The organism is Thermoanaerobacter brockii subsp. finnii Ako-1 (assembly GCF_000175295.2).
GTDB classification, from domain to species: domain Bacteria; phylum Bacillota; class Thermoanaerobacteria; order Thermoanaerobacterales; family Thermoanaerobacteraceae; genus Thermoanaerobacter; species Thermoanaerobacter pseudethanolicus.
Map to the genome: position 1 here is coordinate 1,944,215 of NC_014964.1, position 57,671 is coordinate 2,001,885.

At 34.4% G+C, this 57,671-nt stretch carries 53 protein-coding genes, 1 pseudogene and 1 riboswitch (2 of these 55 running past the window's edge); of the genes and pseudogenes, 7 read left to right on the top strand and 47 right to left on the bottom strand.

What is annotated here, in order from left to right; genetic code table 11:
• From THEBR_RS09675 to THEBR_RS09700, 6 genes are all read right to left on the bottom strand, one after another.
• Nucleotides 1–365: the start of an ABC transporter ATP-binding protein gene (locus THEBR_RS09675; protein WP_012269651.1), read on the bottom strand. It extends 436 nt beyond the left edge of the window; the window shows 365 of its 801 coding nt (coding positions 1–365); its start codon is at nucleotides 363–365; its stop codon lies beyond the left edge, outside the window.
• 4 nt (nucleotides 366–369) lie between these two features.
• Nucleotides 370–1,362: a FecCD family ABC transporter permease gene (locus THEBR_RS09680; protein WP_012269652.1), complete on the bottom strand. Its 993-nt coding sequence runs from the start codon at nucleotides 1,360–1,362 to the stop codon at nucleotides 370–372.
• 1 nt (nucleotide 1,363) lies between these two features.
• Nucleotides 1,364–2,311 carry an ABC transporter substrate-binding protein gene (locus THEBR_RS09685; protein WP_004399795.1) on the bottom strand — a complete coding sequence of 316 codons (948 nt, stop codon included), beginning with the start codon at nucleotides 2,309–2,311 and terminating at the stop codon, nucleotides 1,364–1,366.
• Nucleotides 2,312–2,427: 116 nt separating this feature from the next.
• A riboswitch (cobalamin riboswitch) is annotated at nucleotides 2,428–2,619 on the bottom strand.
• 62 nt (nucleotides 2,620–2,681) lie between these two features.
• Nucleotides 2,682–3,050 (bottom strand): type II toxin-antitoxin system PemK/MazF family toxin, encoded by a 369-nt coding sequence (locus THEBR_RS09690; RefSeq protein ID WP_004399794.1) that lies wholly within the window; start codon nucleotides 3,048–3,050, stop codon nucleotides 2,682–2,684.
• Nucleotides 3,037–3,306 (bottom strand): DUF2281 domain-containing protein, encoded by a 270-nt coding sequence (locus THEBR_RS09695; protein ID WP_003871621.1) that lies wholly within the window; start codon nucleotides 3,304–3,306, stop codon nucleotides 3,037–3,039. Before THEBR_RS09695 ends, THEBR_RS09690 begins: the two co-directional genes overlap by 14 nt.
• A gap of 73 nt (nucleotides 3,307–3,379) precedes the next feature.
• Nucleotides 3,380–4,513 carry a THUMP domain-containing class I SAM-dependent RNA methyltransferase gene (locus THEBR_RS09700; RefSeq protein ID WP_004399793.1) on the bottom strand — a complete coding sequence of 378 codons (1,134 nt, stop codon included), beginning with the start codon at nucleotides 4,511–4,513 and terminating at the stop codon, nucleotides 3,380–3,382.
• Nucleotides 4,514–4,668: 155 nt separating this feature from the next.
• Here THEBR_RS09700 and THEBR_RS09705 point away from each other — a divergent pair, with 155 nt between their 5' ends.
• Nucleotides 4,669–5,241 carry a Uma2 family endonuclease gene (locus THEBR_RS09705; RefSeq protein WP_004399792.1) on the top strand — a complete coding sequence of 191 codons (573 nt, stop codon included), beginning with the start codon at nucleotides 4,669–4,671 and terminating at the stop codon, nucleotides 5,239–5,241.
• 60 nt (nucleotides 5,242–5,301) lie between these two features.
• Here THEBR_RS09705 and THEBR_RS09710 read toward each other — a convergent pair whose 3' ends face one another.
• The 8 genes and pseudogenes from THEBR_RS09710 to asrA form a co-directional block, all read right to left on the bottom strand.
• Nucleotides 5,302–6,099 carry a TPM domain-containing protein gene (locus tag THEBR_RS09710; RefSeq protein WP_004399791.1) on the bottom strand — a complete coding sequence of 266 codons (798 nt, stop codon included), beginning with the start codon at nucleotides 6,097–6,099 and terminating at the stop codon, nucleotides 5,302–5,304.
• Between the two features lie 276 nt (nucleotides 6,100–6,375).
• The gene (sufU, locus tag THEBR_RS09715; RefSeq protein WP_003869854.1) at nucleotides 6,376–6,789 is read right to left on the bottom strand and encodes a Fe-S cluster assembly sulfur transfer protein SufU; all 414 of its coding nucleotides are present in this window, start codon (nucleotides 6,787–6,789) and stop codon (nucleotides 6,376–6,378) included.
• Nucleotides 6,786–8,015: a cysteine desulfurase gene (locus THEBR_RS09720; RefSeq protein WP_013570843.1), complete on the bottom strand. Its 1,230-nt coding sequence runs from the start codon at nucleotides 8,013–8,015 to the stop codon at nucleotides 6,786–6,788. The genes sufU and THEBR_RS09720 overlap by 4 nt, the downstream gene beginning before the upstream one ends.
• A gap of 170 nt (nucleotides 8,016–8,185) precedes the next feature.
• Nucleotides 8,186–8,512: a DUF2250 domain-containing protein gene (locus THEBR_RS09725; RefSeq protein WP_003867166.1), complete on the bottom strand. Its 327-nt coding sequence runs from the start codon at nucleotides 8,510–8,512 to the stop codon at nucleotides 8,186–8,188.
• An 87-nt stretch (nucleotides 8,513–8,599) separates the two neighbouring features.
• Nucleotides 8,600–9,074, bottom strand: a pseudogene (locus THEBR_RS12810) (hypothetical protein).
• Nucleotides 9,075–9,153: 79 nt separating this feature from the next.
• The gene (asrC, locus tag THEBR_RS09735) at nucleotides 9,154–10,167 is read right to left on the bottom strand and encodes a sulfite reductase subunit C (protein WP_004399788.1); all 1,014 of its coding nucleotides are present in this window, start codon (nucleotides 10,165–10,167) and stop codon (nucleotides 9,154–9,156) included.
• Nucleotides 10,168–10,183: 16 nt separating this feature from the next.
• Entirely contained in the window at nucleotides 10,184–10,975 is a 792-nt protein-coding gene (gene asrB, locus THEBR_RS09740) for an anaerobic sulfite reductase subunit AsrB (RefSeq protein ID WP_003869858.1), read from the bottom strand.
• Nucleotides 10,976–11,002: 27 nt separating this feature from the next.
• On the bottom strand, nucleotides 11,003–12,055 hold the full coding sequence (asrA, locus tag THEBR_RS09745; RefSeq protein ID WP_012269655.1) for an anaerobic sulfite reductase subunit AsrA: 1,053 nt from the start codon (nucleotides 12,053–12,055) through the stop codon (nucleotides 11,003–11,005).
• Between the two features lie 396 nt (nucleotides 12,056–12,451).
• On the opposite strand from asrA, the gene THEBR_RS09750 reads away from it, so the two are divergent.
• Entirely contained in the window at nucleotides 12,452–13,336 is an 885-nt protein-coding gene (locus tag THEBR_RS09750; protein WP_012269656.1) for a selenium metabolism-associated LysR family transcriptional regulator, read from the top strand.
• Nucleotides 13,337–13,482: 146 nt separating this feature from the next.
• On the opposite strand, the gene THEBR_RS09755 is transcribed toward THEBR_RS09750, so the two are convergent.
• The 4 genes from THEBR_RS09755 to THEBR_RS09770 form a co-directional block, all read right to left on the bottom strand.
• The gene (locus THEBR_RS09755) at nucleotides 13,483–14,055 is read right to left on the bottom strand and encodes a LemA family protein (protein WP_003867171.1); all 573 of its coding nucleotides are present in this window, start codon (nucleotides 14,053–14,055) and stop codon (nucleotides 13,483–13,485) included.
• A gap of 75 nt (nucleotides 14,056–14,130) precedes the next feature.
• A complete protein-coding gene (locus THEBR_RS09760) occupies nucleotides 14,131–15,456 on the bottom strand; it encodes a hypothetical protein (protein ID WP_012269658.1) in 1,326 nt (441 codons plus the stop codon).
• Nucleotides 15,440–16,582: a DUF58 domain-containing protein gene (locus THEBR_RS09765; protein ID WP_004399784.1), complete on the bottom strand. Its 1,143-nt coding sequence runs from the start codon at nucleotides 16,580–16,582 to the stop codon at nucleotides 15,440–15,442. The genes THEBR_RS09760 and THEBR_RS09765 overlap by 17 nt, the downstream gene beginning before the upstream one ends.
• A gap of 19 nt (nucleotides 16,583–16,601) precedes the next feature.
• The gene (locus THEBR_RS09770; protein ID WP_012269659.1) at nucleotides 16,602–17,540 is read right to left on the bottom strand and encodes an AAA family ATPase; all 939 of its coding nucleotides are present in this window, start codon (nucleotides 17,538–17,540) and stop codon (nucleotides 16,602–16,604) included.
• Nucleotides 17,541–17,732: 192 nt separating this feature from the next.
• Between THEBR_RS09770 and THEBR_RS09775 the strand changes: the two genes are divergently transcribed.
• From THEBR_RS09775 to THEBR_RS09790, 4 genes are read left to right on the top strand one after another with little or no spacing between them, the layout of a single operon-like run.
• The gene (locus tag THEBR_RS09775) at nucleotides 17,733–18,149 is read left to right on the top strand and encodes a Fur family transcriptional regulator (RefSeq protein ID WP_003869866.1); all 417 of its coding nucleotides are present in this window, start codon (nucleotides 17,733–17,735) and stop codon (nucleotides 18,147–18,149) included.
• Between the two features lie 18 nt (nucleotides 18,150–18,167).
• Nucleotides 18,168–19,049 (top strand): metal ABC transporter substrate-binding protein, encoded by an 882-nt coding sequence (locus THEBR_RS09780; RefSeq protein WP_012269660.1) that lies wholly within the window; start codon nucleotides 18,168–18,170, stop codon nucleotides 19,047–19,049.
• Between the two features lie 6 nt (nucleotides 19,050–19,055).
• Nucleotides 19,056–19,820 carry a metal ABC transporter ATP-binding protein gene (locus THEBR_RS09785; protein ID WP_004399781.1) on the top strand — a complete coding sequence of 255 codons (765 nt, stop codon included), beginning with the start codon at nucleotides 19,056–19,058 and terminating at the stop codon, nucleotides 19,818–19,820.
• Nucleotides 19,813–20,607 carry a metal ABC transporter permease gene (locus tag THEBR_RS09790; protein WP_004399780.1) on the top strand — a complete coding sequence of 265 codons (795 nt, stop codon included), beginning with the start codon at nucleotides 19,813–19,815 and terminating at the stop codon, nucleotides 20,605–20,607. Before THEBR_RS09785 ends, THEBR_RS09790 begins: the two co-directional genes overlap by 8 nt.
• A 66-nt stretch (nucleotides 20,608–20,673) precedes the next feature.
• Here the strand turns inward: THEBR_RS09790 and THEBR_RS09795 are convergent, their stop codons facing one another.
• From THEBR_RS09795 to THEBR_RS09910, 24 genes are all read right to left on the bottom strand, one after another.
• Entirely contained in the window at nucleotides 20,674–22,014 is a 1,341-nt protein-coding gene (locus THEBR_RS09795; RefSeq protein ID WP_012269661.1) for a GH1 family beta-glucosidase, read from the bottom strand.
• Between the two features lie 46 nt (nucleotides 22,015–22,060).
• Entirely contained in the window at nucleotides 22,061–24,532 is a 2,472-nt protein-coding gene (locus tag THEBR_RS09800) for a beta-mannosidase (protein WP_012269662.1), read from the bottom strand.
• Between the two features lie 67 nt (nucleotides 24,533–24,599).
• Nucleotides 24,600–25,538 (bottom strand): ABC transporter ATP-binding protein, encoded by a 939-nt coding sequence (locus THEBR_RS09805; RefSeq protein ID WP_012269663.1) that lies wholly within the window; start codon nucleotides 25,536–25,538, stop codon nucleotides 24,600–24,602.
• The gene (locus tag THEBR_RS09810) at nucleotides 25,535–26,488 is read right to left on the bottom strand and encodes an ABC transporter ATP-binding protein (RefSeq protein ID WP_003869873.1); all 954 of its coding nucleotides are present in this window, start codon (nucleotides 26,486–26,488) and stop codon (nucleotides 25,535–25,537) included. Before THEBR_RS09810 ends, THEBR_RS09805 begins: the two co-directional genes overlap by 4 nt.
• Nucleotides 26,489–26,493: 5 nt before the next feature.
• On the bottom strand, nucleotides 26,494–27,336 hold the full coding sequence (locus tag THEBR_RS09815) for an ABC transporter permease (protein WP_012269665.1): 843 nt from the start codon (nucleotides 27,334–27,336) through the stop codon (nucleotides 26,494–26,496).
• Nucleotides 27,333–28,325, bottom strand: a complete 993-nt coding sequence (locus tag THEBR_RS09820; RefSeq protein WP_006569235.1) for an ABC transporter permease — start codon at nucleotides 28,323–28,325, stop codon at nucleotides 27,333–27,335. Before THEBR_RS09820 ends, THEBR_RS09815 begins: the two co-directional genes overlap by 4 nt.
• A gap of 17 nt (nucleotides 28,326–28,342) precedes the next feature.
• The gene (locus THEBR_RS09825; protein ID WP_012269666.1) at nucleotides 28,343–30,100 is read right to left on the bottom strand and encodes an ABC transporter substrate-binding protein; all 1,758 of its coding nucleotides are present in this window, start codon (nucleotides 30,098–30,100) and stop codon (nucleotides 28,343–28,345) included.
• A 460-nt stretch (nucleotides 30,101–30,560) separates the two neighbouring features.
• A complete protein-coding gene (locus THEBR_RS09830) occupies nucleotides 30,561–31,646 on the bottom strand; it encodes a LacI family DNA-binding transcriptional regulator (protein ID WP_012269667.1) in 1,086 nt (361 codons plus the stop codon).
• Nucleotides 31,647–32,123: 477 nt separating this feature from the next.
• Nucleotides 32,124–32,894 carry a hypothetical protein gene (locus tag THEBR_RS09835; RefSeq protein ID WP_012269668.1) on the bottom strand — a complete coding sequence of 257 codons (771 nt, stop codon included), beginning with the start codon at nucleotides 32,892–32,894 and terminating at the stop codon, nucleotides 32,124–32,126.
• A gap of 38 nt (nucleotides 32,895–32,932) precedes the next feature.
• The gene (locus THEBR_RS09840) at nucleotides 32,933–33,694 is read right to left on the bottom strand and encodes a TSUP family transporter (protein WP_003869880.1); all 762 of its coding nucleotides are present in this window, start codon (nucleotides 33,692–33,694) and stop codon (nucleotides 32,933–32,935) included.
• Nucleotides 33,695–33,968: 274 nt separating this feature from the next.
• Complete coding sequence (gene dusB, locus THEBR_RS09845) at nucleotides 33,969–34,934, bottom strand: tRNA dihydrouridine synthase DusB (RefSeq protein WP_041589987.1); 966 nt, start codon at nucleotides 34,932–34,934, stop codon at nucleotides 33,969–33,971.
• A gap of 140 nt (nucleotides 34,935–35,074) precedes the next feature.
• The gene (locus tag THEBR_RS09850) at nucleotides 35,075–38,755 is read right to left on the bottom strand and encodes a 5'-nucleotidase C-terminal domain-containing protein (RefSeq protein ID WP_013570844.1); all 3,681 of its coding nucleotides are present in this window, start codon (nucleotides 38,753–38,755) and stop codon (nucleotides 35,075–35,077) included.
• A 379-nt stretch (nucleotides 38,756–39,134) separates the two neighbouring features.
• The gene (locus THEBR_RS09855; protein ID WP_012269671.1) at nucleotides 39,135–40,301 is read right to left on the bottom strand and encodes a mannitol-1-phosphate 5-dehydrogenase; all 1,167 of its coding nucleotides are present in this window, start codon (nucleotides 40,299–40,301) and stop codon (nucleotides 39,135–39,137) included.
• Nucleotide 40,302: 1 nt separating this feature from the next.
• Nucleotides 40,303–40,743 carry a PTS mannitol transporter subunit IIA gene (locus THEBR_RS09860; protein WP_004399758.1) on the bottom strand — a complete coding sequence of 147 codons (441 nt, stop codon included), beginning with the start codon at nucleotides 40,741–40,743 and terminating at the stop codon, nucleotides 40,303–40,305.
• Nucleotides 40,736–42,790 (bottom strand): BglG family transcription antiterminator, encoded by a 2,055-nt coding sequence (locus tag THEBR_RS09865; RefSeq protein ID WP_013570845.1) that lies wholly within the window; start codon nucleotides 42,788–42,790, stop codon nucleotides 40,736–40,738. Before THEBR_RS09865 ends, THEBR_RS09860 begins: the two co-directional genes overlap by 8 nt.
• Before the next feature lie 11 nt (nucleotides 42,791–42,801).
• The gene (locus tag THEBR_RS09870) at nucleotides 42,802–44,238 is read right to left on the bottom strand and encodes a PTS mannitol transporter subunit IIBC (RefSeq protein ID WP_004399755.1); all 1,437 of its coding nucleotides are present in this window, start codon (nucleotides 44,236–44,238) and stop codon (nucleotides 42,802–42,804) included.
• Between the two features lie 149 nt (nucleotides 44,239–44,387).
• On the bottom strand, nucleotides 44,388–45,782 hold the full coding sequence (locus THEBR_RS09875) for a glycoside hydrolase family 1 protein (protein ID WP_009051876.1): 1,395 nt from the start codon (nucleotides 45,780–45,782) through the stop codon (nucleotides 44,388–44,390).
• A 97-nt stretch (nucleotides 45,783–45,879) separates the two neighbouring features.
• Entirely contained in the window at nucleotides 45,880–47,190 is a 1,311-nt protein-coding gene (locus THEBR_RS09880; RefSeq protein WP_012269673.1) for a 6-phospho-beta-glucosidase, read from the bottom strand.
• A complete protein-coding gene (locus tag THEBR_RS09885; protein WP_012269674.1) occupies nucleotides 47,183–47,515 on the bottom strand; it encodes a PTS sugar transporter subunit IIA in 333 nt (110 codons plus the stop codon). The genes THEBR_RS09880 and THEBR_RS09885 overlap by 8 nt, the downstream gene beginning before the upstream one ends.
• A 19-nt stretch (nucleotides 47,516–47,534) precedes the next feature.
• On the bottom strand, nucleotides 47,535–47,846 hold the full coding sequence (locus tag THEBR_RS09890) for a PTS sugar transporter subunit IIB (protein ID WP_012269675.1): 312 nt from the start codon (nucleotides 47,844–47,846) through the stop codon (nucleotides 47,535–47,537).
• Nucleotides 47,847–47,876: 30 nt separating this feature from the next.
• On the bottom strand, nucleotides 47,877–48,626 hold the full coding sequence (locus THEBR_RS09895) for a carbohydrate deacetylase (RefSeq protein ID WP_012269676.1): 750 nt from the start codon (nucleotides 48,624–48,626) through the stop codon (nucleotides 47,877–47,879).
• A gap of 87 nt (nucleotides 48,627–48,713) precedes the next feature.
• The gene (locus THEBR_RS09900; RefSeq protein WP_012269677.1) at nucleotides 48,714–49,976 is read right to left on the bottom strand and encodes a PTS sugar transporter subunit IIC; all 1,263 of its coding nucleotides are present in this window, start codon (nucleotides 49,974–49,976) and stop codon (nucleotides 48,714–48,716) included.
• Nucleotides 49,977–50,143: 167 nt separating this feature from the next.
• A complete protein-coding gene (locus THEBR_RS09905; protein ID WP_012269678.1) occupies nucleotides 50,144–52,849 on the bottom strand; it encodes a sigma-54-dependent transcriptional regulator in 2,706 nt (901 codons plus the stop codon).
• Between the two features lie 157 nt (nucleotides 52,850–53,006).
• Complete coding sequence (locus THEBR_RS09910; RefSeq protein WP_003867028.1) at nucleotides 53,007–53,810, bottom strand: Rpn family recombination-promoting nuclease/putative transposase; 804 nt, start codon at nucleotides 53,808–53,810, stop codon at nucleotides 53,007–53,009.
• Nucleotides 53,811–53,992: 182 nt separating this feature from the next.
• On the opposite strand from THEBR_RS09910, the gene tlp reads away from it, so the two are divergent.
• Nucleotides 53,993–54,250: a small acid-soluble spore protein Tlp gene (gene tlp / locus THEBR_RS09915; protein WP_009051883.1), complete on the top strand. Its 258-nt coding sequence runs from the start codon at nucleotides 53,993–53,995 to the stop codon at nucleotides 54,248–54,250.
• Nucleotides 54,251–54,264: 14 nt separating this feature from the next.
• Here the strand turns inward: tlp and THEBR_RS09920 are convergent, their stop codons facing one another.
• From THEBR_RS09920 to leuS, 5 genes are all read right to left on the bottom strand, one after another.
• A complete protein-coding gene (locus THEBR_RS09920; protein ID WP_012269679.1) occupies nucleotides 54,265–55,188 on the bottom strand; it encodes a pseudouridine-5'-phosphate glycosidase in 924 nt (307 codons plus the stop codon).
• Entirely contained in the window at nucleotides 55,185–56,288 is a 1,104-nt protein-coding gene (locus tag THEBR_RS09925) for a PfkB family carbohydrate kinase (protein ID WP_013570846.1), read from the bottom strand. Before THEBR_RS09925 ends, THEBR_RS09920 begins: the two co-directional genes overlap by 4 nt.
• 130 nt (nucleotides 56,289–56,418) lie before the next feature.
• On the bottom strand, nucleotides 56,419–56,742 hold the full coding sequence (locus THEBR_RS09930) for an AzlD domain-containing protein (protein WP_003869898.1): 324 nt from the start codon (nucleotides 56,740–56,742) through the stop codon (nucleotides 56,419–56,421).
• Nucleotides 56,724–57,425, bottom strand: coding sequence for an AzlC family ABC transporter permease (locus THEBR_RS09935; RefSeq protein WP_012269681.1), 702 nt, complete (start codon nucleotides 57,423–57,425; stop codon nucleotides 56,724–56,726). Before THEBR_RS09935 ends, THEBR_RS09930 begins: the two co-directional genes overlap by 19 nt.
• A gap of 64 nt (nucleotides 57,426–57,489) precedes the next feature.
• Nucleotides 57,490–57,671: the 3' end of a leucine--tRNA ligase gene (gene leuS / locus THEBR_RS09940; protein ID WP_012269682.1), read on the bottom strand. It continues 2,269 nt past the right edge of the window; only the last 182 of its 2,451 coding nucleotides appear in the window; the start codon falls outside the window, past its right edge; it ends in the stop codon at nucleotides 57,490–57,492.

The following is a 57,671-nucleotide window of genomic DNA, read 5'->3' on the forward strand; positions in this document are numbered from 1 at the left end:
TCTCTTACAATATCTCTGTCTTCTTTTCTCTCCGACTGAAACCTTTTAAGATAAGGAATTCTTCCCATCATTACTACGTCATAACAGTTAAATTCAAAGTCGTAAACTATATCTTGAGGCACATAACCTATATATTTTGCCTTTTCTTTTATAGTAAAGTCTTTGATATTTTTCCCTAACACAAAGACATTACCATAAGTTGACGTCAAATACCCTGATATATTCTTTAAAAGTGTAGTCTTGCCACTTCCATTTGCACCAATTATCCCTATCACTATGCTTTTATTTATGGTGAAATCTATCCCTCTTAAAACTTCCCTTTCCCCATAAGAAAAATGTAATTTATCTACCTGTAAAATAGCCATATCATCACATTCCTTCACTTTTTTGTTTGCTCTTTATTAACAGATACAAAAAGAATGGTCCTCCAAATGCCGCAGTAATTATCCCAATTGGAATTTCCATTGGTTTTAAAATAACTCGTGCTAATAGGTCTGCAAAAGTCAAAAATATTGCTCCTGATATTGCACTAAAAGGTACCAAAACTCTATTGTCAGGTCCTACAATAAGCCTTGATATATGAGGCACAATAAGTCCAACAAAACCTATAATTCCACCGACTGATACAGCTGTTGCAGTAACTAATGACCCTGTCACAAGAATTATTTTTTTGACCAGTTCTGTGTTGACACCTAAATGTTCGGCAACTTCTTCTCCTGTCAATATTGCATTTACATCCCTTGAAAATACATACATCATAAAAGAGCCAATTATTATTATAGGAGTAGTAAAGACCACACTATTCCAATTTATGAGGCTAAATCCTCCCATAGTCCAAAAAACAATTCGAGAAAACTCATCATGGTTTAAAAGCATCATGAGAGAGATAATTGCAGACATAAAAGCACTTATAGCTATACCTGCCAATAACATTGTGGTCATGGATACTCTTGTGCCAGTTTTAGAAATAGTGTATACGAAAAATACAGTCATTAAAGAAGTAATAAATGCCATAAAACTAAGTCCAAATATTCCAAGTCCTAATATTATCGCAATAGTAGCTCCAAAAGCCGCTCCTGATGATACACCCAATACATAAGGGTCTGCCATTGGATTTCTCAAAAGCCCTTGAAAAAATGTCCCAACAACAGAAAGTCCCATACCTACAATCGCAGATTCAATAGCTCTTGGAAGTCTTAAATTAAGGATTATTGTCCTAGAGGTTTCACTGCCACCGCCCAAAAAAACATTTAAAATCTCCTGCAGGGGTATTTTTACCGCCCCTGCAGAAATTGATAAAATCATGGTAAAGACAAGCAGTGAAAAGGCTGTACCAAAATACATCCCTTTTTTTACTCCCACTTTACTTAAATGCCTCCGGATGTAAGAATTTTGCGATTTCTTCAAGTCCTAAAACAATTCTATTAGAAGCTCTTGATATTATGTCGTCATTGCTTATCACAAATACTTTGTCATTTTTAACAGCATTAGTATCTTTATATCCTGCCATGTTTTTAATGTCTTTCACATCCCCTGCATGAGGAGAAGTTATTATCACATCAGGATTTTTCTTGACTAATTCTTCTACGCTGTACTGCGCCCAACCATTTACATCCTCTGCAACGTTTTTGCCACCTGCAAGGTTTATAAGCTCATCAATAAATGTGCCTTTACCTGCTGTCCAGTTTCCGTCAAGAGATACCAGATAAAATACGCTGACTTTTGGAAGCTCTTTGACTTTGTCATTTATTTCTTTTATTTTATCTTGCATTTGTTTAATTAACTCTTCGCCTTTTTTCTCAGTTCCTGTTATTTGGCCTATTATTCTTATAGACTGGTATATCTGGTCAATGTTTTTTGCCTCCAACATTACAACAGGTATACCCATTTTTTCTAAAGATTCCATTTGCTCTTTACCGGAAAGAGTGGAAGCAAATATTATATCAGGCTTTTGAGCAGTAATCGCTTCTACATTTGGCCCTTTAAACCCCCCCACTTTGGGTACATCCTTGACCTCAGGTGGATAATTGTCAAAGTCTGTAACACCCACTACTTTATTTCCTGCTCCTAAAGCATATATAAGCTCTGTTGTAGAAGGTGCAAGAGAAACTATCCTTTGGGGTTCTTTCTCTATAGTTACTTCTCTTCCTAAAAAGTCTGTAACTTTTAAAGGAAACTGTGTTTTTACAGTTTCAGTTGCTGTTTGAGATGTATCTTGTGGCTTTGTAGCATTGTTTGTTGAACAAGCCGCCAGTGAAAACATTAAAGCAAAGACTACCAATAAAGCAAGTAAACCTTTAAATTTTCTCATAAGTACCCTCCTAATTTAAATTTTTCAAGTATCAAAAAAAGGTCTACCCCACGGAGGTAGACCTTTTTTGCCAAAATTAAGCATAAAAATTCCATTCCACCTTCCCTCCGAAGGCGAACTTCCGAAATCTTATGGCAGGTCTCCTGGCTCGCGATTCATCTTCCACCCTGCCTTCCCACCCGGCACATCTCTTGAGTGCCAAGCAGTGGCTTATTAGGGCTTCATCCTCGCTCACAGTAGCGGGGGCTGCAGCGGATTTTCACCGCTTTCCCTTTTAACTTCTCAAGACCATAAGATTTTTTGTATTCACTTGTACACCTATATTTTACATCTACTTATCATTTAAGTCAATTCCCTTATTCATGGCTATCTATTTGCCTTGAAAAATATGTATCAAGTTTCTTATAATAGAGTCAAGGATATCTCCTCTAAGAGAACCAATGAACGATTCAATGCGTTCAACATCTACAGCACGTATTTGGTCTAATAATGCAATTGAATCTTTTGGCAATCCACCATTTCCTGCCGGTATCCTATAGTACAAATTAAGATTTTGATTTGCCCATTCTCCATCTCGTGTCGTTAATGGAACTACTATTATAAGCGGATACCTCATAGGTCCTTTTGGTACTGCTACTACAACAACCGGCCTTTTGCCTTCCTGTTCATGCCCTTTTGGAATATGAGTAGGAAAAGAAAGAAGGAGGACGTCTCCCGGTTTTATATCATTTTTCATCATCAGGTCTTCCTCCTTCAATAATTAGCCCTACTCCTTCTATATATTTGACGGGACGACCCTGTGGTGGACCTTCAGTTCCCCAGTCATACTCCGGAAGTTCTGTTAATTCCGCATTTAACCATTCTTTGTCTTCTTTTTCCATTTCTTTTTTGTTTTTTTCATTTAAATATTCTATAAAATCAATAATTTCCTTTACTTTGTCTTCTGGTAATCTATCTATATATTCTTTTGCTTTCTTCCTCACTGCATTATCCATAACTCCACCACCAATTTTTATCGATAATCTTATATTTTATTATAACCCTCACATAGAAAAAACTCAATAAAAATTAGTTTTCTGGTTTTGGTCCATAATACTGATAATAGTAAGCTTTTAACATGCCATTGTAAAGCTTTCTTTTTTTAGAAGCCTCTCTTCCAAAGAGTTTCTCAAATTTTTCATGGGAAGTAAGTATATAAAAAGACCATGTGTCAAGCTTTTTAAAAACTTTTCCCATCTCTTTATAAAGTTTTTCTACTTCCTTTAATTTCCCCATCCTTTCACCATAAGGAGGATTGCATATTATAACACCATATTTATCATCTGTTTTTAAATCTTTTAATGAGATATTTTCAAAAGTTATGTATTTCTCTACACCAGCTTTACGCGCATTGTCTTTTGACAATTTGATGGCGTTTTCGTCAATGTCATATCCTTTTATGTTTAAAGTTATATCTTTTTTAATAGCACCAACTGCTTCTTCTCTTGCTTCTTTCCATAATTTATTTGATATTCTCCACCATTTTTCGGAAACAAATTGTCGTTTTAAACCTGGTGCGAGATTTATTCCAATCATAGCTGCTTCAATTGGAATCGTTCCAGAGCCACAAAAAGGATCTATCAAAGGTCTATCTGGTTTCCAAAAGCTCAGCATTATCATAGCGGCAGCCAAAGTTTCTCTCAAAGGTGCTTCATTGGATATGACTCTATAGCCTCTTTTGTGTAAACCGTCACCACTCGTGTCAATCATAAGTGTTACCTTGTCTTTCATTAATGAAAATTTTATTTTATAAGTTGCGCCGTTTTCTTCAAACCATTCTTTTTTGTATTTCTTCTTAAGCCTTTCCACAACAGCTTTTTTAACTATTGCCTGACAGTCAGACACGCTGAAAAGCTTGGATTTTATTGAATAACCCTCCACAGGAAACCTGCCATCTTCAGGTATCCAATCTTCCCAGTGAAGAGCCTTTGTACCTTCAAAAAGTTCTTCAAAAGTTGTGGCAGTAAATTCCCCTATTTTTACGTATATTCTCTCTGCCGTTCTAATCCAAAGATTAGAACGGCATAAAGCCATCTCATCGCCTACAAAAGTGACTTTTCCATTCTCTACAGTGACATCTTTATACCCTAACTCTTTTACCTCTCTTGCAGTTATTGCTTCAACACCAAAAAGAGTAGATGCTATAAATTCTATTTTTGACATATTTTATCTCCTTTTGCCTCTAAGTTTAACTAATTCAACCTTATTATATCACTTACATCTATAAATATATATCATTTTTTCCCTTTTATCTTGTTTTTATTGTGATATAATTAAAATAATAATATAAGTTAATGATAGATGATGGAGGGTATTTTATGCCATTGCCCGAAAAAAATAAAAAATATACTTATGCCGACTATTTAACCTGGTCTGAAGAAGAAAGATGGGAAATTATTAATGGTGTTCCCTATCTACAAGCAGCTCCAACATGGCAACATCAAGCAGTATTGTTAGATCTAGCAAGGCAATTTGCAAACTATCTGCAGGATAAATCTTGCAGAGTATTTACTGCTCCTTTCGATTTGCGAATACCAGAAGCAAATGAAAAAGATGAAGAAACTATCAATGTAGTACAGCCTGATATAATCATTATATGTGATAATTCAAGACTTAAAAAGACAGGTTATTATGGAGTTCCAGAATTGATTATAGAAGTAGTTTCTCCTTCAACTGGTCAAAAAGATAAAATAGAAAAGTTTAATTTATACGAAAAAGCAGGGGTAAAAGAATATTGGATTGTAGAACCTGATGAAAAGGTGGTTATGGTATTCACACTTGAAGAAGGACGTTATGGAAGACCCCAAATGTATTCTGAAGAGGATAAAGTAAAAGTTAGTATATTTGATGACCTTGTAATTGATTTAAAGCCTGTATTTGAGAGAATTTAAAAAACAAACTGAGGGTGTTTCTAAAGTTCCCTCAGTTTGATAAAAACTAAGATATCTAGTTCAGCGGCTGGCTCCTCCGCCTCCGGCAGAACCTCCGCCGAAGCCTCCCCCGCCGCCAAAACCTCCGCCGCCAAAGCCACCACCTCTAAAGCCTCCAAATCCTCCTGAGCCAAAGCTTCCTGGACCCCACCAGTCCCTTCTTATATTTCTTCCTCCTCTTCCAAAGATAATAAATATTAAAATAAGTATAATCACTACAGCAATATCTTCCCATGATATACCACTATCATTGCTACTTGTATTGACACTGTATTTGGAAGCATCCAATCCCTGAAGGTCTATATTGTACTCTTTTGCAACCCTTGAGGCTATAGCCATATAACCGGCGTATATGCCTTTAGAGTACTCGCCTTTTGCCCAAGAAGTTAAAACAAAATCGTCTAAAATCCTTCCTGCAACAGAATCCGGTATTGCCCCTTCCAAGCCATAACCTACATCAATTCTCACTTTTCCAGCCTGACCTTTTAAAAGTCTGTCTTTTACCACTAAAAGGAGAACACCGTTGTTTTTCTCCTTGTCTCCTATTCCCCATTTTCTAAAAAGGCTAAGAGAATATTCCTCAATTGGGTAATCTCCAATGCTGTCAACTGTAACAACTATTATTTGTGCCTTTGTGGCATCATCTAAAGCTTTCCCTACTTTTTCGATCTCTTCTATATCATTTTGAGACATAAGCCCCGCATAATCATATACATATTTAAACTGAATAGGTTTAGATGGAACATCAGGTGCAGAAAAAGCTATGGAATTAAATAATAATAAAAAGGCAATTGCAATTAAAAAAATTCCCTTTTTCATTTTGCCTCTCCCTATCTTAATATTTTGTAATTAACTTAATGCTTTAAAAATATCATTCTTTCGCTAAATTTAAACTATTTTAATGTATTACTGTTCATGTCTAGTATATTAGCATAGATAATAATAAGTATCAACACAAATTTTTAAAATATGCTGGCTTTTTAAAAAAAGTTATACTATTATCCTGAGAATCGTTAGACTTCAAATAGGAAGAGGCATATTTTAAAAATATTCGCATTCATGTCAAAAGAACATTATCAAACTTTTATCTCTTTTTTACAAAATTTCCTGAAGCGTTTTCCACGCAAGTAAAGCACATTTTACGCGGGCAGGAAAGTCAGATACTCCCTGCAGTACTTGAGCATCACCTAATTCATCAAGATTTACATCTTTTTTGTGCATCATGTCTATAAATTGTTGCACAAGCCTTAAAGCTTCTTTTTTGTCTTTCCCTTTTATAAGGTCTATCATCATAGAGGTTGAGGCTTGGCTTATGGCACACCCATGGCCCGTGAAAGAAGCATCTTCTATAATGTCACCATTCATTTTTAAATAAAGAGTAATATTGTCGCCGCAAAGAGGATTGTAACCTCTTTCTTTGTGGGTAGCATCTTTAAGTTCTTTTTCATGGGGAGAGTTTTCGTAATGTTCCATTATAACCTCAGAATAAAGCTGATTCAAATCGCTCATTTGAACCACTTCCTGACTTTTTTTAGTCCTTCCACAAGGGCATCAATATCCTCAAAATCGTTATAGAGATAAAAGCTTGCTCTTACAGTTGCAGGAACGCCTAAGTATCTCATTAAAGGCAGACAACAGTGGTGCCCACTTCTTACAGCAATTCCTTCTTCGTCTAGTATTGTAGCAACGTCGTGAGGATGGACACCTTCTACATTGAAGGAAATTAAGCCTCCCCTTTCCTTCGCATCGTTGGGGCCATACAATTTTACAAAGTCTAATTCTTTCATTTTCTGAAGGCCATACTCCAAAAGCTCGCCTTCGTGATTATGAATATTGGAAAGCCCAATTTTTTCTATATAATCTATTGCAGAAACAAGCACACAAGCCCCTTTTACGTTGGGAGTACCTGCTTCAAATTTAAGAGGTGGGGGAGCAAAAGTTGCACGGTCTTCAAAGACTTCGTCTATCATCTCTCCACCTCTTAAAAAAGGAGGCACATCAGAAAGCAAGTCCTCTTTTATATAAAGTACACCGATTCCCATAGGTCCGAGCATCTTGTGACCAGAAAAAGCAAAAAAGTCACAGCCTATTCTTTGTACATCAATCGGCATATGAGGTACACTTTGTGCTCCATCTATTAACACTTTTGCGCCGTATTTGTGGGCAATATGTGTAATCTCCTCCACAGGATTTATTATGCCCAAAACATTTGACATATGCTGCACAGCAACTAATTTTACTTTGTCAGACATTTTTTCTTTAAAGTCTTTCATAGAAAGCCTAAAATTCTCATCAAGGTGGACATATTTGAGTCCCGCCTTTTTAGCTTCCGCTACCATTTGCCATGGAAGTATATTACTGTGGTGTTCAGCTATGGTAAGTAGTATTTCGTCTCCTTCGTTTATATGCTTCATCCCCCAACTGTAGGCTATAAAGTTTATAGACTCTGTTGTATTTCTTGTGAAAACTATAGACTCTTCTCTTTTTGCGTTAATAAATTTTTTTACTCTTTCTCTTGCCTCTTCATAAGCCTGTGTGGAAAGAGCGCTTAAATAGTGTGGGCTTCTGTATACATTGGCGTTTAATTCTTCATAATATTTATCCATAGCTTTTATGACTTCAATTGGCTTTTGAGTTGTGGCAGCATTGTCAAGGTAAATAAGCTTTTTACCATGAGGTTTAACATTCAATATAGGAAAGTCTTTTTTAATCTTTTCTACATCAACATATTTCACTTTAAAATCCTCCTCCATATATGACCCTTTTAGGTTAATTTATTGTGAAACCAATTATTTTTAGAGCCTTTTGAGGTTTCACAATAACCTAGAGAAATTTTATCATATTGTGCATTTTAGTCCACTTCGCTTGAGGGCCAACAAGCTTGAACAAACACAAATAAGTCATTTTATCTGTTAGGGTATTCGATGTCAAAATTAATATCAATTTCCTTCCTCGCCTGTCTTAGAAAAAGTTCCCCTTCCCTAGTGAGCTCATAATATGTGTGATTGCGATGCTTAACACTTTTTCGTCGTCGATGGTAATATTTAACTATTCTTCTTTCCACTCGCTTGATTAGTCCTCTCTCCTCCAAACTTTGAAGTCGCTTTCTGCTTTCTTCTAATGATAAACCTAGGCGCCTCGCCAAAAGTTTCGCATATTCCGGCCCAAGCTTTTTGAGGTAGGTGAGGATTGTTAAATCAAGAAATTCATCTTGGTCATTGTTGAGTGGCATACTCTTCTCTCCTTTATTATGGATTTACCACTAAGTAGGTTGGTTTTTAAATACTATGACTTAGTAATAAATTATATTGCTGAGCGTTTAAATACCAAAAACTTCTTCAGCATTGTATCTCGCAATTCGAGCAATGACTTCAGGAGAAGCTCCGTTCAATTCTAAGTACCAAACGGTCTTGGGTACGCTCAGCAGATCATTGGGTTTTAGATTGCTGTAATCGCTATTTAGTACACCTCGTTGGAAGCGTTCCAGATGATTAAGCAATGACACCACTCATTTTAAGGTAGGATGGAAGAGCGTCGATCACCCTGGGCCAGTCGTCCGGTATTCCCATGGGGTGAATGCCAATGGCCACGTAAAGCTTAATATCATTTTTAGCGGCATTACTTATAGAAAGAGTTAACATCTGATGGAAATGATCAAAGAGTGTTTCTGCATGTTTTGCCCCAAAAAATAGGGAACAGCCAATAATTTTCCTTACTCCGGCCAGCGCCATACTCTTCCATCCTTCGAATGGAAGTAATGAAACATGTACATGAGAATCTACAATTTCTTTCATCAATCCTATTCGCCTGCCTTATTCTAGATCTTTTCGTGCACCTGTGTACGTCTTGATTCCTTCACTATTCCATGCCAACTTAACGTTGGGTTACGGGTTTTACATTAAAATTAGACCTGTATTCGGTTTCTGTCCATAATACCCTTTCAGCCACCATAGCTTCTGGGTTTAGTTTAACATCTTTTAATATCATTTCTTTAAATTTGTTATATCCCACTCTGTCAATAAGGTGTCCACCATGGATGTATTCAGGTTTGTTGTTCATAACATAAGCAGAAAATGTCTCCCAGTTTTTAAGTACACCTAAAACCACATCTTCTGTAACCCAATTTAAAAAGATTTTTCCCATACGAGGTGTTTGCTTTCCTGTTCTGCCGCCGATCAATACTCTGTAGAATTTTTTAGGGTTCCTGGTCCAAGCACCAGTTGGACACACTAGGACGCATTCGCCACAGCCGACGCAGCAGCAGGTATCTTTCACGATTTTTCCTTTTTCTACAGATAAAACACGCGTTGCATGATGAGCACACGCTTCTACACACTTTTTACACCCTATACAGCGCTCATAATCGTATTCCGGCTTTGTAATACCAATTATACCGATATCACTAACGTGAGCTTTAGCACAGTCGTTAGGACATCCTGATATATTTAATTTTATATGATAATCGCTGGGGAATATAATCTTTTCTATTTTTCTGGCCAGGTCGGTTGTATCAATGTTAGCATATATGCAATGACGATTACCTATGCAAGCCATTATATTACGAGCTCCTATGGTCGGATACCCGTTGTCATCAACTGCCATATCAACGCCGCATAAATTTACTTCAATTTCTTCGATATATGGTCTTATATATTTGTTAACCTCATCTATATATTCATATTTGATCCCTGGTATTGAAATTGTCTGTCTGACTCCCAGGTGAAATTCTCCGTTTCCCCAAGTTTCCGCAATATGCTGAAAAAATGACAGATATTTAGCATCTATAACACCGCCGGGAACGCGTATCTGGAGCATGAACTCCCCCCGCACTTTTGACTGACGATAACAATTTCTTCGAACCTTTTTTACATCTATATCGTAACTCATATAATTATCCCTCCGATTAATCCAACAGATTTTTTGCTTTAGTATAATTAAAGACAGGCCCTTCCAGACAAACATATGTCTCATTTATCTTGCAATGGCCACACTTGCCGACGCCACAAGACATTTTCCTTTCAAAAGATAACCAGATTTTATCTTCTGCTACACCGTTCTTTAAACATTCTAAAGCGGCAAAGTGCATCATAACAGGAGGACCTACAATTACTACATTGTAATTTTCAAAGCTGTCAAATGGTATTTTCTTAATGTGTTCTGTAACAAGGCCAACCTCAAAGCCTTCTATCTTATCTTTATCAAGAGTATAAATTGTGTTAAACCTGCTTCTAAAATTATTTAAATCCTCTTTGAACAGTATACTCTTTTCGTCCTTAAATCCCGCAATGAAATACAGAGAGTGTATTTCATCTGGATGTTCATAAAAATACTTTAAAAGGCTTCTAACAGGAGAAACCCCAGTTCCACCGGCAATGACAACTAGATCCTTACCCTTAAAATCATCTACAGGGAATGAATTACCATAAGGGCCTCGCATAAATATCTTATCACCGGGTTTTAAATTAAATATTTCATTGGTAAGTTTTCCTACCTTCCGTATGGTGAGTTCTACCCAATTATCTCCCATCGAACTTACCGATATAGGGCCTTCTCCGATTTTAGGTAAAGACACCTGAAAGAATTGTCCATGTTTTACCTTTGCATTGGTTTCTATTCTGAAAGTATATTCATTTTCTGTTTCGTGTATAATATCGATTATTTTATGGGGAACTGGAAGCATTATATTTTCACTCATTTACTTTACCTCCTCAATTGATGCTGTTTACCTTATATCTTTATTTGTTGTCTCCGCTTTTTTGAGTTTTTCCACTTCATCATACAGGCGATTAATGGTAGCCGGAAAAGATATTAGTTCAGGACATCTTTCATCACATCGCCCGCATCCTACACACATGTACTCGTCTTTGAAACGAAGTTTATAGTCATAAATTTTATGCAGAGTTCTGAACCTCATCCGCTCTCCCGCGGTTTTCCTGAAACTCAGTCCACCTGCCATTGTCGTGAAATCTTCGTGCATACAGCTAGCCTGAACCCTTCTCCTCTCACCAACTTTTCCGTTTTCTGTGTATATTACGTCTAATGTGTTAAAACAGCTGCAGGTTATGCACACAGCGGTACAGGCTCCACAGCTTATACATCTTGAATTATAACTTTTCCACATATCGAGATCATAAATTTTTTCTAATAATTCATGGCTATCAATTTCAGGGATGTTAACTTTTGTCGGGTTAGAGGTAACGAATTCAGGGGTAAATTCTACTTCTCTTTCATCGGCAAATAAATTGGTAAATTCATCGTCTTTTATTTCTACCAATATCTTATCATCGCCAAATCTAACTGCTAAACTGTAGTCGTCGGTTTTATTGGAACCCATTGAGACGCAGAAACAACTATCCCAACCTCCTTCTTTGCATTCCATTAAAATAAACTTTACTTTTTCCCGTAAACGCTTGTAGTAAATATCTTCTGTTCCTCCGTTTTTGAGAAAGATAGTATCAAGTCGTCTAAAGCCATTTATATCACAGGGGCGTGCAAATATCAGAATCTTTTTGTCATCTACCTTGCTTTCCATATATTCATATTCGGTAAAGTAGAATAGCGCCTGGGTAATCGGATAAATCACTTCTTTTGGTGAAAAATCTGATTTCTCATCGTAGACTACATCCTCAATTGAGTTAATTTCTGCATATCGAATCAAATCAGTGTCTGAATAACGACCACGCTTTTCAAAGCGGACAGGAGCATATACCTTATACTCTTTTTGCAATTCTTTTAAGATTTCATTCATCCTTTTAATGTTTACACAATAACTCATCTTCTTCCTCCTCAATATACATCATTTGATATTCTTTATAATCCAGATACAAAAAGATTGACAAAAACCATCAATCTTAGAACTCGACAAATATAAAAGGCAGATTGAATAACTGGAACAGTACCTCAAGTCCAAACAGAATGTTCAGAATTTTCTTTTTTAAATTTTTATGTTAAATAATTAACGTTAAATAATTAACTTTGATATAAGTATAACACCCATAAAAATTTTAGTCTAATAATAAATAGTTATATCAATGATAATAATAATTTATACAAGGCCAACAACACACAAGACTTGAGAAAGTTTAAGAATGCCGAGTTTTTTATCTTTTCATTAGTAAAGTATTATGATATTATGAAAATGATAATTTTATGGTTATATGAGGTGATCGTTGTGACCCTCAGGGATATAGAGATTTTCGTAACCGTTTGCGAGTTAAAGAGCATGTCTGCTGCCGCAAAAAAACTTTATATGTCCCAACCTGCTATCAGCCAGGCCATATCGCAGATGGAGGGAGAACTCCAAGTTAGACTCTTTGACAGGATAGGTAGGAATCTCAGTCTCACGTATGCTGGGGAAATCCTGTATAGTTACGGAAAGCGGATACTCAATCTTGTCAAGGAAGCAGAGAGTACTCTTGATGATGTGAAGAACATGAGGATGGGAAGGCTGAGAGTGGGAACCAGTACAACGGTGGGAATTTACCTGCTACCGGAGATAATCGGCGAGTTCAGGAAAAAGTTCAGTATCGACGTCTACTTTACGATTGGCAACACGGCAGAGATAGAAAAGCTGATATTTAACAATTCTATAGACCTTGGCATTGTCGAAGGTCCGGTCCATTCAAGGGACATTGTTGTAACACCCTATATAGATGATGAGCTATATCTTGTATGCTCAAAAAGCCACAGGTGGGCAGAGAAAAAAAGCATCAGCCCCGCAGAGATTGAAAATGAGGATATAATCATGCGAGAAAAGGGAAGTGGGACGAGGGAGATCTTTGAGGAGACCATGGCGAGAAATAACGTGAGGTACAGAATAAAATACGTTCTTAACAATACGGAGGCCATAAAAAAGGCCGTCGAAGCTAATATAGGCGTTTCGGTCATATCCAGGCTGGCCGTGAAAAAGGAGATAAGAGGCGGTAGGCTCGTAAAAGTTGACATTGAAAATATAAGGTTTGAAAGGAAGTTTAGCATCATTTATCATAAAGATAAGTTCAAGTCGAATCTGTTCGAAGAGTTTATAAAACACCTTTATAATTACAGCATAAGGTAGTACCGCAAAGCACAGCCTGCAGCCACACCAGTTAAAATGCACCCATCAGCTTCAACATTTTGACAAGAGGACCTCCGCAAAAAACAGAGATAAAGTAAAATATTAACCATTTTTGCAAAGGCTATTTTAATTTATTGCAGGAATGCTTATTTGGAAAAATCTACTTTAGGCACAGTCTTTGCTGCTTCATCTGCTTTAAAATATTCTCTTTCCTTAAACCCAAACATATTGGCGATGATAGAGGTTGGAAAAGACCTTATCTTGGTGTTATAAGCTTGAACAGCATTGTTATAATCCATTCTCGCTACAGCTATTCTGTTTTCAGTTCCTGCTAGTTCATCGCTTAACTGCCTGAAATTTGCATCAGCTTTTAAATTAGGATAATTTTCTGCAATAGCAAGAAGCCTTCCCAATGCTGTATTTAATTCATCATTTGAAGCTGCTTTTTCAGCAACAGTGTTGGCACTTAAAAGTTTTTCTCTCGCTTTATTTACACTATCAAAAATCTCTTTTTCATGTGCTGCATATCCTTTAACAGTCTCTACTAAATTAGGAATTAAATCAGCCCTTCTTTGAAGCTGATTATCAATCTGACTCCATTTACTATTTACATTTTCATCTAACGCCACTAATTGGTTATAAGTTCCATAAATTGTCCCAAATACTAATACAGCTATTACAGCCAAAACAATCAATGTAATAATTAGCGGATTTTTCACTGCCATTCCCCTCTCACTATTTTCTAAATACTTTCTATAGTACTATTATATACGATTTATTCCAACAAAGTAAATCTAAATTTGTTTCAAATTTTTTATAATTTCTCTTAACTTTATTTCAAATTCCTTTACTTCCTCATATTGAGGATAATAATTTCCATATCTTACTTTTTCGTAAAGAGCTGTAATTTCCTTCATTGCAGAATGCACAAAAGGAAAAACTTCCACCACTTTTTTATAAACATCTTCACTAGAATGGTTGCCTTTTACAAGAATTTTGTTTTCGTATAAGTGTTTTAAAAATCTTTTATAATAATACCTTACCCTTTCCCTCGAATCCCTATAAATTTTTACTCGCTCTCGAACATTTTCAGCTATTTTCTGGCTTATGCCTTTTAATTTTTTATATGTTTGCAAATCCCCAATTTTTATATCAATCTCTTTTTCTTCTGTAAAATCCCTTTCATGCTTTTCTTTTTGTAGCTTTGTTATTGCTTTTACAATATATACTATCAAAGCAATTATTATGACAACAGCTAATAAAGTAGCTATTCCATTTATCATGTGGACAAGCCAAGCATAATCCTGAGGAATCTGCTCCTCAAACATATTTTCCTTACTATTATCTTGTTTTAAGGCTTCCTCCATCGCCTTTTTAAAATACTCTTCGTCTATATGCAGCAGGCTAAAAAGCCTTGACAACATTAAAAACAAACCATAAGCTAAATAAGAAGCGCCATAAACAAAAATTTTTACAATGCCTTCATACAAATAATGATAGACAAATCCTCTCACAGCAGGAGAAGAAAGTAAAATCATAGTTAAAATTATAAGGCTTACTGCTGCCCACTCAAAAGTTGAAACTCTTTTATTTGACCTATTATCGGAGAATCTGAGATTTTTAACTTCTAAAAGCACAAAAATGCTGAGCAGAATATAAATAATGCTATATTTAGGGATTATCAATATATCTTCAGGAGGCATAAAATAGTTCGCAATATTTATGACAAATAGACCTATTAACTGCTTATAAAATTGTTCCACATTTAACATATCATTAACGAAGATTCCTCTGTTTTTTACTCCTCTTGACCAAATATACAAAAACACAATGAATATGGCCACCAGTTGATAATAATTTTCACTAATTATTGCGCTCAACAAAATGCTAATTACAACACCTATAGTTAAATTCAATTGTTTATAAGTTTTCTCTTTCATCTCAATTTCTGCATTGTTAAAAACCCCGCTTATTAAAGAAACTAGAAGGATTATTCCAAAGGAAATACCTTTTTCTCTAATAAAAAGCCCATTTAATAGGGTGTAAATTAAAAATACCATCATGCCGTCTAAAACTGTCAAAAACGTCCTCACAAACTTTTCTCTATCCCACAGTTTCAAGTTGCTTCCCCTCTTCATTATAAAAGAATAACTTAATATTTGTTGGCAAATGACCAATTTCATTAGGCTTTATTGAAACAATTGAAATTTTTGTATTTCCTATGTCAGAAAGAGCATTTACAACTTTATCATCTACAAAAGGCGTTACAACCACTAAATCTGTGCCCCATGACAAATGATTTGTCATAACCCTTAAAATTTCTTCAAGGTCATATCTCTTAAAAAAAGACAAACCTGCAAAAACCTCAAGAAGCTTTGAAATCTGAGATTCTCCTGCAGAAGGCTCTATAATACTGTAATCCCCCTCAAAAAGGCAGATAGCATTTGTAGAAAATCCAACAGGAATGCCTTTTTTTAATAAATCCACTGATAAAGAAGCTGCTACTTCCACTGCCTTTTCAAACTCTTGTAGGTCAATAGTCTTAAACAGATACCTGTGAAAATCAATGTTAAACAATATCATTATTTTTTTATCTGCTGTATAATCATATTTATTCACTTTTAATGTCTGATTTTTGGCAGTGGCTTTCCAATTTATGTCTTTATAATTGTCAGAAGGAGTATAATCTCTGATTCCACTTATCATAATAGGGTCTTCTATTATCCATCTTCTTACAAACACGTCTCCTTGAAGAGAATCAGCCACAACAAAAGAACTATTCAAATCTATTAGATTAGGATAAACCACCAGTCTCGCATGAGCCAATATTTCACTTTCATATTCCTCACTGCCAAATAAATCGGTAGAAAAAACTTTAACGGGGTCAAAAAGATTGTATACTCCCCTTTTTATACCTACAATTTCAAATTTCCTTGTAATCCTCTGAAAAGGCATCATAGAAAGCACTGTAGTGTGAAAATACTTAACTTTATCATTATTTTCCACCATAGATGATTTTACCATTTGAAGTTCCACAGGAATCTTTTGCTGTAACTTCAAATAAGTAATAGGGAAAATTTTTTTATTTACAAGTGTAACCTTAAGCGTTGTCTTTTCTCCAGGAAAAATAGCTGGATTTTCAAATTTCCGTTCTATTTTCAAATCCTTAAAAATGTATTTTTTATAAAGATTAGCTTGCATGGCTAATACAAAAGCCACAACAAGAATAAACCACAAAGCATTCATTTTCAAAACCACCTAATTTCTATTTTTCAAGAGGGATTGGAACTTCTTCTAAGATTCTTTTCACTACATCTTCCGCCTTTAAATTTTTAAGTTTACCTACCCCTTTTAAAATAATTCTGTGAGAAAGCACAAATGGTGCAATATACCTTACATCGTCTGGTGTCACAAAATCTCTTCCTTTTATATAAGCATAAGCTTGAGAAGATTTATAAAAAGCCAATGTAGCCCTTGGGCTTGCTCCCAATTCTATCTCCCTATCTTCTCTTGTCCTTTCAATTATATCTAAAATATAATTGGCAACATCTTTTTCCACATACACATTGGTATACTCTTTTTGCATTTTTATTATATCCTCTTTGCTGCAAACTGGCTGAATATTCTCTAAGGGACTACCTTTATCAAAAAGGTCTATTATTCTCTGCTCTTCCTCTCTTTTGGGATATCCCATTTTTATTTTCATCAAAAACCTATCTATTTGAGCCTCGGGAAGAGGAAAAATGCCGTAACTTTCTATAGGATTTTGCGTAGCAATAACAAAAAAGGGTTTGTCTAAAGGATAAGTGACACCGTCTACAGTTACCTGCCTTTCTTCCATACATTCAAGAAGGCTGGATTGAGTCCTGGGTGTCGCTCTATTTATCTCATCAGCTAACAATATATTGGTAAACAAAGGGCCTTTTTTAAACTCAAATTCATTGAGTTTTTGATTGTAAACATTTATCCCTGTCAAATCGCTAGGAAGTAAATCGGGAGTAAATTGCACCCTCTTAAACTCACAACTAATAGATTTAGCTAATGCTTTGGCAATAGTAGTTTTACCAACTCCTGGCACATCCTCTAAAAGAATATGTCCTGAAGATATTAAAGCTGTAAGCATTAAATCAATTACTTCTCTTTTCCCTACTATCACTTTTTCAATGTTATTCCTTACGTCTTCTAATATTTTTGCATATTCCATCCTATCACCTTTTTCCAAATAAATTTTACCTTATTTTTTTATTATAGAAAACATTTTCTGAAATTTCAATAGTATATGTAAAAGTTAACATTTAATTTAAATTTATGCAAATTTCCTATTGACTTTTTTGCTAAATTGTAATATCATCTTAATTAAGAAATATTTCTTATTTAATAAAGGGTTGTGATTAAAATGCATAAGCAAGAGGCAATAAAAAAATTAAAAGAGCACAATTACAAATTAACTCCTCAAAGGGAATTAATACTGGATATCATGTTAAATCAGCAGGGGTATCTTTCTGTGAGACAAATCTATGAAAAAGTAAAAGAAGTCTTTCCTCAAGTAAGTATTGACACAGTTTATCGCAATTTAAGCCTTTTGAAAGATATAAATATTTTAAATGAAACGACAATTGGCAATAATATTATGTATGTAATGCGAAAAGAAATACACAGTCATACCATGAGATGTTTAAAATGCGGCAAAATCTTTGAACTAGACATATGCCCTCTCGAACTTTGGATAAACCAGATAAAAGACTTTGAAATTGTAGACCACAAAATAGAAATCGTTGGTTATTGCAAAGATTGCAGGAGCAATAAAAACTAACTATAGGAGGTAATATTTATGAAAAAAACTTTAATCGCTATACTGCTTATCATGACTTTAATTTTAGGTATAACCTCTTGTGGCACAAAAACAGTAGAATCTTCAAAACCTGTAGTATATGCATCTTTTTACCCAATTTATGACCTTGCATCAAAAATTGGTGGTGACAAAATAACAGTAAGAACTATAATACCGCCAGGAATCGAACCCCACGATTGGGAACCTGCCACAAAAGACGTGGCAGAAATGACAAAGGCAAAAACTATCCTTTACTTAGGTTTGGGAATGGACTCTTGGATTGACAAAATAAAAACCAATGCTCCAAATGTAACATTTTATGAAGTATCAAAAGGCATAACTCCAATTGTCGAAGGCAACGAGACAAATCCCCACATATGGCTTTCTCCTAAAGAGACCTTGATAATGGCTAAAAACATAAATGAAGCCTTGCAAAAGACCTTTCCGAATGATAAAGATTATTTTGAAAAAAACTATCAAAATTTAAAAACTACATTAGAAACTCTTGATAAAGAGTACACTGAGACTCTTTCACAGACAAAGCACAAAACCTTTATTGTATACCACCGCGCTTTTGATTATTTAGCAAGAGACTATGGCTTAAAGCAAGAAGCATTAGTAGGTTCAGATGAAGAAGCAGAGGTAAGCCCTGCTAGAATGACAGAAATTATAAATCTTATAAAAAGTAAAAATATAAAATACATTTTCACAGAACCCTTGACTTCTCCAAAGCCTATACAGACTATAGCAAAAGAGACAGGAGTACAAGTTTTGCCTCTTAGCACAATCGAAGGGCTTACTAAAGAAGATATAAAGAAAAAAGGAGATTACATCTCTTTAATGAAACAAAACCTTGAAAACTTAAAAAAAGGATTGGAGTAGGTGAAAATGAACTTGGTTGAACTTAAGAATGTCAGCTTTGCTTATGATACTAAAAAAATATTAAATAATATCTCTTTAAAAATAAATAAAGGAGAATTTGTTGCAATCATCGGACCTAATGGGTCCGGAAAAAGCACTTTAGTCAACATTATGGTAGGAAATCTCATTCCCACTTCTGGTGAAGTTTTGTACGATGGAGTAAAGCTGCAAAATATAAAAAATAGGTCTTTTATAAGTTATGTACCCCAAAAGTCTTATTCCTTTAATGCCTCTTTTCCTGCCAGTGTAGAAGAAGTAGTATCAATGGGATTATACGCAAAGAAAGGAATATTTAAAAGACTTTCTAAAAAAGATTGGGAAGAAGTATATGAAGCTTTAAGAATTGTAAACATGTTCGATTATAAGCATAGTTTAATAGGAAGGCTATCAGGGGGACAACTACAAAGGGTCTTCATAGCTCGCTCTTTAGTTGTAAAACCAGAAATACTTTTTTTGGATGAGCCTACAACGGGAATTGATGCGAAGTCTGAAAAGGCTTTATACGCTATCCTTGAAAAATTAAATAAAGAAAAAGGTATAACTATAGTAATGGTAACCCATGACGTTTGGGCAATTACTGATAAAGTATCAAGGATAATATGCATGAGTGAAGGTAAAATAAATGAAAAATGTGAAGCCGTCGACCTTACAGCAGGAGAATTAGCTGAAGTATATGGATATCCAGTAAAAATAACAAAACATCATCACAATGGGAGTGTTAAAAATGATTGATATTTTTTCCTATGAATTTATGAGAAGAGCATTTATAGCCGGAAGCATTATTTCAATAATTGCACCTTTAACAGGTAGTTTTCTTGTCCTAAGACGGCTTTCACAAATAGGAGACACCCTTTCTCACGTTGCTTTAGCAGGAGTGGCAGCAGGTATTTTACTTGGAATAAATCCTACATTAGGTTCCATAATTGTAGTACTTTTAGCTTCTTTTGGAATAGAAAGACTGAGGAAGGCATATTTCAGGTATTCAGAAATATCAATAGCCATAGTAATGTCTGCAGGAATGGCAATTGCCATAATTCTTTTGAGCTTATCTCGTGGCGGCGCAGCCAACATAATGAATTATCTGTTTGGAAGTATTGTGTCTGTAACAAACACTGACGTCCTTTTGATTTCAACTCTCGGTATCGTTGTAGTGGCGTCAATTATGTTGCTGTACAAAGAGTTATTGTACATCACCTTCGATGAAGAAGCCGCAAAAATTTCAGGGATACCCGTAAGCTATATCAATTTCTTCTTTACAATACTAGTAGCTTTAACTGTTGCCCTCGCCATGAGAATTGTAGGTGCGCTTTTAGTCTCAGCACTAATGGTAATACCGGCTGCTGCAAGTTTAAGAATCGCCAAAAGCTTTAAACAGACAATATTTTATGCAATACTCTTTTCCTTTATATCAGTTTTTTCAGGAATATTTCTATCCTTTTACTTAAACTTATCCCCCGGTGGAAGTATAGTTCTCGTCTCGCTTTTAATAATGGGACTCGTTTCATTAAAGAAGAGGTAAATAAAAGAAGAAGAGGCTGTTTGACAATCAAATTTTTAACAGCCTCTTCTTGCTTTTTATCATTTACTACTCAATAGAATTTTTCTGTATTACCTCTTTATACCACAATGCACTGTCTTTTAATATTCTCTTTTGCGTCTCATAATCCACATAAACTATCCCAAATCTTTTTGAATATCCATGGGCCCATTCAAAATTGTCCATCAGCGACCATACGAAATATCCTTTTAAGTTACCTCCTTCTCCTATAAATTTTGCTGCTGCTTTTAAGTGCTCTTTAATGTATTCTATTCTTTCATCGTCGTGTACTCTTCCATCCTCTGTCACTTCATCTTTAAATGCTGCTCCATTCTCTGTGATATACATAGGCAGTTTTGTATATTCTCTATCTAGCCTTTTTAAAAGGTCATACAAAGACTCTGGGCTTATCTCCCATCCCATCTCCGTCCTCTTACCTGGACCCGGTACATTCTCTGCCTTTAGCATGGAATCTTCGTTGTATTTTACAATACTTCTTGTATAATAATTGACTCCAAGAAAATCTATCGGAACACTTATAGTCTCTAAATCTCCTTCTTTTATAAAGTCAAATTCTCCAATTATTTTACTATATAATTCCATCATATCCTCTGGATAATTGCCTTTGAATATTGGATCTAAAAACCATCTGTTAGCAAATCCGTCAGCATATTGGGCTGCTAATTTGTCTTCTTCTTTTTCGCTGGCTGGATATGCAGGGGTTAAGTTTAGTGTTATACCAATCTTACTCCCTTTTATATTCATTTCTCTAAAGGCTTTTACTGCTTCTCCATGGGAAAGTAGTATATGATGAGCTGCTATTAGTGCCTCTCTGTAGTTTTTGTGCCCTGGCGCATGTTCTCCTATTCCATAGCTTAATATTGAGGAACACCATGGCTCATTATGAGTTATCCATAAAGGTATTACATCCCCTAATTCTTCAAATAGTTTCGTGGCATATTCTACATACCATTTTACACTGTCCCTATTTAGCCACCCCCCTCCTTTGTCATACGCCCATTGTGGTAAATCCCAATGATAAATTGTTGCGGTTGGCATTATATCTTTTTTTAATAATTCATCTATTAGCCTCTTGTAAAAGTCCATTCCTTTAGGGTTATATTTGCCTTCTTCAGGAAAAATTCTTGGCCATGCAATTGAAAATCTGTAAGCTTTTACTCCTATTTCTTTTAATATCTCTACATCTTCCTTATAGCGGTGGTAATGGTCACAGGCTACATCTCCTGTGTGGCCATTATAGGTTTTCCCTTCTGTCTTTGAAAATGTATCCCATATGGAAGGAGTCCTCCCATCTTCATTTACAGCTCCTTCAATTTGGTATGATGATGTAGCAGTTCCCCAAAGAAAATCTTTTGGAAATTTTATCAATATTATCACTCCTATCTTTAATGGTAATTGTTGAAACTTTTTTACTTTATATATTTGCTACTAATTGAGTAATGTCAAAAACTTCAACACTCTCGGGTTTTTGTGAAAATTTTACTTCATATTGTTTACCTGGCATCATATTTAAACAATTGTCAGATAAATCTATATCATTTTCGGGCTCTATAAACACTCCAAATGCTGGAACATCTGTTGTTAAGACTATTAAATCATTTTTTATTTGATAATTAATTTTGGGTTCTATTAAACTTAAATTTCTAAATTTATCAAACACTTTATAATTCTCATAAGTCTTGCCATCAGCAATTATTTCTACATATATAACACTATCTAGTAGTTCTCCATTTTTCTCTACTGGCAATGTACACCCCGGTATTGCTATAGGCATTTCCTTTACACTGTACCCAATATTTAATTCCTCAATTTTATAGTGAGCTATTTTTGTAACGTCATTTGCTATTAATCTCGTTTTTAACTGTTTCTCTGCAATTTTTTCACCATTTAGTTTGAAAACTTTTATAGTTACCTCTACTTCTTTATCATGCACCAAATCACTTATGCCATAGACTGTGATACCCCCATCTTCCTCTTTTATGTATGGTAAAATTTCTGCATAAAATTTCTTTGAATAGTGATACAATGCTTTTTTCCTCTTGTAATAATCAATACAAGACCAGCTAGCTACAGGCCAGCAGTCATTAAACTGCCAGTATAGTGTCCCTGCTGTCTTAAATTTTCTTGACCTCCAATGTTCTACACCTGTTTTTATAGCCTCTGCTTGGTTAAATTGACTTAAGTAAACAAAGCTTTTAAGGTCTTTAGGAAATCCTAAGTGTCCTACCATAAACCTTACTAATCTTTCCATTCCTTCAACCATTTTGTTGTGAGAAATCATAACTGGACTCAGTATTGTCCTATCTTCAGGAGATGTGTAAGAAAGTACTGTTTTCCAATCTGGCATTGATTGGAATCCAAATTCACTAAGAAATCTGCCCTTATCTTTTGTGTACTCTTCATAGTCTACCCATCCACTCCACACATTCCACTGATGCCTATCGCCTTCAGTTTCACTATTTGGATCTTCTCCTCCATAAGGACTTGATACCCAATAAGGCCTTGACGGATCTAATTTTGCACACACTTTAGGTAATATTTCTTTATAAATGTAATTGCCCAAATATTTTGGATCTCCATTATCCCACCATGAATGAAATCCCCAATTGTTTTCATTATTCCCACACCACAATACAATGGAAGGATGATTTCTAAGACTTAATATGACTTTCTCTGCTTCTTCTTTTGCTAATTTTTGAAACCATTCAAATTGGTCAGGGTACTCCGCACAGGCGTACATAAAATCCTGCCATACCATTATACCCATTTCATCACAGGCATCATAAAATGCTGGATCTTCATATATCCCTCCTCCCCATATTCGTAACATGTTCATATTTGCATCTTTTGCAAGTCTTATATATTCATAATAATCTTCTTTGGTTAATCTAGGTAATAGGTTGTCAGCTGGTATCCAATTGACTCCCTTTGCAAAGACTTTTATTCCATTAATTTCAAAGATAAAAGTTTCTCCTTCCTCATCCTTTTCTCTTACCAACTTCACAGTTCTTATTCCGCTTCTAAAGCTTTTTTCATCTATTATTTCTTCACCCGTTAAAAGTCTTATTCTTATATCGTAAAGCGGCTGTTCTCCAATTCCATTTGGATACCACAATTTAGGATTTTCTATAAGCATTGTGGTTTTTATTCTGTTCTTTTGAACTTTTACTCGCTTTTTCCCATATGAAATGTCGTTATGTATTATCTCTATTTCAGCTTCAAAATCTTGCACTATATACCCTTCTATCTCTGCACTTATTACTACATAAGCTTTGTTTTGCTCAATTTTTTCTGTATAGAAATATGGATTTTTAATCTCTGCATATTTTACTAAAGACAAGTATGCACCTCTCCATAAACCAACTTGAACTATCCTTGGTCCCCAATCCCAACCATAAGAATATTGAGCTTTCCTTACATAAGGCCTACCACTTTCTCCTGACCATTCAAGTTTCACAGGACTTGTTTGTTCCATAGCTTTTATAGTTTTTGTTATGGAATCAAAGTGCACTTCCAATACATTATTTCCATCTTTTACTATGTCTTTAATATCAAATTCATAAGGTATAAACATATTTTGTACTTTTCCTAAATGTATCCCATTTAAGTATATATCAGCAAAAGTATCTATTCCTTCAAAAACTAATTTTATTGCGTCATATTCATTTTTGTCTTTTGCATTAAAATCAAATTCTTTTTTGTATACCCATTCTTTTTCTTCTAATTTGTGAAATTTTATCTCATTCATTCGATAATAAGGATCTTCTATTTTCCCTAGTCTTATTAAATCTAGCTGAACACATCCTGGAACTTCTCCTTCATACCACTCGCTAGCATTTGACTCTCTAAAATGCCATACTCCATTTAAAGAAATACGTTTTTCCATAATTAAATCACCTTTTTTAAATTTTCTTGCCTTACCATTTTTACTGTAATTTAATTTCTATTTTTAATCAAAGTTTTACACAAGCAACATAATGGTCTTCCTCTACTAATTTAAGTGTAGGTTTAAAGCAACTTGTATCTGCTATAGGGCATCTATCTATATACTTACATAGTCCCTCTTTCCATATAGCCTGCTTTTTGTCCGAATCTTCAATATCAATTCTGTCAGTTTCCCATTTTCTATCTAATTGTGGTATTGAGTCTAATAGCATCTGTGTATAAGGATGTCTGGGATTAGAAAAAACTTTTTCTATTGAGCCCATCTCTACAATTGACCCTCTATATAAAACCACTATCTTATCGCTTATATAATACGCCTGCGAAAGGTCATGGGTAATAAACATTATAGCAGCTCCTATTTCTTTTAAGCTAAGCAATGCTTCTAAAACATCTACACGAGTTGAAGCATCTAACATACTAGTAATTTCATCTGCTACTAATACCTCTACATCCATCAGTAGCGCCCTTGCTATTAATAATCTTTGAAGCTGTCCTCCACTCAATTGGTGTATATACTTGTTTAACACATCTCCAGCATTCAGTCCCACTTTCTTTAATACATTTTCTACTCTATCATTCCATTCTGATGCAGGCACTTCTTTTTTAAAGGATTGTCTTACTAATTTAAATATTCTATTTACTTTAAATATAGGATTAAAAGAGGAATATGGGTCTTGAAAAATTCCTTGAACTTTTGAGTAAAACTCTTTGTTATTTGATATGCTAAAGATATCCTTGTCCTCAAGTAAAATTTGGCCACCACTTGGTTTTAGCAATTTTAACATCATTTTACCTATTGTAGACTTTCCACTGCCACTTTCACCTACTAAAGCTAAAATCTCTCCTTTGCCTATTTCAAAATTTACTTCATCTACTGCTGTTATTGTGTTTTTACTAAACAAAAACCCTGAATTAAAAACCTTTGTAAGATTCTTTGCTTTGATCATAAATCCTTCACCTTCCAACAAGCCACAAGGCGGCCTTTATTGATTTCTTTAAGTGGTGGCTCTTCTAAACAGTTTTCATCTGCAAATGGACATCTATCTCTAAATCTACATCCTGCTGGAGGATTTATGAGATTGGGAGGATGACCAGGGATACCCTCTAATTTTTCTTTTGTATGACGTATTCCTGCATTAGGCAATGATTTAATCAGAGCTTTTGTATAGGGATGCAAAGGATTCGCTATTATTTCTTCTGTCGGACCAATTTCCGCTACTTTCCCTGCATACATTATAACTATCCTATCCGCTATTTGGTATAAAACTGCTATATCATGGGTAATAAATATTATTGAGTTTACTATCTCCCTATCTCTAAACTCCTTAAACATCAGCGAAACTGCTTTCTGAGAAGATACATCAAGGGCTGATGTGACTTCGTCTGCTATTAAGAGGTCGGGATTTAATAAAGTCGATATTACCAATACTAGCCTCTGCTTCATCCCACCTGAGAGTTCAAAAGGATACATATTAAGAACATCTTTTGAAAGTTTTACCATATTTAAACGTTCATGTAGCCTTTTTTCTATTCCCTCATATTTTATTTTGTGTTGCCCTACTAAGTCCCTTATTATCCTCCCTATTTTGCGGGTGGGATTTAAAGCATCCATAGCATATTGGGGAATAAGAGAAATTTTTTTATAGCGATACCTCCTCATTTCAGTATTATTGTCTATTGGCAATTTTTCTCCGTTAATCTTTACCTCTCCTGATACATATTTCATTGGCGGCTTTAAAAGTATCAATGAATTACCCAGGGTTGACTTACCACAGCCTGATTCTCCAGCTATACCTAATATTTCTTTGTCATTTATTGTAAAAGTTACATCATCTAATGCTTTGGCGTCACCATGCAATGTTTTGTAATAAATTCGTAATCCTTCTATTTGTATCAATTCGGTCACTCCTCCCTCAGCCTTGGGTTAAATATCTCATCAAGACCTATATTGAGAAAATACAAGGAACTTACTATCATTGTGATTGCCAACCCTGGAGGAACAAACCACCACCACATTCCCAATTGAATTGCGTTCCATAATACTGAGTACTGCATCATTAAGCCTAATGAAATTCCCCTTGTTGGTCCCAATCCTATAAAATCCAATCCTACTGCTGCTAATATTGCTCCTGCAAACTGCAATATGAATACCATTACTACGTAGGACATCATGTTTGGCGCTATTTCTTCTAAAACTATTTTTAATGGTCTCAATGCTGTTATTTTGGCTAAATTTACAAATTCTCTTGATTTTAACGAAAGAGTTTGGGCACGTATAGCTCTTGCTGTCCATGGCCATGCCGTCAAACCTATTATCACGCTTTGTATCCCTATTCCTCTATAGGGTAAATAGGCTGCTATGATTATGAGTAAAGCTAATGTAGGTATTACTATTAATATGTTCGTCAACATCATTAAAAGGTCGTCTAATAATCCGCCTTTGTATCCTGCTATAAAACCAATTAAAAGCCCTATTATTGTGGCAAGTCCTCCTCCAAATAATCCAATAAAAAATGTCGACCTTAGTCCGTACACAAACTGGGTAAAGACATCTTGCCCAAAGGTTGTTGTCCCTAACCAGTTTTCTCTGCTTGGAGGAAGATTGCTCATACTGACATACTCCAATGGGTCTTTATAGTAAGAAATATAAGGTCCAATTATAGCCAATATCAGAAAAAATAGTAATATTGTCAAGCCTATCTTAAATTTCGTGTTTTTAAACGCAAAATATATAAACTCTTTCATACATTTTCTCCTCCAAGTCCTAGTCTAATTCTTGGATCAACAATCATGTAGAGTATATCAACTAAGAAATTCGCAAGTAATACCCCTATGATTATAAACAAGAAGACTCCTTGTACCAAAAAATAATCCTGATTTAATATACCTTGCAATAACATATATCCCATTCCTGGATAAGAAAATACTACTTCTGTTGCTATGGACCCTGCTACGATTGTACCTAATTGCAACGCTAAACCTGTAATCTGTGGAAGTATAGCATTTTTAAAGGCATATCTTCTAATAAGCCCTTCTGATGCTCCTAAAGCTTCTAAATATCTTGAATAATTGGCTTCAAGTTCATATATTATCAAATTTCTCATACCTATCGCCCAACCACCAATTTGCACTATAAAGAGAGACAAAAAAGGCAATATCCAATGTCTTAAAAAGTCCACTACAAATTGCCATGACCAATTCGGTCTCATACTAAAACTATAAGCTCCTGCAATAGGGAAAATCCCAAGAACAACTCCTAATGCCCATGCTAATAGTATTCCTAACCACATGTATGGTATAGATGTAATTATATAAAAAATTGGCAACATTCTGGAATCTAAGCTTCTGTGTCTCGCTGCTACTGCTCCTATATAGTTCCCTACTATCCAACTTAGTAAAATTGATGGCAATAACACTACTAATGTGTAAGGTATAGCTTGTGCTATAACATCTAGAACCGGTTTAGGATACATATAAATGCTAATTCCTAAATCACCTTTAAACAATGCTATCCAAAAGTTAAGGTATTGTTTCCATAAAGGTAGATCTAAGCCAAAAGCTTTGATTAGATACCCATACATTACTTTTGCTGACTCTGGTAGCCCCGAAAATCTTGAAACTAATACAAGAATGGGGTCCCCAGGCATAAACCTGGGGATTAGCCAGTCAATAGTTACTGCAAAAAAGAAAGTCAAAATGTAAATGTACAACTTCTTTATTAAATACCGTAACATTTATATACCCCCATTTATTATTGCGAAGCTTTCGGTTTTATCTTCATCAACATCATTGTCCCACCTGTTTGCCATCTGCCACCCCAAGTAACTGGATAAGCATATGGGTCATGTTCTGTTGGCCAATTCTCCCATGCTGCATTTGATGCTTGGAACCAGAGACCATTGTACCAAAGTGGTATAGCTGGCATATTCTTTAAGAAAATCTCTTCAAGTTGTGCAGCTGCTTGCTTAGCTTCTGGACTTCCTAGCTTTGTTTGGTTAAATTTTGCTATTAAGTCTTGTAATCCTGGCACATCAAAGCGCCCAAAGTTTCCATTATTCTGAGGACCGTTTTCTTGAACTTTGTTAAATAGCCAATTATACAAAGTCCATGGAGTTGACGTGACTTGGCTGCCAAAGTTATTAAATGATAAATCAAATGTTCCTTTCGTTAAATCCTCATAATATTTACTATAATCTGGGAATTTAGCTTCTGCATCGATTCCTACTGCCTTTAATTGATCTGCAACTATCTTAGCTGCTTCCATCCAATCTGTCCAACCATATGGCACACTAATCTCTAACTTAAATCTTTTTCCATCGGGTGCTGTCCTTACTCCATCACTTCCTAATTTAAATCCTGCTGCATCCAAAATTGATTTCGCTTTTTCTGGATCATAGGTATAGCCATATTTATTAACTACATTTTTATCATAATATTCTTCCCAAGCCTTAGCCGGTACAAATCCTAATGGATTTGCTGGTTCTACTTGGTTTTCATATACTTTTTCTGCTATTACCTTAGGATTGATTGCATATGCCATTGCTCGCCTTAATTCAACATTGTTTAATGGAGATTTAGTGGTATTGATAAACATAAACACAGTATTATCTGGAATCATATATGGCGGATTATCATAAAAAGTCGTTATACCGTAGTTAGCTTTCAAAGTCTTTATACCTGGAAGGAAAAAGTTACTTAAATCTAATTCACCTTTCATTAGCATTCCCAATGCAACGTTGTTACTAGGCACAATTAAATAAACTATTCTCTTTGGTGCTGGGGTCATATTCATTGCTTTTATGCCCCACCAGTTGTCATTCCTCTTGTAGACCATACGATCATTGCTATAAGTGTCAAATAAATAGGGTCCTGAACCTATAGCCTTTTCATTTGCACCATTTAACATATCATCTTTTGACTTATCTGCCCATATATGCTTTGGAATAATAGGTATCTGATACAAGTTATATGCCCATTCATGATAGTTTACAGTTGAGAACTTAAATATTACTGTTTTGTTGTCCGGTGTCTCTATAGATTGCAACCATTGCCACATCGGGCTATAATAAATCTCTGAATATTGCTTTGCTATTTCAAATGTAAATTTTACGTCCTCTGATGTTAAAGGTTTTCCATCTTGCCATGTGAGCCCATCTCTTAAAGTGATTTGATAAGTATTATCAGAGGTCCATTCACCTTTCTCTGCTAACCATGGTATGAATTCGTTTTTAAGCGGGTCATAGTTGAATAGTGTTTCATAAATTAATCCAACTGTACCCGTTACAGCGTTCCATGGTGTTAGCGGATTCCAGTTGCTGGGCGGGCTCCACAATCCACCTCCAAAGTATACTGTTTCGTTTCTTTGATATGTTGTCTCCTGTGCAACTTGCTGTGTATTTGCATTTTGCTGGTTCGATTTATCGCTTGTTTCTTGACTCTTTTGTCCACAGCCTGCTAACGCGCCCATTATTAGCATTAACACTAATAATAGACTTAACAGCCTTCTCATCCTAAAAATCCCCCTTTTTATTTGTTGTTTCCTTTTATTTTAAAAAATTTTATTTTACTTCTCGTATTCCCCCTTTCTTTCTTTAAATTTTTTAAAACAAAAGGCCTCTCAGCCCTTTGTTTTAGGCAACCATAAACTTTTTATTAAAATTTATAAAAACGCGTTTATTATTTAATGAATTCATTAATCAACGCTTTATTTAATACTTCAAAAAACCATATTCTAACTTTTTAAAAAGAAATAAAGTTTTTAATGAATACGTTATTATTCACTTTAAAAATTTTTCACCTACTTTTTCACTGAATCATCAAACAATTAGATTTCTGCTTAATCTAATATCCCCATTTTATTATTACGATACTATTATAAAGTAATAATTTTTTAGAAGACTTTAAAATAATTTTTTCTATTATTACTTAACACGTGTTCACAAATATTCATAAGTAAAGGCGTTACGCCTTTATTTCCTACTTAGTGCATATTCATCATTAATTTTTTCTCTTTGTATTTCAATCCTTTTACAAGATTCTCTTTCCACAAGTTTTACAGGAACAATAAATTTAGCTGTAATAGCTATTTCTTCTTCAATAGACTTAATCAAATTTTCTACCGCCAATTCCGCCATTTGCAATAAAGACGCACTCATTGTTGTTAAAGCAGGTTTTAAATAACGAGATATTGTAATATCATCAAATCCGATTATAGAAACATCTTCAGGTACTTTAAATCCCATCTCTTCTAAAGCATGCATAGCTCCTATAGCCATTTGATCGTTTGATGCAAAAATTGCAGTCGGTTTTGCCTTTTTAAATAATTTATATGCAGCTTTATAACCACTTTCTTCAACAAAATCGCCTTTTACAACTAAGCTGCTTTTAAAAGGAATACCCGCTTCTTTCAATGCTTTTTTATATCCTTCTAATCTTGCAAATCCAGAAAGTTTTTCCATATCACCTGTTATATGAGCAATTTCCGTATGCCCTAAATTGATTAGATATTTTGTCGCTTCATACGCACCATTTACATTATCCATGTTCACTATAATGCTTTTGTTAAAAGCGTCATCTTCATCTTCCCTAATTTCCTGGTCGATTACAGCAGTCTTCAATCCAGCCTCAATTAAATTTTTTATATCTGGATCATCATTTTTTACTCCAATAAAAATCGCACCGTTTATAGTCTTGTTATAAAAGACTTCTCTTACTTTCTTGTAATCTCTTGTTTTGTAAACAGTTATCACAAGCACGTTATAGCCTAATTGATTCGCAAAATCAATAACCGCCGTCGTAAAAGGCCCAAAGTAAACATTATCATACACCTTATGAATATCACTATTTTTCTTTAAATCAACTATCACCAATCCAATAGTTTTTGAACTTTTTCCTCTAAGCATCCTTGCTGAAGCGTGAGGAACATAATTATATTCCCTGATAACTTTTAAGACCTTTTCTTTAGTCTCAGGCGGAACATTCGGATAATTATTTATTACTCTTGAAACTGTACTACGTGAAACACCTGCAATCCTTGCAATATCCTTGCTATTCATGCACCTTACTCCTTATTAAGAGATAATTATAAATTCGTGTTTCTCTAATTATAATACAAATTTCCTTATATTTCAACAAAAGAAGCCCTCACCTGCTACAAAAAATTATTTTATTCTGTTCTCTATTTTTCAAGTCATATCTCGGTATTACGCCTGTACTTTTTTTAAATCTTACCATGCAAAGAAGTGCCATATTTTTTAACACTATATTATGCTATTATTTTTAAAAGCAATATGTTATTAAGAATCTTTATAACACAATCTTATAAACACGTGTTTACGGAATTATTATATAATATAACATTTACAAAAGTCAATATGACTTTTGATTTTCTTTTTGTTTTCAAATTATCAGACATCTTACAACAGCCTGAAGGTCGAGCTTTAGTTTTGTCGCTTTGGAACATCGGAGCGACGATGCAAATATCTCCTTTGAAAATTTTTTAACTTTGTCAACAAACTGAGGGATAGTACATACTATCCCCTTGAATACTCAAAAACTTCAGTATATTCACTCATAAAAATGTCAATAGGTAAAACCCAATATCTGTCATTATAGTCAATATCAATACCTGTAATTTTATAATATCCTCTCCAAGGAATCAATGAACAATACCAAACTTTTGAGTTGCTTTTATGAGCACTCCAATAATATCTCTCTCCTATATGTTTTGCTATTTCATCGACAACTGCAATTCTTTGTTGTAAAGTGGTATTGGGCACATAAAGTCCCCATGCTTCTCCAAAGTTTTCATGATAAAATCGAATAGACTCGTATATTACTCCTTTATTTGGTTCTGCAGTGAGTAAGCATTCATCATCAACGCTCCCATGATATCTTCTGCTATCGAATATAGCAGCATGTCTAATAGCACCTTGTATGTGAAATCCCGGGCTTGTGGCTAAAACAATATCGCCTATAGTAAAATTTTCAAAAGAGATATTGTTGCGATAGACTTCTTTTTTTCTTTTGGAAGAGATGTTTATCCCAAATGCTTCTTCATAATATACGTTTTTTAACAGTTCATAAAGGCTGATTTTATATCTTTTCTCTTCAAACTTTTCCTCATAGGGTTTTGATATCATTATGTGGTCTCCAATTTTCAAAAATCTATTATAAAAAGTTTTTTTGGGTATTGTGTTTTTCCTTTTAATTGCCTCTTTTTGATAGAATTCTATAATGTCAATTCCTTTATATTTTTTTGTTCTATTTTCCTCCCACATATATGCATCATCTCCATGATACATATATGTGGTTAATCCCTTTTATTTGTGCATGTCTTACTTTAATGATTTGTTATATCAAAAATCATTTTCACTGCATACAACAAAGTGACAGAAATCAATATAGGCCTTATAAGCCGAGCTCCATTTTTTATAGCCAGCTTTGTCCCCAATCTTGCCCCCAGTATCATTGCTAACGCCATGGGAATTGCAATAGAATACAATATCTTACCATGTAACGCAAACATAATTAGTGAAGTTATATTGCTTACAAAATTCAGTATTTTCCCATTTCCTGCACTTATTTTAAAATCATAATTCAAAAGTGTTAAGAATAAAAAAATGTAAAATGAACCTGTTCCCGGTCCAAAAAAGCCATCATAAAAGCCAAGAATTATAGAAATTATAAGGCCTATTGCAATAGTCTTTTTATTAACGCCTTCAAATTTGTTTTCATTGCCTATATTTTTAACAAACAAGGTATATATTGCAACAAACATCATTAGAATAATTATAATTATCCTTAATTGCGAGCTATCTAACAAAAGTACAGTTTTGACTCCAAGAATTGCACCTAATAAAGTCCCAAATACTAAGTATTTTAACAAATCTCCATCATACACTCTATACTTTATAAAAGTTAAAGAACTAGTAAAAGAAGCACAAGAAGCAGCAAATTTGTTAGTTCCAAGCGCAAAAGCTGGAGGTACTCCAAGTACTAAAAGCCCTGGAAGGCTTATTATACCGCCTCCACCCGCTATAGAATCAATAAAAGCAGCTGCAAATCCTATACCGCAAAGTGCTACAATATATTCAATTGACAACGTTACCACCTCAATGTAAATAAAATACTCCTCAATTTATAATAGCATCTCTTTTACATTTTGTCACTTATCTTTTAAAAGTCCTGCTAAAATCGCTGCAGGACTCAGGCTGTAGACAAGTTTTTTAATAAGCTTCCTCTTTTTTGCGCAAAGTGCATTTCGAAGTATCTTAGTGTGTCCCCTCTGCTCAAAACAAGCCTTAGGCATACTTAGATACTTAAAATGCACTTAAGGATATAAGCAGGAGACTTTTAATACAATAAAAAGTTCGTCTTCAATCTGCATAGGTCTTTGCTATATTTAATAAAAACTCTTTTATTTGCTCATATTTTTCCATTTTAAATACTGCTTCCCTGAGTTTGGCGCTGCCATATAATCCCTTTAAATACCAAGCAATATGTTTTCTCATTTCAAGAATACCTGTACGTTCACCTTTGTATTCTATCATCATTTCCAAATGCCTGATAATCACTTCTATTTTTTCTTGTATTGTCGGCTCAGGAAGTAATTCTCCGGTATTTAAAAAATGTACAGTTCTTTTAAATATCCAAGGATTGCCCTGCGCCCCTCGTCCTATTAAAATTGCATCACATCCCGTTTCCTCCAACATTCTTTTTGCATCTTCTGGTGTAAATATATCGCCATTACCAATAACAGGTATTTTTACGCTTTCTTTAACTTTTTTTATTATACTCCAGTCTGCTTTTCCAGAATAAAATTGTTCTCTCGTCCTTCCATGTACTGCTACTGCTTTAATGCCAGCCTTTTCAGCAATTTGTGCTATTTCTACAGCATTTACGTGATTATCATCCCACCCTTTTCTTATTTTAACTGTCACAGGTTTATTTGATGCTTTCACAACAGATTCCATTACTTTTTCTGCTAATTCTGGTTTTAGCATGAGTGCTGCTCCATCACCATTTTTAACTATTTTAGGGGTAGGACATCCCATGTTTATATCGAGAATTAAAGCTTTGCTGTCATTTAGCCTTCTTGCTATCTCCCCCATAATATCTGGATCAGAACCAAATATTTGAAGAGCCACCTTCTCTTCCTCATCAATATCTGTCAACACTTTTGTATTTTCACTGCCATAATAAAGGCCTTTGGCACTAACCATTTCTGTGTATGCAAGGCCACAACCCATTTCTTGACAAATCAATCTAAAGGACTTATCTGTAACTCCTGCCATAGGAGACAAAAATACGTTATTTTTTAAAACTACATCGCCTATTTTCAAACTTATTTCATCCCTTTCGCTGTAAATCTCCTGTATATAATCCACTTACTTATATATTTTATCACATATTTTCTTCTCTCCAACAGTTTTTGCAAAAAAGAAAAGCTGCGGTTTCCCACAGCTTTTCTCTTCTTTAGCTTCTATTTTGTATATTTTGCGTATACATATCCAAATCCGCCATTATACTGTATCTGATACCATCCATTATATTCTCCAACTACTTTTAGTTCTGTACCATATGGTACTGCTCCTATCTTCTTTGCATTTATAGAATTCCCTACTCTTACATTTAATCCGCTCTTAGCAGTGACTTTTACAGCTTTCAAAACAGTTACCTTTGACGGATTTGGCGTTGCAGCAACGTATTTGCCGTAAATGTATCCTGTTTTGCCATTGTAGTCAATCTTGTACCATCCATTGACTTCTTCAAGCAATGTCACAACTTTTCCGGCAGGAAGTACTCCTATAATTTTGCTTGAAGTGCTTGCACCTGCCCTCACATTAAGCGCTGATGCAGTTACAATGCCATAGTTGTATACAGGTTGTGGTGCAGGTTGTGGTTGCGGAGTTGGAGCGGGCGTTGGTTGTGTTACTGGTGATGGTGTTTCTTCTGCCACAGGAGTAGTTGATACATACCAGTATTTCTCGACGGTTGGTGTAATTGTACCATGCTCTTGAATATATCTGATCATCAAATTCCTTACCTGTCCGTCGTCGCCATAAGCTTTTGCGGAATCAAATACAATTTCTGGATTTGTTATTCCAGCAGCTTGCATAAATCCACCGCCGCCGTTGAATCTGTAGTTGTTTATTGCTACTGTGAATACATCGTCATCTTTTACAAGTTTGCCATTGACTTTGAGATTCTTAATTCTATGTCCTGCAGGTTGTGTTAAATCTATTACATAGCTTGCACCGTACAATTGGTCAAGATTGTAATCAGGTATATTCAAAGTAGGATCTTTTGTTATAGGATCATTTGGCGAGGAAACTTGTTTGTAATACCTTGCTGACCATTCCAACCAGTCTTTTAACTGTTTCCCAGTCATCTTTATTCCATACAAATAGTTTTCATATACATATACACCCATGATGTCTTGAATTGTTATATCGCCTTTCAATATCTTCGCTGAGCTGCTAAGTGGTGCAGCAATTGACAGATCAGTTTTTGCATAATATTTTTGAACTTTATTGATAAGGTCCATTATAGCTGTCTCTTTTACTGTCTGTTCAGTACCTAAGAAGTCACCTGTTGCAACACCGATTTTTGTTCCTATATATTTAAGTGTTGCATCTTGATATGGTTGTGCAAGGTTTAAAATATCGGGGTCTGCTTGTACAGAATCATCCATTTTTATAGTTGCACTCCATTTGCTATCTATTACCCATTTTCCATCAGCATTTTTGCTTATATTAAAGTTTATCTGTGATACATATTGTCCCCATTTACCAGGTTCTGTCACTATAACTGTTTCTCCTGCCGGGTTCTTATATGTGTGCTGTGATATAATAGCATGTGTATGTCCTGCAACTATTGCATCAATGCCATTTACTTGCGTTGCTACAGCAATAACTTGATTTTCAGGTATTACATCTGTCGGTGATTCTTCACCAGAGTGCATTGCAACAACTACAATGTCTGCTCCTGCTTCTCTTAACTTTGGTACCCACTTATTTGCTTCCTCTACAAGGTCATTGAAGTGTAATCCTGCATAGTGGTCTTTATCTTCCCATGATGGTATAGTTTTAGTCGTAAGGCCTAATATACCCACTTTTACAGGTCCTTGTGGCGTATCAAATGTCTTAATATAGTAAGGGTCAACAAAGTTTGTTCCGTCATCTTTGTAAGTATTTGCTGAAAGCACATGTATGCCTTCATTTCTCATATCATTTATAACCCTATTCAAAACGTCAAGCCCATAATTGTATTCATGGTTGCCCAATGTCCAGGTATCGTATTTCATTGCTCCCATTACTTTTGCTAATGGATACTCTGTAGTGGTATCTATCTTGTCATAATAGTAAGAAAGTGGTGTTCCTTGTATTGTGTCTCCATTGTCTACTAATACCACATAAGGATATTGCGCTCTTACCTGTTTTACATAAGTAGATACCTTTGCAAGACCTTGATTTGCTGGTTTTGCAGTATTGTAGTCCCATGGGAATATATTGCCATGTATATCTGACGTAGCAAGTACTGCTATTGTCGCATCACTCATTTTAGCCGGTGCAATTCTATTATCTATTTTTGAAGTAACTGTCTTTTGGGCTTTAACTGCATCTATGAATGCATCTCTTACAAGCTTATATGTGTCAACATAAGTTTTTACAACATCAGGGTCTGTAAATCCTGTAAAGCCATCTCCGCCAGTGCCCATAAAGTTGTTTGTCGCAACAAGATAAGTTTTATCCATGAGTATTGGCGTTCCGTCGGACTTTCTCATATCAAATACTCTTTGCATTGAAGGCTTAGATGGATCATACTTGAAAGTAAGTCCCGCAACCTGTATACCCTTGCCACCATCTTGTACAGCCTGCTCAAGGATAGTTTTTACTTGCGCCCCTGTCATTTTCATTGTAACTATTGTGTTGTCAAAAGGCATCAATTGATACATCATTCCAACAGTTATATCGCCTTTTGGAATATCTATCCTAAGCCCACCATTATTGGCAAATCCAAAATCTGCTCCAACTGCATCCTTTGTCACTTGTGCTGCCCAATTGCCTAAGAGAGAATCTCCATAAGGTTGCGCACTTTGAGTCCTTGTCAAGTCAATTGCAGCTTGACCTATCACTTCGTTAAATATTGGTCCTACATCTTGAACAGCTTTATCAACAATGGCTTGTACTTCAGGATCCACTACAGGATTTTGTGTAGAATACAAACCTGTAATATCAATGTATTGCATATCGCCTGTTGTAACCGTGCCATCATTATTTAATGTTATCTTTAAATCGATGAATCCTCTGCCATAATAGTAAGCAACCCCTACAGGAATTCCATTTACTCTTGTAGTGACAATTGAATGTGTATGTCCACCAAATATCGCATCTACACCTTGAACTTGCTTTGCAAAGTCTATAAGATTACCTGTTGCATTACCTGACTTATCTTGATATGCACCCATATGTGCCAGTACAACAACTATTTGCGCACCTTGTTGTCTTAACTGCTGTGCTAAGTCATTTACAATTGGAACAGGATCTTTAAATTCAACATTTTGTATATATGCAGGCATTATTATATTTGGGAATTCTTTATTGTCTACGATGCCAATTATACCGATTTTTACTCCATCTTTTTCAATCATTACATATGGTTTTACATAATTCACCGGTTGCCCCGTTGTTTTATCATACACATTTGCTGCAAGAACAGGAATTGTAGAATTTTTCAATGTAGCATTTTGCGTATCAATTACCGAATCAATTCCCCAATCATATTCATGGTTTCCAAGAGTCATTGCATCAAAACCAATATTTTTCATCATTTCAATGACTGGTTGTCCTTTTAAGACGTTGGAAAGCGGCGTTCCCTGGAACATATCTCCGTCAGATAAAATTACAGTTCTGTCAGGATTTTGAGCTTTTATGTCTTTAATTTGTTTTGCCAAAACACCTGCTATTTGCTGCTTATAAATTGTCCCATCACTTAATTTACCGTCATTTTGTAAATAACCGTGAAAATCGGTGACTTCTATAAAGTCAAATGTTTTGGACGTTGCAGCAAAGGCTATCTGCGGTACCGCAGAGAAAAACATGCTAAATACCATTATTGCTCCAACAAATATTGCAAGTATCCTTGACCTTGACCTAAACATTTACATCCTCCTTTTACTAGTATTTTTGTTCTTAGAAAACAAATAGATTTTCAACAACCACCTCCATAGAAATTACAGGAAAAATTTTAGACTTTTTAAGTATACCAGCGGAGTGTTAAATATAAGTTAAACTATTATTAATTTTGTGTAAAGTACATCATACATCAGATGTCAGACAAGTCTTAATATAATTATATAAAAGACTTTTTTGACCTTCAACAGCGATTTAGTGCAATATCACATGTTTATTCCCAATTTTACTCCCATTTGCTCTTTATTTTATACGTTTACTTAGTATTGTAAACATTTTTAAATTTATAACGATAGCTTTCATTACAAAAGAAAAAAGTGAAAAAGACGATATAGAATCCAATCTATATCATCTTTTCCTAAAAGTTTCTTTTAATTCTTTATACTTCTTTACAATTTCATGTAATAAATCACTATTTTCCTCTAAACCTGTAATTTTGCTTATTGTTTTTTCTAAGCCGAAATTTTTAATGTCATCTTGAATTTTACAAGCTTGAGGGTCCTCTTTATAATCAAACAAAAACCCTGCAGCTATACCGTATAGTATAAATTTGGGCGTAATTCCAATTTCATAACAAAGTTTGGCAGGCATCATTAACCGGTCATTTCCAGACAATTTCCTTGTAGGCTCTCTTCCCACTCTTACAACTTCGTCTTTTAAATAGGAGTTTTTGAACCTTTTTATTACCTTATTTGAATATTCTCTTAAATTATCAATTTTTATATTATGTTTTTTGGAAAGGGCGATAGAAGCTTCTTCTTGCATTTTAGAGACTATATTTCTTATAAAATCGTCCTGAATCGCTTCATGTATATATTTATACCCTTTTAAATATCCTAAATATGCAGTGGTAGCATGGGCTCCATTTAATAAAAATAATTTTCTCTCTATATAAGGTTCAAGGTCATCAACCAGTTCCGCCCCTTTGATATTTAAATCCCCAATAATTGCTTTTTTCTCAATATCCCATTCATAAAAATCTTCCACTGCTACATCTATTGGCAGTTCTTTCTTTATATCTACATTCGGTACTATTCTGTCCACAGCCGTATTAGGAAAACCAATTTTTTGATTTACGTACTCAATAAAATCTTTATCCCCCTTTTCCAATATACTATTTTTTAGTATATTTGTTGCAAACAGTGCATTTTCGCATGCCATTATATTCAAAGGTTTATCAATGTTAGCTTTTCTTATCTTTAAATAATTTCTTAATTTTTCCCCTATGCTCTTAAGATTATTAGCTCCTACTGAAGTCGTAATTATATCTGCATCTACAATAGCCTTGGATAGATTTTCTTCATCTTCGATATGAATAGCTTTGATGTTTTTTACTTCTTCCTTTTCCACATTATCTTTTAAAATAATCACATTATATCTTTTATAATTATTTATGCTTTCTACTAATTCTTTTGATATATCAACAAAAGTTATTTCATATCCAGACTTATACAACAAATATCCTATAAATCCTCTGCCTATATTCCCTGCTCCAAAATGAACCGCTTTTAACATATTATTCATCACCTTTTTGAAGTATTTCTATTATTTCTTGTTTTGTCCTTGCCTTTTTCAATTTCTCGACATTTTCTTCATACTGGCAGGTAAGAGCTATTTTTGATAATATCTCTAAATGTTCATCTCCCTTGCCTGCAATTCCTATGACAATATAGGCAATATTTCCATCTCCAAAATCTACTCCTTTAGGATATTGCGCTATAACTATTCCAGATTTTTTTATATATTTTACATACTCAGAAACACCGTGAGGAATAGCAATACCATTACCTATATAAGTTGTTACATCTTCTTCTCTTTTTTTCATACCTTCTATATATTCTTTTTCGACATAGCCATTTTTAAAAAGCAAATTCCCTACTCTTTCAATAGCTTGTATTTTAGATTCTGATGGTACATTTAATACGATATTATTTTCGTTTAGTATTTCTTTATTCATCTTCCAAAGCCTCCTGTTTATCATTTAGTATTGTAACTAAGCTATTTCTAATATCTTTGATATCGCCAAGCCTCAATATTTCATTAAAAGCTTTATCCTCTATAAGCGAAATACTTATTTTACCTAACATCTCTAATATTTCACTGCTTTCTGCTTTCCTTGCTAACATCACAAGAAAAGTGTCTACTTCTTCATAAGAAAAACCAGCACTTTTCATCTTTAATGGAGTTTTTAGTTTATAGACGCCGACAAAAGGCATTACCATTTTGTCACTTCTTGTATGAATTAAAGCAATGTGGGTGTTTGGTATGACAACATTGCCCATGGCTTCCCTTTTTTTGATTAGCTCTTCTATTTCTTTTGCATCTTCAGTAAGCATTAAATCATATAAATCTTTTGCTATGAATTTTATTAAATCTTCAATAGTTTTTGCTTCCACGTATTTTAATTGCAAATTTCGAAGTATCTCATCTGCTATTTCAAAATTTCGTCTTCTCTCCACCATCGGCAAATTCCCTGGCAATTCTTTTTCTTTCTTGACTACATATTTCTCTATAAACTCTTCTACCTTTTTAATATCTTCTTCTGTCAAAAAAGGCGATACCACAATTACATTATCTTTTAAATCTTCAAGCTTTACTGTAGAAATTATTAGGTCATAGTTATCACCCTTTTTCTTATACTCCCATATTGCCCCAATGTCAATAGCATCAACTTCTCTAAAAAGAGTCTTTAATTTAGCTGATAATATTCTCGCCGTACCAATCCCATTTGGACATATAACAAAAACTCTCAATTTTTTTGATAAAGCTTGCTGTCTTTCAATTGCAGCTCCAATATGCATTGTAATATATCCAATCTCTTCTTCCGGTATCATGAGATTATATTTAGAAAAAATTAACTTGCAAGCTTTATTTACTGCTTTAAACAAATCACCATAGTAATTTTTAATTTCTTCTACTAATGGATTGGTAGTCTGAAGTCCCATTGTCAATCTATAAAGAGCAGGTTCAAAATGCTGTGACAGTCCTACAATAAGTTGTTCGTCGCAATTTATCTTTATATTTAAAAGCCGAGAAACTTCTTCCACAACCTCTTTTGATAAATCTTGTAAAGAAATGCCAAGTTCTTCAAATCTATTTTGTTTATAGACGTATTTTTTGGGACTTAAATGAAGAGCCAAATATGCTAATTCAGCATCTGGCAAATATACTTCATTTTCTTTCAATATTTTCTCTACATCTTTCATGAAAATAAATTCATTAGAAAGTAAAATGTCCTTTACAAATTCATCGTTAAGCTGTATTGGCTTGTCTATTTTTGTTCTGTAAATAGAAACAAGTAAATGTACAAACATCCCAAAGTAATTTAAGTCGGATAAGTGACCATGTATAACATTCTTAATTTGCTGTGCAATTCTTTTCACTAATTGAACTAACTCATTGTCAAAAACTGTACTAAAGAATGTGTATACATAATTGTCTTTTTCATCATTATAGACAAAAGCTAAAAGTTCTTCTATGGGTTTATAGTTATAAAACAGCTCCACAATTGCATTTCTTTTATCTAATTCACTTCCTTCTACTTTAATCCCATAACCTCTTCTTCTGATAAGAGATAAATTTCTCATTTTCAGCCATTCTTCTATTTTGTCTAGATAGAGACTTATAGTTCCTTCTACAACATTAAATTGATAACTAAAATAAGCAGCTTTTATGGGTTCTTCTGAAAGCAACAATTGTATTGTCATCAATATTTGCCTTTGCTCTGGAGTTAAAAGCCATTGGAGAGGAATGGCACCTAAAGAAGCATGGATTTTATCTAACGCTTCTTCCTCTCCTTTTAAAATGATTTGTCCATTGTCCTCTACAATAACGGCTTTATATTTTTTTAAATTATTGTTTATAGAGGCTATTTCTCTCATAATAGTTCTTCCACTTACATCCATAAGCTTGGAAAGGTCCTCTCTATTAGAAGGACCTTTCTCTAATAAAGTTTTTAATATAAATTTTTGTCTTACAGTTAGATCTTCCATACCTTTCACCATAAATTTTTATTTTATTTTTTAAGGTTCTTTACAAATTCATCATAGACTGTATTGTCTAAAAAGTTTTTGACCGTTACAATTTTAGCATTTGGCACAACCTGAGAAGCTCTTTCTGCAAGGTTTTCCTGGGTAAATACAACATCCGCCTCTTTTGGTATTTGATTTACAGCAGAATGCTTAACTACAATATCCAATCCTGCTTCTTTTAATTTTTTCTTTAAAATAGTTTCTCCCATCGCTGACGAACCCATACCAGCATCGCAGGCAAAAACAATCATTTTAGGCATACCTTCTATTTTTTGTGCATTTGGCTTTATTTCTTCAACTTTTTGTCCTTTGCTTTGCGCTTTAAGTCCGCTAACGACCGAGCGAGCAAAGGTCATACTTTCAGCACTCATGCTTTCTTCACTTGCCCTTTTTACAATGACTGAAGCTATCAGGAAGGAAACAACAGCACCAACTGTAATACCCGCAAGTACAGGAAGTAATCCGCCTTTTGGTGCCATAGCTATTTCTGCAAATATACTACCAGGTGAAGGTGTAGCTACCAAACCCGCTTTTGTCAAAACAAATGTCGCGTCTGCAGCCATTCCACCGCCTATAACTGCCAAGAGTAGTGATGGATTCATCAAAACATAGGGAAAATATATTTCATGTATTCCGCCAAAAAAGTGTATTATGATAGCACCCGGAGCTGATTGTTTTGCATCGCCTTTTCCAAAAAGCCAATATGCCAGTAAAACCCCCAAACCTGGACCTGGATTAGTTTCCAGTAAGAAGAATATTGACTTCCCAAACTCTTTAACTTCTGCTACTCCAAGAGGAGCCAGTATGCCGTGATTTATAGCATTATTCAAAAACAATATCTTCCCTGGTTCTATAAAAATTGCTATTAAAGGTAATAAGCCTTTGTTTGTCACCCATTGAGCTGCTGCACCTAATCCTACTGAAATTCCATTTACCACTGGTTCAATGAAAAGAAATGCTAAAATTGCTAATAAACCACCTAAAATACCTGCTGAGAAATTGTTGACAAGCATTTCAAAACCTGCCGGGATTTTTCCTTCTACAAGCTCGTCAAATTTTTTAATGACATAGCCTCCCAAAGGCCCCATCAGCATAGCACCGAGAAACATCGGTATAGATGAACCGATTATGATACCAGCTGTTGCAATGGCTCCTACCACTCCACCTCTTACATCGTATACAAGTTTACCACCAGTATAACCAATTAAAATTGGCAAAAGATACGTTATCATAGGTCCAACAAGTTTAGCCAAATGTTCATTTGGAATCCACCCTGTTGGAATAAAGAAAGCAGTAATAAGTCCCCATGCTATAAAGGCACCAATATTAGGTATTACCATGCCAGCCAAGAAGCCACCAAGCCTTTGCAACTTCGCTTTTACACTTCCGCCACCAGTTATGAGAGCATTAGTGTTTTGCATAAATTTTACCTCCTTTTTGCATTTATTCTTCTATAATTATTGTAAACCCCTATATGCTTTTATGCAATTCAAAGAAAATCAGTTTTGTCATTCGTTTTCTTTGACAAAATTGAAGATAAAAAAATAACCGGCGAAAAAACCGGTTATGATTAATCAACAAATCCATTGTTTTCGGATAATTCTTTATACCAATATCCACTTTTCTTTATAGTTCTTTTCTGTGTTTTTAGATCGACAGATACAAGACCGTAACGGTTTTTATATGCATTTAAGAAGGACCAGTTGTCCATAAAAGTCCATAAATGATATCCTTTTACATTGCATCCCTCTTCAATTGCTTTATGGAGCCACTTCAAATGTTCTTTTATAAACTCTATCCTGTAATCATCTTGGATAATTCCATCTTTTATAAAACGCTCTTCTCCTTCAACTCCCATTCCATTTTCCGAAATAAAAGACCCTATATTGCCATAATTATCTCTTAAATTTATCATTATGTCATATATTCCCCTTTCGTATATCTCCCATCCTCTATAAGGATTCATTCTTCTGCCTGGCATAATATACTCATCATAAAACCAATTAGGTGTAAATACTCCATATGGATTTGGCATATTTTCTTTAGCTTTAACTCTAATTGGCTGATAATAATTTACTCCTAAATATTCCACAGTGTTATTTTTAATTAATTCTAAGTCGCTATCCGAATACTCTGGTAGATGATTGTAAGTTTTTAGAAGTTCAACAAGTTCTTTAGGATACTCTCCTTTGACAGTTGGGTCCAAAAAACTTCTGTTATAGAACAAATCTGCAATCTCTGCGGCTTTTAAATCAGCCGGATGATTACTCCTGGGATATACAGGACTTAAGTTTAAAACAATACCTATTTTAGCCCTTTCTATTTGTAATTTTTTAAATTCCTCTATTGCTCTCGCACTTGCCAGCACTGTGCCATAAGCGAATTGTACTGCTCTTTTAAAATCTACTATATCTGGATAATGGAAATTATATAAATATCCACCTAATACAGGAACTATTGGTTCATTAAATGTAATCCATCTTTTGACTCTATCTCCAAACAACTCAAAGCATGTTTTGGCATATTCAGCAAAATATTCTACTACTTTTCTATTCTCAAAACCTCCCATGTTTTGCATTTCTATAGGCATGTCAAAGTGAAATAGCGTAACAAACGGTTCTATATCATTTTTTATAAGCTCATCAATGACACTGTTATAAAACTCTACGGCTTTTTTATTGACTTCACCAACACCACCAGGTATCAGCCGCGACCATGAAATAGAAAATCTAAAAGAGTTATGTCCAAGTTCTTTCATCAGTTTTATATCGTCTTTATATCTGTGGTAAAAATCAGATGTTACTTGAGGGCCTACTCTATCGAAAAAGCGATTTGGCTCGTTTTTGTACCAATAATCCCATACATTCATTCCCTTTCCATCTTCATTTGCAGCTCCCTCTATTTGTACTGCTGACGTTGCAGACCCCCACCAGAATCCTTCAGGAAATTTGTATTCTTTAGCCATAATTATTTTCCTCCTTGCGCAAGATAATTCAAAATATTATTTAAAAAGTAAAAAGTAATTTAACGGAAAAAATTACTTTGTAAAATCAGCAATATTTCTATTTATACTGTGGCAAATACTCTTTATTTTGCTCAAGTATATCATCAAGAATTTTTTTAGCAACAGTCGCAGAAGGTACTAATGGATGAATTGTCAACGCCTGTAAAGCTGTATAATAGTTCCCCTTTACCCCTGCTTCTATAGTAAGTTCTTCATAGGCTTTTACTGCTTGCATTAAACCCCTTATTTTCGCTGGCACATGTCCAATATTTATCGGATGAGCCCCATTTCTATCTATTATTGCATTTGTTTCTATCACCACATCATCTGGCAAATCTGCGATTGTACCATTGTTTCTCACATTGACCACATGTATGTCTTTTTTGTCATTATATATTGAACTTATCAGGGAGCAAGCAGCATCAGAATAATGAGCTCCTCCCCTTTTTTCTAATTGCGGCGGTTTTATATTCAAATTTGGGTCTTTATATAATTCAAATAATTCTTGCTCTACCTTTTTAACGACTTCTCCTCTTGTGCCTACTGTAGCAGCTTCTTTTTTCTGTTCATCAAGCATTTTATCAGTTAAATAATAATATCTGTGATATGGACAAGGATACATGCCCAGAGATTTTATAAATTCAGGGTCCCATGGAAACTCAGGTATATTTTTCATTGATAAAGATTTAGCGCCCGCAAAACTGTCTATTAGTTTTTCTGTCACGTCTTCTCCATCCAGGTAAATATGGGTACCCCATACTAAATGATTAAGACCTGCAAAATCTATATTCACTCTTTTTGGGTCAACACCAAGTATTTCTGCAATACCATATACCATGCCTATCGGTACATTGCATAAGCCAATAGCTTTTACATTTGTATGTTTTAAAACCGTTTCTGTTATAACTCCTGAAGGATTCGTAAAATTAATAAGCCATGCGTTCGGCGCAAGTTCTTCTATATCTCTACATATATCCAGTATAACGGGTATTGTCCTCTGGGCTTTTGCAAAACCACCGGGTCCAGTTGTTTCCTGACCTATAACATCATACTTTAGAGGAATTTTTTCATCTCGGATTCTGGCATCTATTCCTCCCACTCTAAACTGAGTAACAACAAAATCTGCATCTTTTATGGCTTCACGCCTGTCCAGAGTCAGATGAATGTTTATCCCTATGCCGGCTTTTTCTACCATCCTTTTTGCAAGGCCACCAACAATTTCAAGTTTTTCTTTGCCTTCTTCTATGTCCATTAAATAAATATCTCTTACGGGTAATTCTTCATATCTTTTGATAAACCCTTCAATAAGCTCAGGGGTATAACTAGAACCACCCCCTATAACTGCAATTTTTAAATCTTTTTTAGACATTGTAAGTTGCCCCCTTTGTTTGATAAATAATTTTATACAGCTCAATCATCTCTGTTATCAATTCTTTTGCAAGAATTGCATTCATGAGGTGGTCTTCTGCATGTATCAAAAGAAGTGTCACTTCTTGCTTCTCACCCTGTGCTTCTTTGTGTATCATATCCGTCTGAACATGATGTGCTTCTAAAAGCTCCTCGCTCGCTTTATTTAAACAATTTTCTGCCTCAACAAAGTTGCCTTCTTTTGCATGTTTTAATGCATCAAAACAAATGCTTCGTGCATTTCCTGCGTGAGATATAATAGTGAATACAATTTGTTCAAGATTCATTTTTTAAGCCCCCTAAATTTTATTTGTTTTTTAGCGCTTCTATTGCTAAATCCAAGGTTTTAGCTCCATCTATCATTCCATATACATTGGGTGGAATTACCCTGTAAACTTTATTCTTTTCTTTTGTCAGTTCTGCCACATATTTTTCTTTATACCTGATTTGGGGTCCCAGTAACACCACATCATAATCGTCAATTACTTTTTCCAAATTATCTGCCGCTTCTGCAAAAATGTATAAATCTTTCATCCCCCTTTTTTCGCCTTCTTTTTTCATTTTTTCAACCAACAAACTTGTTGACATCCCAGCACCACAGATTAATAGAATTCTCATTGCAAATACCCTCCTTGTACTTTTTTGAATTTATTTTAATATCGAATAGTTGGTTAATAAAATATTATTATCGCGAATAAATTGTAAAACATCTTTATCAGTCAATATTTTTCTTTCAACTTCTCTTTTTGCATGATAAGAGGATATATTCACTAATTCATCATCTACGTAAGCTGGATGGCTCATTATTTCAGTTGTTCCTTCTTCTAGACTACCCAATATAGACAACAGATTTTCTTTTTTGACACCATCATCATAAAAGGTATAAATAAAATTATCAACAGTTTTTAAACCAGCTTTAATTATTTTTTCCTTATCTAATGGAGTAGATCGTACAGGTAAGTTATATTTGTGAGCCATTTCTATGAATGCATCTATTACCTTGGAATGACTTTGTGCATGATGATGACTATCCATATGAGTTATCGTTACACCCAAAGAAAAAGCTTTTTTAATTTGCTCTTCTATCTCAATTCTGATTTGATCTACATCAGCGTCATCTAAAGAATGCGGAAAACCTCTCTTAAAATACCCTCTTTCATCTACCAGAGTATTCACTTTTTCAGGACTACTTAACGGTTTACCGGCATCTAAAGTTATGTGTATCCCAAAACCTAAATCTGGACATAATTCTTTTACTTGTAAAGCCTCATTAGCGTAAGGCATATTACACATTATAGAAGTGCTTCTTAAAATACCGTTTTTATAGCATTCAACAACTCCTTTATTAACCCCTTTTGTCAGCCCAAAATCATCAGCATTTACAATTAAATATTTCATTCACATCACTCCTATTTTATTGTAATATATATCCTGAGAGGCAATGCCTCTCAGGATATATTATTATGCCTTCGTCTCAGCTAATTTTTATTCTTTTTTAAATTGCTGCTCTTCTTCATATTTCTTATTGTCCCATAGTTTCAAGAAAGGATAGTAAATCGCTCCAGCTACAAGAAAGTTTATAATCTGCAAAATAATAGCTTTCCAATCACCTGTAGTTAAAAATCCGCTAATCAACACAGGTGTTGTCCAAGGAATCAAAGCATAAGGTCTTGCCACAAGATTTAATGCCATCGCAAAATAAGTTATAAGACCTGCTGCAATAGGAGCTAAAATAAATGGTATAATCATAACGGGATTCATCACTATTGGCATACCAAAAGTAATAGGTTCGTTTATGTTAAATATACCTGGCCAAATAGCAGCTTTACCAACTGCTTTCAATTGGGCAGATTTTGTAGCAAAAATTAAAAGCAATGCTAACGCAAGAGTTGTTCCTGAACCACCTATATATATGAAAATATCAAAAAATTGCTGTGTTACTATGTGAGGAAGAATTTTTTCGCCGGCAATTTTTGCAGCTGAATTCTCCTGAGTAAAAGTAAGCCAGATTGGCCCTAAAATTCCTCCTACTAAGGCTGCACCATGAATACCTACACTCCATAAGAACTGAATTGCTAGTATTGCAAGGATAACAGCTGGAAGTGTAGAACCTAATTTTAACAACGGAATAGCTATCAATTTATTAATAGCTTCCGGTATTGTTAAATGAATTGTTTTAATTAGTATCATGTGTATTATCCAAATAAATGTGATAGTTACAGCGCCCGGAATCAATGCTGCAAAAGCTCTACCCACAGAAGGCGGAACTCCCTCTGGCATGCGAATAATTAAATTTTTCTCTACAAATTTTCTTTGTACCTCCACTGTAAAAATTGCAAGAATCATTGCAACAAATAGTCCTTGGCTTCCCATCCACTTCAAAGGAATATTACCATCTTGGGTTAAAGGTACTGATAACATAAAAGTAGACAAACTTAATACCCCAGAGGCTAAAGGATCTATTTTGTAAGTTCCGGCAAGTGAATAAGCTATTGTAAAAGATGCAACCATAGCTATTATATCAAATGTTGCATTGACTATTTTTAGTAAGTCATTTACATAAGGTTTAACTAAAGCTTCAAGGGCTGGTATGGGCGGAAAAGCTATAATTAAGAAGAAAGACCCAATGAGAAGTAATGGCATTGTTGCAACTATTCCATCACGTATTGCCTTGAGGTGTCTTTGTTCAGCAATTCTACCTGCTACAGGCATGAAATACCTGTCGAGGAAATTAATAAGTGCATCCATTAGACCAACTCCTTTTTTAAATTTTTTGCATTATACCTTATATGCAAATGTCATGCCAAATAGTAATCGCTTCTACAAAATTGCTGCTTTTCCGCCTTCAATGACGAGGTTTATTAAACCGTTTCGATGTGTATCGTTTAAAAACGTATTCAATACACATATGTGTATCAAAGTGAATAGATTATTTTCATCATATTTACACATTCTTCGTCTGAAATCTTTACATTACATCCTTCTTCGATAATCCTTATAGCTTTTTTTATAATATCAAACTCCTTTGGGTAATTCTTAATGTATTCTTGTGTATCCTTCATGTGTATTAACTGTTTTCCTTGTAATATACGCTCAATTACACAAGCAAGATGAAGTATTAATCCTATTGTAATATCTTCATTTAAATTTACTCCTTCTCTTATTAAAGCTGCATAAAATTTTTTAAAAAAAGATATATACTTTTCTGAATCTATCTTTATATTTTCTCTTATAACCTCTTTCATGTTATCAATTATCTCGATTTGTGAAAGAGCCTCAATTTTATTTTTCAATACAGATAATTTATCATTATCAAACACATCTGATGTAGAAATATACAATATAGAATCATCCTGTGGATTTATAGCACTTACAACAGCTAAAATATTTTTTTCTTCTTTGATGTTGAGTAGTTTTCTTCTAAATTCTCTGGTGCTTTCAATTTCAATTGGAATAATATCTATATCTTGCTCTTTTAAGTCAAGGTTTTTTTCAAGTATTGATTTAAGTTTAACCGCTGTACCTTCGCCGGTTATACAAGCAGTTATGATAACATTCTTTTTAAGAGAATCTTCAAATTTAACACTGTCTTTGTAGATTCTGCCTACATAAGGACTGAAATTGACAACTGCATCATACACTTCATCTAAAGAAGCGTTAAGGATTGCCTTTCTTGCCGCCTCTAAAACCATAGGAGTGGAAACCATTTCAATTGTTTTGACGGGTATTCCTGTCCTTTCGTATATCATGTCACCAAATAATACTAGTGAACCCATGTCAACAAGAAGTAATACGCCTCTTCCTTTGTCAACTCTTTTTACAATATTAGTTAAATTATTTAACGCAACTTCTGGTTTTTGATCAAGTGGCATATTGTACCCAATTACATAATTGTCACCTAAAAGCCTATTGGAAACCTCCGCGATTGAAGTAGCAGCGGCTTCTCCATGCATTGCAACAATAATGCCTACCCTTTCGTCTTTTTCCTTTGTTTCTTCGTCAAGGCATAAAAACATTGTAACAAAACCTACTTCATCATCAGGTACTTTTATGTTAAACTCTTTTTGGACCCTTTCTCTCAAAACATTTGCCACTTCAAATTCTTTCTCATACACCTTCTTTATATTTTCCAGCTGATGATTTACAATGTCTTTGCCACTTAGTATTCTTTCGACAGAACTGGCTACATGCATAGAAAGGCCGTATAAAGTTTTCTCACTGAAGGGCCTTTTTAACTTTTTGCTGGCATAATTCAAAAAATCGTTTACTATATCAACAATCTTTTTATCTACTACTTTATATAATTCCTCCAAATTATTTTTATCCAGATTTAAGAGATACTTTTTCAAATATGTTTCTATATCAATGCTCATGATGAGTTTTATATCACTTTCGTTAAGTCCTTTTTGCTCCAAAGCTTTCCTTTTTTCCTCTAATGCCTCATAAAAATTGAATATCTGATTATTCTGTTGAATAACAGGAGTAGCATTATCGGCTGAAAACTTTATTATATCTCCTGTAATAAATTTATCAATCTCATCTTTTGACTCTTTATACCTAAACAATCCTCTTCTGACATACTCAGGTAAATCTTCAGTATGCACGCATACTCCTTTATCCCTTTTCATCATGTATCCGAGGTAAGCTTTTGCAATTGAAAGTTTTATATCACTTTTTAGTTGACCTATATTATTGGGGCAGTCATAAAGCAATAGTGCTTTTAGAGCATTTGAAGTGATCATAATATCAGTGTTAATAATAGCTGCTTCCTCTCTAAAGAAACTTTTAATAAGTTCAAATCTTTCTTCATATGTTCTTTCTGCTAAAGCCGGCAATTTAATCACCATTGGTATCCGCCTTATAAAAGTCCTAAGAAGAGTAGACTCAATGTTCTCTGTTGTAGCGCATATTATTAAAACATTCGCTTTATGTTGTGTTTCAGATTCTCCAAGCCGTCTATAAAGTCCTTTATCAATCAGATAAAAAAGCATCTCTTGTCCTTCTGGTGGAAGCCTATGGACTTCATCAAGAAAAAGTATGCCACCATCTGCTTTTTCAACAAGGCCCATTCTATCCTTATCGGCACCTGTATACGCTCCTTTTTTCACTCCAAACAGTTGTGACATTAAAAGTTGCGGATTATTAGCATAGTCAGCACAGTTAAAAGTCACAAAAGGAGCGTTTCTTTTTATTCTCCCAATTTCTTTTGCGAAACTATACATGACTTCTGCAAACATGGATTTTCCAGTACCCGTCTCCCCAAGCAAAAGTGTATGAAGGCCATTAGGAGGATAAATTATAGCAGCTTTTGCTTGCTGTACGGCATTTTTAAGGCTTAAATTAGCTCCTATTATGCTGTCAAATACATCTTTCACTACCATATCACTTTCATCAGAAACCATATCAAGTTCTTTAACCTTATACAAAACTGGTTTACCTTCAACTTTTATAACTTTTCCTTCTCTAAAAAGGGTATTTAAATCGCTGGAAGCATTTGTTCTTTGTATATTAAGGGCATGTGCAATTTCCATAGCTGAAACTCCCACTACTTCTCCTCTTTCAGCCAATTGCTTATTGCACAATTCCTTTAGACAATTATAAACTTTGTCAATTCTTTTCACATCCTTCGCCCCCTTTTACGATACATTTTATCATAAAAGACAAAAAAATAATACACTTTAAAACACTTATTTTTTTATCTTTACTCGAAGTGCCCACTTAAATTTACACCCCCATTAAAAAAATGAATAAAAATAAAAGCGCCCCAATTTAGCGCTTTCAGTTCATAAGTTTTTTAATTTCTTCTATTGAAAGTTCTGTGATTTTCGCAATCTTATTAATATCCATGCCTTCTTTTAATAATTCTTTTGCAATTCTTAGGCTTTTTTCTTTAGCGCCTTTTTCTAATATCATTTTGTATGCTTCAGATTCTTCAATCCGCAACATTTCCATCACCTCCGTAAAAACTCTCTCTATAACTTCCCTGCTGTAGACTAAGCCTGATAATATCTCTGCCTTAAAAGTTATGTCTTTTTTCTTGTTTATATCTATGGGTATATTTTTTATTGCTTCTACGCACTCTTTAAGATATTTCTCTCCTTCTGTTTTTCTTCTTTCTCTGTCCATTATAGGCAAAAGAGCATATAGATCGTAATAGTCTGTTTTTGTAATGTCTAAAAATTTTATTGTCCCCACATCTATTATTTTATACCTGTAGTCCAAAATATTTTCTTCTCCTAAGTTGTAGTCTAATTTATTCTCCATCCTTAAATCATTTTTGCCCATATATATTACCAATTGATAAGGTGTTAAATTGTACTTTTCCATTATTTCAAGTGAATATCTTAGCATCCTGTACGGCATTTTATCGTCATTGTCTGATTGAAATTCTAAATGTACGGCAATATCTCCCTTTTCCGTAGTACATTTAAGTACTATGTCACTTTGTCTTTTTTCAACTTTTGTAAATTCTATGTTGAGTTCATCTGTTTTAGTATATGTAAGACCTAAAAAATAAGCCGTTATGTCGTCTGCCATATTAGAAAAAATATCTTTAATGGTAATGTCGTATTTTTGTGACATAATATTTCCTTCCTTTCATGGCTACTGTTATTATTATACCACACGATAGTAAGAAAAGAGAGGGTTTACGCTAAAATAATAGCTTCAATTTTCTGCACTTAACAACATCTTTTCCTACAATACATATAAATATTTTTTATGAACAAAATAAATATAAGAAATTTTAAAATTGGGGTGATGTTATGGCAAAGGAAAATGATAAATACACAAAACCTCCAAAGCCGGATGACCGCTCAGACAATGTAGAGAAATTACAACAGATGATACACGATACTATAGAAAATTATAGAGAAGCAGAAGATTACCTAAAATTACACGCAGAAGAACTTTCTCCTGAAGAAATAGAAAGGATTAAGCAGAAAAACAAAAATAGGCTGACAAGTATACAAAACATGAGAGAAGAAATAATAGATGAAGTACACGATAACGACAAAAAGTAGGTATAAGAGGCGGATTACGCCTCTTTATACAATTTATTTAATTCAATGGCAATTTTCGCACCTACATGGGCATTATTTTTGACAAGTTCAATATTAGCTTTTAAGCTTTTACCTTGTGTCAAATCTTTTATTTTATCCAACAAAAAAGGTGTTATTTCTTTACCTTTTATATTGCGTTTTTCTGCCTCATAAAGAGCATCTTCTATAGCTTTATCTATATAAGCTTTATCCAAAGCATATTCTTCTGGAATAGGATTTGCAATCAAAACCCCACCTTTGAGGCCTAAATCCCATTTTGTCTTTATAATTTTTGCAGCCTCTATTTCGTCATCAACTTTATAATCAACTTTAAGTCCGCTTTCTCTTGTATAAAAAGCTGGAAATTCCCAAGTTTTTAACCCTACTACAGGAACCCCAAAGGTTTCAAGGTATTCAAGAGTACGTGGGAGGTCAAGTATTGCCTTTGCACCTGCGCATACAACTGCTACGTCTGTATTTGCAAGTTCTTGTAAATCAGCTGATATATCAAATGTTTGTTCTGCTCCTCTGTGGACACCTCCTATACCTCCTGTAACAAACACTTTTATGCCTGCAAGATTTGCACAAATCATTGTTGCGGAAACTGTAGTCGCTGCACTAAGTCCTTTTGCTAAAACTACGGGTAAATCCCTTCTGCTAGCTTTTAATATTTCTTTTGAAGTTCCCATAAATTCGAGTTCTTCTTCGCTTAAACCAATTTTTATTCTTCCTTTTATAACGGCAATTGTAGCAGGTATAGCTCCATGTTCTCTTACAATATTCTCCAAAGTTTTAGCCGTCTCAATATTTTCCGGATAAGGCATTCCGTGAGATATTATAGTAGATTCAAGTGCAACAACAGGCTTCCTTTCTTCCATTGCTTCTTTAACTTCTTTTGATAAATCAATAAACTTATTCATTTTACAATCTCCTTTACTATATTTTTTAATTGATTTTCATTTAAAAATGGATTTACTGTATAAGGTGAGGATATTGTAAGAGATGCCGCAGCAAGACCAAGTTTTGCCGATACATCCAGAGTATAGCCATTAAAAATACCATAGACCAAGCCAGCCGTCAAAGCATCTCCTGCACCTGTAGCATCAACAATTTCGGCTTGATATGGTTCTATAAATTTTTCAACTTCTTCTGAAGAAATATATACCCCTCTTTCTCCTAAAGTTACTATGACATTTTTGACACCTTTTTGTCTTAAATATTTAACTGCTTTTTTCATATCCTCATCATTTGCTATTTTAACTCCAGATATCGATTCAAGTTCTTCTTTATTTGGAGTTACATAATCGATTTTGTCAAGTACACCTATTAATTTTTTTGCTTTGTCGATGGAAACGGGCTCTGCCACTACAGGAATATTATTATTGTAGCAAAGCTCCACAATATATTTGATGCTGTCTTCAGGAATATTTGTATCAAAAACTACAATCTCACTATTTTTTATAACTTCCATCTTGGACTCAAGATATTGTATATTTAACTCTTCTAAAATGTCCATTCCCGAAAGAGCCACATCCATATCACCAATTGCATTAAGAATGGCAAGATATATACCTGTACGCCTTGTATTTGAAATTACAATCTGTTCAACATTTACCCCTGCTTGCCTTGTCTCCTCAAGAAGCCTTCTTCCTTCATCATCATTACCTACAACGCTCAAAAGTGTAACAGGTAAGCTAAGCTGTGCAAGGTTGTGAGCAATATTTCGTCCTACACCACCAGGTGCTATGTTTATGTGTCCTGGATTTGAAGTATGCTGCTTAAGCTCTGAATAGGGTTTACCTTTTATATCTATATTTGCTCCTCCAACTACAGTAACACCTTTAAAGTCCCTCACTACATAGCCTCTTCCTAATATAAAGCCCTTTTTCATGAGGTTTGCTATGTGCCCTGCAACTGCAGATCTACTAATACCCATAAGCTGTGCTAATTCTTCTTGAGAAATCATTGGATTTTTCTTTATAAATCTCAATATCTCTTTTTCCCTCTGTGTCAATGCCACATTCACACACTCCCAAACAATTATTTGTTTATCAAACATTTGCAAGTATATTATATCACAAAAACGCAAATAAAAAAACTGCTTATTATAAAAAGCAGTAAAAACATTATTATCCAGAAAGCATACCAATCTACTTAATAATATATGATAAAATCACATAGCTAACAATACCAACAACAACAGGTGTAAATAGCTTCCTCGTAAAATATGCAGCTATAAATGTCGGTATTGCTGAAAATAAATATACATTTGATAAATCTAAAAATAATTTTCCATCTTTAATAAAAATTACCGGAAATAAAAGAGCTGAAAGAACTGCTACAGGCACATACTCAAGAAACGACTTTACAGCTTGAGGAAGTTCTATTTTAGTTAAGCCATAAACAGGCATAAATCGCGGAATATATGTCACTAAAAACATTCCAATAACACTTATTATAAATTTCGTACCCATTTGTCAACCAATACCCCCATTCCTGCACCTATTAATGCGGCTACAATGACATTTGTATTTCCCGGTAATACAAACATCAAAGTTATAGACAACAACCCCGAAAAGACACTTATAAAAACTTTTTTATACCCTGATATTTGCATAAGTAGCAAGGCAATGTACATCGCTGGAAGTGCAAAATCAAGCCCTACGTTTATAGAGCCTCCTATCAAAGTTGCTGATACAGCACCTAAAAATGAAGCAAATACCCAGGCAGTATACGAGGTTAAAAATAGTTGGTAGAAATAACCTTCAGTATATTCAGAGTTAGTTTGCAAATCTGTAATCGCAACAGCATATGTCTCATCAGTAATAAAAAAAGATAATATTGGTATATGTTTCCTCGATATGTGTTTCATATACTGCGATAGCGATGTGCTATATAAAAAGTGCCTCAAATTTACTATAAATATTGTAGACACTAGTGTAACAATATTTGTTCCTGCACTAAGCAAACTTATGGCAATAAATTGTGCTGAACCAGCATATACAAAAAGAGACAATGCCACCACTTGTGAAATAGTAAAACCGCTTTTCACACCAACGAGTCCATAAGCAAAGCCTATTGGCAAATATCCTAACACAATAGGTAGTGCACTTTTAACTCCATTTATACTCTTCCTAACATCACCATCTACTATCATAAACCTCACCATCACTAAAAAATATTTATTTTTTTAAAAGCAGGAGTGAGCCTCCTGCCTTTAATTATTTCACAACAATATTTACAAGCCTGTTTTTGACAACTATGACCTTCTTTATCTCTTTTCCATCCACATATGCTTTTACATTTTTATCAGAAAGAGCGAGCTTTTCTATTTCTTCGTCAGTAGCTTTTGAAGGAACTTCAAGTCTCCCCCTTACCTTGCCGTTTACCTGCACAGCTATTT

Excerpts from the sequence above, each read along its gene's own strand:
- THEBR_RS09685 (WP_004399795.1), bottom strand. The coding sequence starts at position 2,311 with ATGAGAAAATTTAAAGGTTTACTTGCTTTATTGGTAGTCTTTGCTTTA.
- THEBR_RS09690 (WP_004399794.1), bottom strand. The coding sequence starts at position 3,050 with ATGATGAAAAATGATATAAAACCGGGAGACGTCCTCCTTCTTTCTTTT.
- THEBR_RS09695 (WP_003871621.1), bottom strand. The coding sequence starts at position 3,306 with ATGGATAATGCAGTGAGGAAGAAAGCAAAAGAATATATAGATAGATTA.
- THEBR_RS09700 (WP_004399793.1), bottom strand. The coding sequence starts at position 4,513 with ATGTCAAAAATAGAATTTATAGCATCTACTCTTTTTGGTGTTGAAGCA.
- THEBR_RS09705 (WP_004399792.1), top strand. The coding sequence starts at position 4,669 with ATGCCATTGCCCGAAAAAAATAAAAAATATACTTATGCCGACTATTTA.
- THEBR_RS09710 (WP_004399791.1), bottom strand. The coding sequence starts at position 6,099 with ATGAAAAAGGGAATTTTTTTAATTGCAATTGCCTTTTTATTATTATTT.
- sufU (WP_003869854.1), bottom strand. The coding sequence starts at position 6,789 with ATGAGCGATTTGAATCAGCTTTATTCTGAGGTTATAATGGAACATTAC.
- THEBR_RS09725 (WP_003867166.1), bottom strand. The coding sequence starts at position 8,512 with ATGCCACTCAACAATGACCAAGATGAATTTCTTGATTTAACAATCCTC.
- asrC (WP_004399788.1), bottom strand. The coding sequence starts at position 10,167 with ATGAGTTACGATATAGATGTAAAAAAGGTTCGAAGAAATTGTTATCGT.
- asrB (WP_003869858.1), bottom strand. The coding sequence starts at position 10,975 with ATGAGTGAAAATATAATGCTTCCAGTTCCCCATAAAATAATCGATATT.
- asrA (WP_012269655.1), bottom strand. The coding sequence starts at position 12,055 with ATGAGTTATTGTGTAAACATTAAAAGGATGAATGAAATCTTAAAAGAA.
- THEBR_RS09765 (WP_004399784.1), bottom strand. The coding sequence starts at position 16,582 with ATGAATGCTTTGTGGTTTATTCTTGTTGTGGCTTTTGTATTAGCCATG.
- THEBR_RS09770 (WP_012269659.1), bottom strand. The coding sequence starts at position 17,540 with ATGGAATATGCAAAAATATTAGAAGACGTAAGGAATAACATTGAAAAA.
- THEBR_RS09775 (WP_003869866.1), top strand. The coding sequence starts at position 17,733 with ATGCATAAGCAAGAGGCAATAAAAAAATTAAAAGAGCACAATTACAAA.
- THEBR_RS09780 (WP_012269660.1), top strand. The coding sequence starts at position 18,168 with ATGAAAAAAACTTTAATCGCTATACTGCTTATCATGACTTTAATTTTA.
- THEBR_RS09785 (WP_004399781.1), top strand. The coding sequence starts at position 19,056 with ATGAACTTGGTTGAACTTAAGAATGTCAGCTTTGCTTATGATACTAAA.
- THEBR_RS09790 (WP_004399780.1), top strand. The coding sequence starts at position 19,813 with ATGATTGATATTTTTTCCTATGAATTTATGAGAAGAGCATTTATAGCC.
- THEBR_RS09800 (WP_012269662.1), bottom strand. The coding sequence starts at position 24,532 with ATGGAAAAACGTATTTCTTTAAATGGAGTATGGCATTTTAGAGAGTCA.
- THEBR_RS09805 (WP_012269663.1), bottom strand. The coding sequence starts at position 25,538 with ATGATCAAAGCAAAGAATCTTACAAAGGTTTTTAATTCAGGGTTTTTG.
- THEBR_RS09815 (WP_012269665.1), bottom strand. The coding sequence starts at position 27,336 with ATGAAAGAGTTTATATATTTTGCGTTTAAAAACACGAAATTTAAGATA.
- THEBR_RS09820 (WP_006569235.1), bottom strand. The coding sequence starts at position 28,325 with ATGTTACGGTATTTAATAAAGAAGTTGTACATTTACATTTTGACTTTC.
- THEBR_RS09825 (WP_012269666.1), bottom strand. The coding sequence starts at position 30,100 with ATGAGAAGGCTGTTAAGTCTATTATTAGTGTTAATGCTAATAATGGGC.
- THEBR_RS09830 (WP_012269667.1), bottom strand. The coding sequence starts at position 31,646 with ATGAATAGCAAGGATATTGCAAGGATTGCAGGTGTTTCACGTAGTACA.
- THEBR_RS09835 (WP_012269668.1), bottom strand. The coding sequence starts at position 32,894 with ATGTATCATGGAGATGATGCATATATGTGGGAGGAAAATAGAACAAAA.
- THEBR_RS09850 (WP_013570844.1), bottom strand. The coding sequence starts at position 38,755 with ATGTTTAGGTCAAGGTCAAGGATACTTGCAATATTTGTTGGAGCAATA.
- THEBR_RS09855 (WP_012269671.1), bottom strand. The coding sequence starts at position 40,301 with ATGTTAAAAGCGGTTCATTTTGGAGCAGGGAATATAGGCAGAGGATTT.
- THEBR_RS09860 (WP_004399758.1), bottom strand. The coding sequence starts at position 40,743 with ATGAATAAAGAAATACTAAACGAAAATAATATCGTATTAAATGTACCA.
- THEBR_RS09865 (WP_013570845.1), bottom strand. The coding sequence starts at position 42,790 with ATGGTGAAAGGTATGGAAGATCTAACTGTAAGACAAAAATTTATATTA.
- THEBR_RS09870 (WP_004399755.1), bottom strand. The coding sequence starts at position 44,238 with ATGCAAAACACTAATGCTCTCATAACTGGTGGCGGAAGTGTAAAAGCG.
- THEBR_RS09875 (WP_009051876.1), bottom strand. The coding sequence starts at position 45,782 with ATGGCTAAAGAATACAAATTTCCTGAAGGATTCTGGTGGGGGTCTGCA.
- THEBR_RS09880 (WP_012269673.1), bottom strand. The coding sequence starts at position 47,190 with ATGTCTAAAAAAGATTTAAAAATTGCAGTTATAGGGGGTGGTTCTAGT.
- THEBR_RS09885 (WP_012269674.1), bottom strand. The coding sequence starts at position 47,515 with ATGAATCTTGAACAAATTGTATTCACTATTATATCTCACGCAGGAAAT.
- THEBR_RS09890 (WP_012269675.1), bottom strand. The coding sequence starts at position 47,846 with ATGAGAATTCTATTAATCTGTGGTGCTGGGATGTCAACAAGTTTGTTG.
- THEBR_RS09895 (WP_012269676.1), bottom strand. The coding sequence starts at position 48,626 with ATGAAATATTTAATTGTAAATGCTGATGATTTTGGGCTGACAAAAGGG.
- THEBR_RS09900 (WP_012269677.1), bottom strand. The coding sequence starts at position 49,976 with ATGGATGCACTTATTAATTTCCTCGACAGGTATTTCATGCCTGTAGCA.
- THEBR_RS09910 (WP_003867028.1), bottom strand. The coding sequence starts at position 53,810 with ATGTCACAAAAATACGACATTACCATTAAAGATATTTTTTCTAATATG.
- tlp (WP_009051883.1), top strand. The coding sequence starts at position 53,993 with ATGGCAAAGGAAAATGATAAATACACAAAACCTCCAAAGCCGGATGAC.
- THEBR_RS09920 (WP_012269679.1), bottom strand. The coding sequence starts at position 55,188 with ATGAATAAGTTTATTGATTTATCAAAAGAAGTTAAAGAAGCAATGGAA.
- THEBR_RS09930 (WP_003869898.1), bottom strand. The coding sequence starts at position 56,742 with ATGGGTACGAAATTTATAATAAGTGTTATTGGAATGTTTTTAGTGACA.
- THEBR_RS09935 (WP_012269681.1), bottom strand. The coding sequence starts at position 57,425 with ATGATAGTAGATGGTGATGTTAGGAAGAGTATAAATGGAGTTAAAAGT.